The sequence below is a fragment of the Novosphingobium sp. genome (genome assembly GCF_032093395.1).
Taxonomy (GTDB): Bacteria; Pseudomonadota; Alphaproteobacteria; order Sphingomonadales; family Sphingomonadaceae; genus Novosphingobium.
Genome location: NZ_DAMDBA010000008.1, coordinates 45997 through 103477, shown reverse-complemented (window position 1 = coordinate 103477; position 57481 = coordinate 45997). Strand labels below are relative to the sequence as shown.

Genomic DNA, 57481 nt, shown 5'->3' with positions numbered 1-57481 from the left:
GTCGGGAGACTTGATGGCTGCGCCGCAGGGAGCGCACTACCGATTGGGCGCGCGCAAGGTCGACATTCCGAGGGTCCGGGGGATCATCCCCCGGGTCTTCCCCCTTACTTCTGCCACCGCCCCACAAAGAACCCGTCGAGCCCGCCAACTTCGGCCAGCATCCCCGGATCGGTCCGCACCCAGCCCTCGGCGCTCGGCTCCAGCCCTTCCGGCAGTTCCGAAGCCGCAACCGGCACCGGCGTCAGCCCGACCTTGTCCGCCTGATCCTCGCCCTCTTCCACTTCCAGCGAGCAGACCGCGTAGACCAGTTGCCCGCCCGGCTTGAGCCAGCCCGAGGCGCGTTCCAGCATCTTTTCCTGAAGCGCGGTCATTTCCTCGATCTGTCGCTCGCCGATGCGGTGCAGAACGTCGGGATGGCGGCGCGCGGTGCCGGTGGCAGTGCAGGGCGCATCCAGCAGAATGGCGTCGAACCGCTCCTCCGGCTCCCAGGCGAGGACATCGGCCTGCACCACTTCGGCTTCGAGGCCGATGCGCTTGAGATTATCGCGCAGGCGTTCGAGGCGGCGCTTGGAATTGTCGAGCGCGGTGACCTGCCAGCCTGCCGCCGCCAATTGCAGCGTCTTGCCGCCCGGTGCAGCGCAGAGATCGAGCGCCTTGCGCCCCTCACCCACGCCGAGCAGCCGCGCGGGCAGGCTGGCGGCGAGATCCTGCACCCACCAGGCCCCGTCACGGAAGCCTTCGAGGTGCTCGACGGCGGTGCCGCGCGCCAACCGGACATGGCCCGGCATCAGCGAGGTGCCACCGAGACGCTCGGCCCATTCGGCGGTCTGCTCGGGATAGCGCAGGACCAGGTCGAGCGGCGGCGGCTCGGCCAGACCGGCAGCGATCGCTTCCCCGCGAGCGCCCCAGCGCCCCGCCACATCCTCGGGCAGGGCCGGCACTTCGGGAAGCGCGACCTCGCCCTTGGTCAGGGTGGAGAACACGCCGTGCGCCAGACGGCGCGGGCCGCCCATCAGCAGCGGCAGGCCGGTGGCGATCACCGCGTGGGCGGGCGTCTCCAGCCGCAGCACTTGCGCGAGCATGATCTGCAGTACCGCGCGCGCCTTCGCGTCGGGGGCGAGCGGCAGTCGAGTGGCACTGTCGATCAGTTCGTCGAGATCCGTGCGCCAGCGCAGCACTTCGCCGGCGATGGCGCGGGCGAGCGCCCGGTCGGCGTCTCCGCCCACCCGCGCGAGCGCGGAGCCGCCTGCCTGGTCTAGCGTTTCGCCCCGCCGCAGCACGGCATCGATAAGGTTGAGCGCGGCACGGCGCGCCGGAAGGCCGGGAATGTCCATGGCAAGCCCCTATAGCGGATTGCGTTTCGACGCCACCTCCACCACATGGTCACCATGACACAGCGCGCCACCAAGCGGCCGGACGGCTTCACCAAGCCCGCCCACTGGACCAACGACCCCGCGCCAGCGCCTTCGCCCGAGGCGGCGAAGGGCGGCGACGGCGCGGAAGAGCAGGACCCGGACGGGATTTCTCCCACCCGCTACGGCGACTGGGTACGCAACGGCATCGCCATCGACTTCTGATCGCCGGGTCGCCGGGTCGCCGGACTGGAAGAAATCCCGTCGTCCCGGACTTGATCCGGGACCGCTGGCAATCCTTCAGGCAGGCGCTTGAAGACAAGCGCCTTTCAACGGAGCCACAAGCGCCAGCCCTCAAACGAGGCGTGGCTCGGCCAGCGGTCCCGGATCAAGTCCGGGACGACGATGCCGCATGCACCTGATCTTCCCCAGTCTACCAATCCCGCGCCATGCCCGGCAGACGATCCACGAGGAAATCGATCCACGCCCGCGTCTTGGCGGCCGGGCGCCGTGTGCGGTGAGTCACGGCATGGATTGCGCCGAGGTCGTAGAGTTCGACTCCGAGATCCAGTTCTACCAGCCGCCCTTCGGCGATAGCGCGGTCCACGAAGAAGCGCGGGCCGTAGACAAGGCCCATGCCCGCCATCGCCGCCTGCGCCAGCACTTGCCCATTGTTGGCATGAAGTGCGCCCCGCACCGCCACCGGCCGGGTGCCGTCCCGCCCGAAGCTCCGACGCGTGGCCCCGGTCTCGCTGCCGAGGGTGTAGCCGAGGCAGTCGTGCGCCGCGAGGTCGTCCAGAGACCGCGGTATGCCGCGCCGTTCCAGATATTCGGGGGCGGCGCAGATCGCCATGCGCACCGGGGCCAGCTTGCGTGCGACGAGGTTGCTGTCCGCCAGTCGCCCGATCCGCACGGCCACGTCCCAGCGCTCTTCCAGCAGATCGACGACGCGGTCGTTGAGGCCCAGTTCCACGGTGACGGCCGGATGGCGGGCGTGGAAGTCGGTCACCAGCTCCATCAGATAGGCGCTGCCGAAAGCCGCGGGGCCGGAGACGCGCAGCAGGCCCTCCACCGAGGCTGAGCGAGCCATGGCCTCGGCATCGGCTTCGTCCAGCTCGGTCAGCACGCGCTCGGCCTTGTCGAGATAGGCCGCGCCCGCCTCGGTCAGGGCCAGCCGCCGCGTGGTGCGATTGACCAGAGTGGCGCCGAGGCGTTGCTCCAGCGCATTGAGGTGCTTGGCCGCCATCGCAGGCGACATCGCCAGATCGCGCGCCGCCGCCGAAAGTCCGCCCAGCCGGATCGCCATGACGAAGACCTCGATGCTTTTCAGCCGATCCATTTCACACCCTTGGTATTAAGTTCTTCAACAAACTGCATGATTATCACCTTCGAAGCGAAGGTCTAGATAAAGCCCCGAAAGGATCGCTCCCTCATGACCCTCACCAATTCCAACATTTCCGCCACCGCTCCCTACGGCGCCTTTATCCTACGCGTGGCGCTGGGCGTGCTGTTTCTCGCCCATTTCGCGCTCAAGATGTTCGTCTTCACACCCGCGGGGGCGGCCGGCTTCTTCGGCAGCCTCGGCCTGCCTCCGGCGCTCGCCTATGTGACCATGGCGGCGGAACTGCTCGGCGGCCTGGCGCTGATCCTGGGAATCTATGCCCGCGCCGTGGCGCTGGCCTTGATCCCCCTGCTGCTCGGCACCATCGTCCTGGTGCATGGCGCCAACGGCTTCTTTTTCGACGGCAAGGGCGGCGGCTGGGAATACCCGGCCTTCTGGTCAATCGCCCTCCTTGTCCTGGCCCTGATCGGCGACGGCGCCCACGCGCTGGTGCCGACGCGGCGCATCTGAAGAAACCCAGGCCATGACCCGGCAACCCAGCTTCTTCATTCCGCACGGTGGCGGTCCCTGCTTCTTCATGCCCGACCCGCAAGGCAACTGGACCTCCATGGCCGAATTCCTGCGCGGCCTGCCCGCACGCTTGCCCGAGCCGCCCAAGGCGATCCTCGTCGTCTCAGGTCATTGGGAAACCGAGGGCTTCGCCTTCACCGGCGCCGAGCACCCTGAACTGCTGTTCGACTACTACGGCTTCCCGCAGCACACCTACGACTTGCGCTTCGACGCGCCGGGCTCTCCCGCGCTGGCCGAGCGCGCCAGCCAACTCCTGCGCGAGGCCGGCTTTGCCGCCGCTCCCGATCCCCGCCGCGGCTACGACCACGGCGTGTTCATTCCGCTCAAGGTCGCCTGGCCCGAGGCGGAGGTTCCAGTGGTCGAGATGTCGCTAGACCGCTCGCTCGACCCGGCCCGGCATCTTGCGGCCGGACAGGCCCTGGCGCCGCTGCGCGACGAAGGCGTGCTGATCCTGGGATCGGGCATGAGCTTCCACAACATGCGCGGCTACGGCAATCCGAGCTCTACGGACCCGTCGCTGGCGTTCGACCAATGGCTCACCCAAGCCGTCGAGGCCGGGGCCGAAGTGCGGGCCGAAGCGCTTGCGCATTGGGCGGAGGCACCCGGCGGCCGCTTCTCCCACCCGCGCGAGGAGCATCTCCTGCCACTGATGGTGGTGGCCGGGACCGCGCAGGGGGCAGGAAAAAAGGTCTATTCGGACCTCGTGCTCAAGACCGCGATTTCGGCGTTTCGGTTCGATTGATCCAATCACCCCGTCGTCCCGGACTTGATCCGGGACCGCTGGCAGTCTTTAGGCGCAAGGCTCGCAGTAGGCCGCCAAACGCCGTGAGGTCGTCGCCCTGCCTGGAGTTGGGCGCGGCTTGGCCAGCGGTCCCGGATCAGGTCCGGGACGACGGCTGCTGCCTCAATGCAGCATTTCGCAACGATTGCGCCCGCCCCGCTTGGCGACGTAGAGCGGGCCATCCGCCGCCGCGATCCAGTCCTCCACGGTGGCGATCGCCTCGCTCAGCGGCGCAATGCCGAAGCTGGCGGTGATGCGGATGGTCGCGCCGCCGGGCAGCGCGACATCGTGCTGGGCCAGGGTCTCGCGGAACCGCTCCACCGCCGCCAGCGCATCGAGGGCTTCCGTTTCCGGCAGCAGCACCGCGAATTCCTCTCCGCCGAGCCTGCCCAGGAAGTCCACCGGCCGCGTGGCGCCGACCACCGTGGCGGCCATCTCCCGCAGCACGGCATCTCCCGCCGGGTGGCCGTGGGTGTCGTTGACCTGCTTGAAGTGGTCGATGTCGATCAGCACCAGGCAACTGGGCCTGCCGTAGCGACGGAAGCGGTCCATTTCCTGCCTGGCCTTGTCCACGAAGCCGCGCCGGGTCAGTGCGCCGGTCAGCTGGTCGCGCTCGGCGATGCGGCGCAGTTCCAGCTCGTTCATGACGATGCGGGCGAAGTTGCCCAGGATCGCCACTTCGGCCTCGTTGAAGTCTCGCACCTTGTCGTCGATGGCGCAGAGCACGCCGACGTTGAAACCCTCCGGCGTCAGCAGCGGAATGCCCGCATAGCTGCGCACGTTGGGATCGTCGGTGACGAAGGGGTTGTTCGCGAACCGCTGGTCCAACCGCGCGTCCGAGATGAGGAAGGGCTCGCTCTGCTGGATGGCATGGGTGCAGAACGAGACGTTGCGCGGCGTCTCGGTGGCACCGATGCCGCTGCGTGCCTTGAACCACTGGCGGTCGGCGTCGATCAGGGTGACGGCGGCCATCGGCACTTTCAGCACGGCCCGCACCAGCGAGACGACATGCTCGAACGCTTCCTCCGGCTCGCTATCGAGCACGTCGAGTTTGCGCAGGGCGGCAAGACGGCCCTGCTCGTCGTTGAGGATGGGTAGAGGGAGCATTCAGGCGTTCCGATCCCGCCGCATCGAAAGCGACGATGTTGATCCAGTGACCGGAACCCGCCAGCTTGATCCGCCGGTGCCCGATCGCGAGAGGGCGCACGAGCCGCCGTCATGCGATCACGCCGATTCCCGGCAGCGGCTCCCTAATCCACGTAAGCATCCCTAGAGCAGGATTAACTTCCTGAAAATGCCCGTCGTCCTCTGTGCAGTGCAATCTGCATCAATTTTTCGCGCGCGCCGGCATGTTCCGGCGATATGTCAGGGGCTTATCTCAATCGGTGTGCCGTCCGGCACGGATTCGTAGAGCGCTTCGATTTCCGCGTTGGAGACGGCGATGCAGCCGTCGGTCCAGTCGCCGGGCACCCGGCCGTCGGGAAGCGCCTGCGTCCGCAGCGCATTGGGTTGGCCGTGGATCATGATCATCCCGCCGGGCGAGCGCCCCCGCGCGGCAGCATAGACCCTGTCCGCCGCGCTGGGATAGGAGATGTGGAGCGAGAGGTGATATCGGCTTTTCGGGTTGCCCCAGTCGATTTCGTAGCGGCCTTCGGGGGTGCGCTCGTCGCCCTCGAAGCGCTTGGGGCCGGTGGGCTCGTCGCCGAGCTGGATGTGCTCGATTACGTGGACGAGCCGGTCGCCGGTCCAGAGTTCCATGGTCCGTGCCGCCTTGCGCACGCGGATCAGGTCAATCGTGGGAAGCTGGAGAGCAGGCTCGGCATCCGCAGCGCCGAGCAAAAGCAGGAGCGGCGCGAGTCTGAACCCGCGCCGCACCGGATCAATCCAGGAAAGGATCGCGCACGAGGATGGTGTCCTCGCGCTCGGGGCTGGTGGAGACGAGCGCCACCGGGGTCTCGATCAGTTCCTGCACGCGCTGGATATATTTGATCGCCTGAGCGGGAAGATCGGCCCAGGAACGGGCGCCGGCGGTGGTGCCCTGCCAGCCGTCCATTTCCTCGTAGATCGGCTCGACCTTGGCCTGATCGGCGGCGTGGCTGGGGAAATAGTCCAGAACCTTGCCGTTCAGGCGGTACCCGGTGCAGATGCGGACCTTCTCGAAGCCGTCCAGCACGTCGAGCTTGGTCAGCGCGATGCCGGTGACGCCCGAGATCGCGCAGGACTGGCGGGTGAGCACGGCATCGAACCAGCCGCAACGGCGCTTGCGGCCGGTGACGGTGCCGAATTCATGGCCCCGCTCGCCCAGGCGCTGGCCGGTCTCGTCTTCCAGCTCGGTCGGGAACGGACCCGAGCCGACGCGGGTGGTATAGGCCTTGACGATGCCCAGCACGAAGCCGGTGGCCGAGGGGCCGAGGCCCGAACCCGAAGCCGCCGTGCCCGAAACCGTGTTCGAGCTGGTGACGAAGGGATAAGTGCCGTGGTCGACGTCGAGCAGCACGCCCTGCGCGCCTTCGAACAGGATGCGGGCGCCAGCCTTGCGCACCTGGTTCAGGCGCTTCCACACCGGCTCGGCGAACTGGAGCACGAAAGGCGCGATTTCGCGCAGTTCGTTAATCAGTGCCTCGCGGTCGACCGGCGGCTGGTTGAAGCCGGCACGCAGTGCGTCGTGGTGCGCGCAAAGGCGGTCGAGCTGCGGCTCCAGCGCATCGAGGTGCGCAAGGTCGCAGACGCGGATGGCACGGCGGCCGACCTTGTCCTCGTAAGCCGGGCCGATGCCGCGTCCGGTGGTGCCGATCTTGCCCGAACCGGCCGCCGTCTCGCGCAGACCGTCGAGGTCGCGGTGGAGCGGCAGGATCAGCGGGCAATTGTCCGCGATCGCGAAGTTCTCGGGATTGATCTCGACGCCCTGGCCGCGCAGCTTCTCGACCTCGGACTTGAGGTGCCAGGGATCGAGCACCACGCCGTTGCCGATGATCGACAGCGTGCCGGTTACGATGCCCGAGGGCAGCAGGCTGAGCTTATAGACCTGCTCGCCCACGACGAGCGTGTGGCCGGCATTATGGCCGCCCTGGAAACGGACTACGGCATCGGCGCGGCTTGCCAGCCAGTCGACGATCTTGCCCTTGCCCTCATCGCCCCACTGGGCGCCGATCACGGTTACGTTGGCCATGGATATACTCCTCCACCCTGCCACGGTGGATCCAATAACGCCCTTCGACAGGACTCGGCGATATGGATTTGCGTTGGGGCAAAAGCGCCCCGGCTTTTCGCCCGCGCCCTAGTGGCAAGGCGCATGGCTCGTCAAGGGTAGACCGCGCCGTGGTGCCGGAAGTCCCCGTCATCCCGGACTTGATCCGGGACCGCTGGCCGTGAACGACCCGCCTCGCGGCTGGGCGCTTCTGCGCGAGCTATCGCATAAAGTACTGCCCGCGATCCCGGATCAAGTCCGGGACGACGATGTTGCGCTACCCCCGCTAGCGGATCACAGCGCGACGGCCTCGCCGCCCTCCAGCCTGTGCGAACAGCCCAGCGCGATCGGATCGTCGCTTTCTGAAAGCGCCGCCACCGTGATCCACCCGATCGCGCGCTGCTGCCCCGCCACGCGCGGATCGTGCCCCAGCGGCAGGAACAGCTTGCGCTGGGCCTGGGGCTCGGCGGCCAGCAGATCCACCAGCGGGTCGGGATAGAGCGAGAAGCCGGTGGCCGATTCGGGATGATGGCCGGTCTGGCCGAGGATGCGATAGGTGCCGCCGCGCCCCAGGCTGCCGGAAATACCCTCTGCGTAGATCGTGAAGCCGAACCACGACTGATACTCGAAACCGTGACGTTCCGAGGGGTCGAGCGTGATGCGGGCCTTGTCACCGACGCGCGCGGCGATTTCTCGCAGGCCGGCGATCCGGCTGGCCAGCGCGCCTCCGCATTCGAAAGCCGCAAGGCGCTCGATCGCGCTGGCGAAAGGACCGACCGCGTAGAGCAGCGGCAGGTAGCCCTCGCCGCCCACGTCGACCAGCCCGCCCGCGTCCTTGGCGTCCAGCATCTGGCGCACCGCTTCGATACCGGCTTCCGGCAGCGGCAGGGCTTCCACGCTGAGCGTATCGACGAGGTCCGGCAGGGTGAAGTCCACCGAAATCCCGGTGGCGCCGGCCGCGCGCAGAGCCTCGATCGCCAGTTCGACGATCTCGGCGGCGGCAGCCACCGAATCGGTACCGATCAGCTCGGCGCCAAGCTGGAGCCGCTCGCGGCGCGGGTCGAGGCCGTCGCCCTTGATGGTACAGACCTGCCCGGAATAGGACAGCCGCAGCGGACGCGGCGCTTCGGCAAGGCCGGTGGCCGCTATGCGCGCGATTTGCGCGGTCATGTCCGAGCGCAGCGCCAGCATCCGCATGGACACCGGATCGACGAAGCGGAACATGCGCCGCACCTGCACGCCCGCCATGCGGTGCGCGAGGGCCTTCTCGAACTCTATCAGCGGCGTTTCGACGCGTTCGTAGCCGTGGCTCGCCAGCACGTCATGCGCCATGCGGCGCACCTGCTGCGAGGCCCAGGCCTGCTGAGGAAGACGGTCGCCCAGTCCTTCGGGCAAGAGATCGCGGTCGTTGTCCTGCATGATGGTGGCGCCCTTAACCGCAAGGGCGGGAAATGTCGAATGACACCTGCCCTCCGCTACGCATCTGTCGCCTGAAAGCGAAAGCCTGCGACAATTTGCGTGAAATTTCCTGTCAACAAGCGCCGCGCATAAGGCTATTCCGCCCGGATCGTCTGGCGGGACGACACATCCAGTTACAGCCCATTCCCTGCATGGGCCGGACCGTCAGGCATGCACCCCGCTCGTAATCGAGTTCGGCCGCCTTGCGCCCTGCCCTGCGAACAACGGTCGAGGTCCATGCGCAAGATTTCCCTGCTTCTACTGCCCCTTCTGCTGCTCCAGACGCCCGCCCATGCCCAGATGGGCGGCGGCGACATGGGAGGCATGGGAGGAGGCGGAATGGGAGGCGGCGGCATGGGCGGCCCGGGTGGCGGCGGCCCTCCGAAAGGAGGAACAGGCGGCGGCGGCAAGCCCCGCATGCCCAAGCCGATCTCCCGCGCGCACTACGACAAGATCGTCACCGCCCTGTTCCGCGATGCCGACAGCAACCGCGACGGACTGGTGACTCTCGACGAATTCCACGCCCTCGTGAACGCCCGGCGCGACGCCGCGATCAAGGCCCGCTTCGCCAAAGTCGACGCCAATGGCGACGGCACCATCTCTGCGGCCGAATTCACCGTCTGGCAGCAGCAGATGGGCTCGGTCGCCTCGGACGAACGCGGGGCGCTGGGCGATCGCAGCGGTCAGGTCCTGGAAGTGATCGCCCCCGATTTCGGCCGGGATGACGACGACCGCATGCTGGCCGACCTGATCGAGCCGATCTCCGGCACGCTCATCGCCAAGGCCAACACCAACTACGACGCCGGCGTCTCGCTGGAGGAACTGCTCGCCTACGAAGACGCCAGGTTCGACGCCGCCGATGCCGACAAGGACGGCTATCTCTCCATGCAGGAACTGCGCCCGAAGAACGGCGGACGCGAAGGAATGCCCGGCCGCGGCGGCATGCGCCCGATGGGCCCGCCGCCTTCGGCGCAGTAGGAACGCTCCCGCAGCCCGCTCACCCTGAGCTTGTCGAAGATCCACCACCCAGAGAAAGAAAAAAGGGGCCGGCACCCGAAGATACCGGCCCCTTCCGTTGGGAGCTGTAATCCGCCGTTATCAGACGAACTTGAGCGCCTTGACCGTCTTCACGCCCGGAAGCGAAGTCGCCGCCTTGAGCACGTCTTCCGACACGGCGTTGTCGACCGAGAGCAGCAGCACGGCTTCACCGCCGGTGTCGCGGCGACCGAGGTTGAAGGTGCCGATGTTGATCGCGTTCTCGCCCAGCAGGGTGCCGATGCGGCCGATGAAGCCCGGCGCGTCCTCGTTGACGATGTACATCATGTCACCGGCGAGTTCCGCTTCGACCTTGATGCCGAACATCTCGACCAGACGCGGCTCGCGGTTGTTGAACAGCGTGCCCGCCACCGAACGCTCGCCCGCCTCGGTCTTCACCGAGACGCGGATCAGCGTGTGGTAGTCGCCTTCGCGCTCGGTCTTCACTTCGCGCACTTCAAGGCCGCGCTCCTTGGCGAGGAACGGCGCGTTGACCATGTTCACCGTGTCCGACTGAACGCGCATGAAGCCGGCGAGCACGGCGGCGGTGATCGGCTTCTGGTTCAGTTCGGCAGCCGCGCCCTCAACGTGGATCGAGATGCGGGGAACCGAGTCGCGGGTCAGCTGGCCGACCATCGAACCCAGCATTTCGGCCAGCTTCATATAGGGCTTCAGCTTCGGCGCTTCCTCGGCCGAGAGCGAGGGCATGTTGAGCGCGTTGGTGACGCCGCCGTTGACCAGGAAGTCAGCCAGCTGCTCGGCAACCTGGAGCGCCACGTTGACCTGGGCTTCGGTGGTCGATGCGCCGAGGTGCGGGGTGCAGATGAAGTTCGGCGTGCCGAACAGGGGCGAGTCCTTGGCGGGCTCGGTCTGGAACACGTCGAGCGCGGCACCGGCGACATGGCCGTTGTCGAGCATGGTCTTCAGCGCGGCTTCGTCGATCAAGCCGCCTCGGGCGCAGTTGACGATGCGCACGCCCTTCTTGGTCTTGGCCAGGTTCTCGGCCGAGAGGATGTTGCGGGTCTGGTCGGTCAGCGGCGTGTGCAGCGTGATGAAGTCCGCCTTGTCGAGCAGGGTGTCGAGATCGGCCTTCTCCACGCCCATTTCGACGGCGCGTTCGGGGGTGAGGAACGGGTCGAAGGCGACGACCTTCATCTTCAGGCCCAGCGCGCGGCTGGCGACGATCGAGCCGATGTTGCCGGCGCCGATCAGGCCCAGCGTCTTGCCGGTGACTTCGACGCCCATGAAGCCGTTCTTCGGCCACAGGCCCTGCTGGGTCTGGGCATTGGCTTCGGGAATCTGGCGAGCCAGCGCGAAGATCATGGCGATGGCGTGTTCGGCGGTGGTGATCGAGTTGCCGAACGGCGTGTTCATCACCACGACGCCCTGCGCCGAAGCGGCCGGGATGTCGACGTTGTCGACGCCGATACCGGCGCGGCCGATCACCTTCAGGTTCTTCGCGGCGGCGAGGATTTCCTTGGTGACCTTGGTCGACGAACGGATCGCGAGGCCGTCATAATCGCCGATGCGGGCGATCAGTTGTTCGGGGGTTTCGCCGGTGATGACGTCTACGTCGCAGCCGCGGATCTCGAAGATACGGGCGGCATTGGGGTCCATCTTGTCCGAAATGAGGACGCGGGGCTTGGTCATGGAATTATTCCTTCACTCGTCATCCCGGACCTGATCCGGGATCGGTGGAAGTCTTGGCGGAGCTTCGCCGATACGTGGGTGGGCTCCGCCAGCGGTCCCGGATCGAGTCCGGGACGACGTGGAATGGTTCAGCCGGCCTTGACGGTGGCGTAGGCCCAGTCGAGCCACGGTCCCAGCGCCTCGACGTCGGCCGTGTCCACGGTCGCGCCGCACCAGATGCGCAGGCCCGGAGGGGCATCGCGGTATCCGGCGACGTCGTAAGCCGCGCCTTCCTTTTCGAGGAGGGCTGCAAACTTCTTGATGAAGTCTGCATCGGCGCCTTCGACGGAGAGGCAGACCGAGGTCTTGGAGCGGGTGCCGCTGTCCACCGCGAGGTGCGAGAGCCAGTCACGCTCGGCGACGATCTTGTCCAGCGCGTGGGCATTGGCGTTCGAACGGGCCTTCAGACCTTCGAGACCGCCCAGACCCTTGGCCCATTCCAGAGCGAAGATCGCGTCCTCGACGGCGAGCATCGAAGGGGTGTTGATGGTTTCGCCCTTGAACACGCCCTCTGCCAGCTTGCCCTTCGACACAAGGCGGAACACCTTGGGAAGCGGCCAGGCCGGGGTGTAGTTCTCAAGGCGCTCGACCGCGCGGGGGCCGAGGATCAGGACGCCGTGGCCGCCCTCGCCGCCCAGAACCTTCTGCCAGGAGAAGGTGGCAACGTCGATCTTGGACCAGTCGATGTCGTAGGCGAAGACCGCCGAAGTGGCGTCTGCGAAGGACAGGCCCTCGCGGTCGGCCGGGATCCAGTTGGCATCCGGAACGCGCACGCCCGAAGTGGTGCCGTTCCAGGTGAAGAGCACGTCGTCGGACCAGTCGATCTTGTCGAGGTCGGGCAGCTGGCCGTAGTCGGCGCGGAACACGGTGGGTTCCAGCTTGAGCTGCTTGACGGCGTCGGTAACCCAGCCCTCACCGAAGCTTTCCCAGGCCAGCGCGGTCACGCCGCGGGCGCCGAGCATGGTCCACATGGCCATCTCGAAGGCGCCGGTGTCCGAACCGGGGACGATACCGATACGATGCGTGTCGGGCAGCTGCAGAACTTCGCGCATCAGATCGATGCAATACGCAAGGCGCGTCTTGCCGATCTTGGCGCGGTGCGAGCGGCCGAGGGCTTCGGTGTTCAGCTTTTCGGGGGCATATCCGGGCGGCTTGGCGCAGGGACCGGAAGAGAAGTGCGGACGCGCAGGTTTGCGCGCGGGTACGCTAATTACATCAGTCATTTCTGACTCTCCTTACAGAGAGCACGCGCGGCGTTGGGACCGCGTGGCCCGGAGCCGCGTCTAAAGAGGTCGGGAAATTTGTCAAACGATTCTCCGGCCGCTTGCGCCAGATCGTTTCTCCAATTCGTCGTTTTGCGGCGGTTCACTGCGCGGAGGACGCGGAATTGCGCGATTTCTTTATTCGGTGGAAAACTTGCTTCCCGCGATTCCGGCGCCGACAGTGGCTGGGTAAGCTTCGGTTCACCCAAGGCCCGGATGCTTGAGCCGGATGATGAAGTCCCGCCTGTTACCACCCCGAAGGCTGCGGCCCCTGCTGCTGGCCCTGCCCCTGATCGCCGTCCTGAACGGCTGCATCGATCGGCCGGAACATTCGCGCGGACGCGGCGCGCGTCCTTCCGCCCAATCGCGCCCGGCCGCCCCGCCGCCCTCCCGCGAATTGCGCCAGTGCATGGCCACGCTCGGCGCGCAGAACGCCGTGTTCACGCCGGTGACCGACCGATACTACGGAAACGGCTGTTCCACCCTCGGCACCGTCAAGCTTTCGGCGCTCAATACCGACAGCGCAACGGTTTCCGTCACCAATCTCGGCCCGGTAACCTGCACGACGGCAACCCCCTTCGCGGCCTGGGCGCGCTACGGTGTGGACCGTGCGGCGCAGCAGATCCTCGGCAGCCGCATCCTGAGCATCGAAACTTACGGCAGCTACAATTGCCGCAATGTCGCGGGCACGGCGCGCCGGTCCGGCCATGCCACGGCAAATGCCATCGACGTGTCCGGTTTCGTGCTGGCGGACGGACGGCGCATCTCCGTTCTGGATGACTGGAGCAACGGCACTCCCGCCGAACGCCGCTTCCTGCGCGTCGTCCACGACAGCGCCTGCAAACGCTTCGGCACGACGCTCGGCCCAGACTATAACGAAGCGCACAGGAACCACTTCCACCTGGAAGCAGACGGCGCGAAGTTCTGCCGATAGGGGGAGCCCAGAGACTCCCCCTATCGATTTGATCAGAACGGCAGCTTGTAGAAGCGCACCGCGTTGTCCTGAAGGACCTTCTTTTTCACCGCATAGTCGTATCCGCCGAGCACGTTCTTGATGTGCTCCTGCACGCCCGGATAGAGCGAGGTGGGGTGCGGGAAGTCGGTTTCGAACATGACGTTGCCAACGCCGATCGTTTCCAGCAGCAGCTTCGGCGCGATCTTCTCGAACCAGAAGGTGCACATGAAGTGGTCGCGGAAGTAGTCCCAGGGCTGCTTCTTCAGCACGTTGCGCTTGCTGGGCAGCATTTCCTGGAACTGGTGCTCCAGCGCTTCCACCGCGAAAGGCACCCAACCCATGCCGCTTTCGATCAGGCCGATCTTGAGGTTCGGGTGACGGTCTAGCCGGCCGGAGACCATCCAGTTGCCCAGAGTGGCCGCGTTGCCGATGGAGAACATCGTCGCCACCACCGACAGGGTCTGTTCGAAGGCAAAGCCTTCCCAGGTCAGCGTGTTGGGGTCGATCGCGGCATTGAGGTGGAAGTTAAGCGAGATGCCTTCCGCGTCGATCATCTCCAGGAACGGCGTCCAGTATTCGTGGTTGAAGCTGGGCACGCCGACGCGCTCAGGCGTGTCGGGCAGCACGAAGCCGCGCAGGCCCATGTCGATGCAGCGGCGGGCTTCCTTCTCCATCTCCGCCTTGTTCCAGAACGGCAGGTGGGCCATCGGGAACAGGCGCTCTCCGGAATCGCGCTGATAGTCCGCGTTGAAATCGTTGAACAGTTTCATGATGGTGACGGCCAGATCGTCGTCACCCAAGGTCATCAGCATCCCCGCCTGGGTAATGCCCGAGTTCTGGAAGCAGATCTGCGCGTAGACGCCCATGTCGTCCATCGCCTGGAGGCGCGGGGCGATCTCGTGCCCACCCGGATGCGCTTCCTCAAGGGTGGGGAACGCCAGGCGGCCGAGCAGCTTGTTGTTGTCCTTGCGGATCACGTTGCCGCCCAGCGAACCGCAGTTGCGATCGCCGATGTACCAGCGATCGACGCCGTCGGCGTCGCGCTTCACATAGGGCATCTTGTCTTTCAGGCCGATCGGCGCGCGATCGGTAAACAGCGTCGGCGGTTCGCTGAGGTGCGTGTCGGTATCGACGATCTTGATACCCTCCAGCGAGGGGTCGAGCCCACCGGATTGCGTGGCGTAATCCACTTCCCGGATCACGCCGCCCTGGGTGTAGCCTTCCGCCGACCAGTACTTGCGTGCAGACTCCTGCATTTCCTTAGCATCGCCATCTGCCATGGCCTGTCTCCCAAAAGAATGATTGGGACTCATGTCGCAACCTCGGGGGCTACAGGCAATCGAGGAGCCCAACGCCGAGACGATGAATGACCGATGTGGCACTCCGCCGGGGCGGCGCGAGCGCTCTGTGCCTTGCCGCCGGGGCGATGCCGGGGCATCCAGAGCCTCGGGAGAGAACATCATGCCACAAACGCGCACGCTGGACGATATCCGCGTGGACTTCGATGCGCCGGACAACGTGCCGAAGGACCGCATCGTCGATCTGGGATTCGCCATGGGCTCCACGCCCAACGACCTGGTCGACCCTTACGAGCCCTGCGGCTGGCTGTCGGGCGAAGACATTCCCCGCCTGCTGTTCAACCCGCCCTCGATGCACGGGCTCGGCGCGATCAGCGGCAACCGGCGCGGCTCCTGGGTCGTCAGCCACTACGAGGACATCGAGCGCGTCTATACCGACAACGAACACTTCTCCAACGCAGGAACCGCCGAATTCCAGCGACTGATCGGGGAGACCTTCAAATCGATCCCGCTCGCGATCGATCCGCCTGACCATCAGAAATACCGGCTCTACCTGATGCCCTACTTCAGCCCGGCGCGGATCACCCGCGACCTGGAACCGCGCATCCGCACGGTGGTGGACGAGATGATCGGCGCGGTCGAGCGCAAGGGAGAGGTCGACATGGCCTGGGACTTCGCGCGGGTCTATCCGGTGCGGATCTTCATGGGCCTGATGGGCTTCCCCGAAGAGAAGTTCGAGCAGTTCCTCGACTGGGAGTGGGACATCCTCCATTCCGGCAGCCTCGAAAAGATGCAGGCGGCCCTTCGGGGCGTGCTGGAATTCCTGCGCGGCTTCATCGCCGAGAAAGAACGCAACCCGGACGAGCACCTCGTCTCCGCCATCGTCCACGGCCAGATCGAAGGCCGCGCACCGACCGAGGACGAGAAGATCGGCATGGTCTGGTTCCTCTGGCTCGGCGGACTCGACACCGTGGCGGCCACCATCGCGCAGATGTTCCGCCGCCTGGCGCTCCAGCCGGACTTGCAGCAGCGGCTGCGCGAGAGGCCTGAACTGATCAATTCGGCCGTCGAGGAGTTCCTCCGCACCCAGCCGATCCTCTCGTCCTCGCGCTCGGCGAAGAAGGATTTCGAGTGGCACGGCATCCAGATCCGGAAAGGCGATACCTTCGCCTGCCTGAACCCTTCCGGCAACTTCGACCCGGCGCGATTCGAAAATCCGCGCACGTTCGATCCCGAGCGCAAGGCGAACCGGCACTTCACGTTCGTGGGCGGAGTGCACATCTGTCTCGGCGCGCATCTCGCCCGGCGCGAGTTGCGCGTGCTGCTGGAGCAGTGGTTCGCGCGCATTCCGGCATTCCGGGTCAAGCCTGGAGCGGATACGACGGTATTTCCGGGACTGCTCTCGATCCGCAATCTGCCGATCGTCTGGGACGTGAAGTAGGAAAGGAAAAGCAGGGGAGCATAGCCCCCCTGCACCCCCATTACTGTCCAGGTCAGGCGGACCGACAGCGTCGAGCGCCCATGGCCGCGTCGGAAGACATAATGGCTGCGCCGCAGGGAGCGCGCTACGCCTAGGTAGCGCGCAACGCCGACATTCCGAAGGTCTGGGGGATCATCCCCCAGGACTTCCCCTCTCCCTAAACTCTGGCCGGAGCCAACTTCGGACTCAACAGGTGCACCACCGCCAACGCCACGAGATAGGCGCTCGCGCAAATCGCGAAGAGCACCTCGTAGCTATGCGTCGTATCGAGGATGTACCCCGCGAAAAGCGCCATGCCCATGCCGCCGAACGCGCCCACGGTGCCGCCGATGCCGACCACGGAACCCACCGCTCCGCGCGGGAAGACGTCGGACGGCAGTGTGTAGAGGTTGGCGGAGAACGCCTGGTGCGCCGCCGTCGCAAGGCCGATGACGAGCACCGCCGACCACACGCTGTCGATGCTCTGGGCGAACCAGATGGGCAGGACGCAGACGGCGCAGATCAGCATCGTGATCTTGCGGGCGAAGTTGGGGGTCTTGCCCGCCTTGATGAGCTTCGAGGAAAGCCAGCCGCCGCCCACGCTGCCAAGGTCGGAGATGAGGTAAATCCCGGCGAGCGGCAGGCCGAAGGTCTTCAGATCCAGGTCGTAGCGCTCGAACAGGTAGCCCGGCAGCCAGAACAGGAAGAACCACCAGATCGGGTCGATCAGGAACTTGCCGAGGGCGAAGGCCCAGGTTTCCCTGACGGTGAGCAGGCGCGCCCAACCGATCTTTTCCACCGGGTCAGCCGGACCCTGCTGGATCCAGGCCAGTTCGCCGCGCGTCACCCGAGGATGTTCGGTGGGGTGGCGATACATCGCCCACCAGGCGCCAAGCCAGACGATGCCGAAAATTCCGGTCACGAAGAAGGCCATGCGCCAGTCGAACCACAGCACCAGCAGCGGCACGATCAGCGGCGTCAGGATGGCGCCGACATTGGCGCCCGCGTTGAACAGGCCGATCGCGAAGGCGCGTTCCTTCTGCGGGAACCAGTCGGTAACGGCGCGGATGCCGGCAGGGAAGTTGCCCGATTCGCCTATGCCCAGGCCAAAGCGCGCCATGGCGAAGGAGGTCACGCCGCTGGCGAAGCCGTGAGCCATGTGGCTTATCGTCCAGATGACGAGTGCCACGGCATAGCCGATCCGCGCGCCCAGCACGTCCACCACTTTGCCGAAGGAAAGATAGCCGATGGCATAGGCCAGTTGGAACCAGAACACGATTTCCGCGAAATCGGATTCGGTCCAGTGGAACTCGGCTTCCAGCGTGGGCTTGAGGACGCCGATCATTTGCCGGTCTACGTAGTTGATCGCCGTCGCCGCGAAAAGCAGCGCGACGACGACCCAGCGATAGCGGCCTGCGGTCGGGTGGATGCCCGTCCCTTCGATCTTTTCGCCAGTATATTCCCCGGCCCCTGCGTTCATGTGACCCTACTCCCGTTTCGGCGGCACCGTTTTCGGGCCTGCCGGTAGATCCATGCTCAGGCGGGCACTGCCGCCGCGATCTTGCAGCCGATGCTGCCATGTCCTTCGAAATGCGCCAGCACCGTCTGGCCCGGCACCACCGGATGGACCCCGGTTACGGCCCCGGTGGAAACCCAGGTGCCACCGGCGCAGTCGATCCCGCGTGAGGAAAGGTTCGCCAGCAGGAAGCGCACCGCGCCGAGCGGACCGTCCAGCATCGTCGCCGTGGTGGCCGATGCGATCTCGGCGCCGTCGATCTCGAAGCGGACGGAAATCGCGTTGAAATCCGCGCTTTCCCAGCCCTGCAAGACCGAACCGATCACCATGCCGGCATTGTTGCCGAAGTCCGAGATGGTCACCGGCGGCCCATCGGCATTGATGCCGGGATAAGGCGAACTGGCGACCTCGATACCGATATGAACGGCATCGAGCACTTTGCGGGTAGCGGCATCGTCCTGCGGCACCACGCCGTCCCACCCGGCAGCGACGTGCAGCAGGAACTCCGCTTCTCCGGCTGCAAATCCTTGGGCGAAGACCGGCATCTCAGGCGTTTCGCCCAAGCCTGCCGCGACCACGCTGTCCGCAAAGATCGGACCGGCCAGACGGTCGGCACCGAGGCGCTCATCGAGGGGCGCATTGATCCGGCCCACTTTCCACCCGGCAACCTCACGGCCATCCAGCGCGATGGCCAGATCCTGGATGTGATAAGCTGCGGCGAGATCGGCAGGCGCCTCGCCGGGATAAGCCGTCAATGCTCGCTTTTCGCGTCGCGCGGCCACGAAGGCCTCGGCCACCGTGCCGGCCTGTTCGTGGAAAGCCTGTTCGCTGGAACTCATCCCCATCCCTTCGTTATCGTGCTGGTTCGGTTAAAGGAAACCGGTGTCATTGGCAAATCAAAAGCGGCGGCGTTGATTCTGCAACGTGGTTTTGGGAGGTATTACGCCCGGTTTTCAGTGGAGGTTTTCAGCAGGACGACCAATCCCCGCCATCCGACCCGCGAAGATTCCGGCCGGTCCTCGATGAGAGATCAAGAGCGATGGTTTCGACGAAGATCGTCGGGCCGGAGTTGGGAAGAAATTCAGGACTTCCAAGCGCTGGAAACCGGTGTCATCTTGCCTTTGCCCGCGCATAAAGGCAAGCGACCCGGATCATCTCGGGCGCAATCGTTTAGCGCGCGCCAAAAGGGGCCAGAATGGCGGACGAAACCAGACGCGACAGCAAGCCGACGATCAACGATGTCGCGCGCCTTTCAGGCGTATCCAAGAAAACCGTCAGCCGCGTGATCAACAAGTCGCCCCTGCTCGGTCAGGCCACCCGCGAAAAAGTCGAGTCGGTGATTGCCGAAATCGGCTACGTGCCCAATCCGCAAGCGCGCGCGCTTGCCCTGCGCCGCAATTTCCTGATCGGCCTGATCCACGACAACCCCAATGCGCAGATGGTGCTGGGGGTTCAGGAAGGCATCCTCGAAGCCATCCGCGATACCGAGTTCGCCTTGGTCGTGCGGCCGGTAGACCGCCATTCGCCGACGATGCTGGAAGATATCCGCCGCTTCATCGACCAGCAGCGCCTCTATGGCGTCCTGCTGCTGCCGCCGATCTCCGAAAACGACGGGCTGGCGGCGGTCTGCCGGGAATTGGGCTGCACTCTCGTGCGCATGGGTTCGGCCCGGCTTGACGACGACCGCCACCTCGTCGCCTCGAACGACCGCCACGCGGTGAAGGAAGCGGTGTCCTGGCTAACCACGCTGGGCCACCGCCGGATCGGCTTCATCGCCGGGCCGGAGGGTTTTCGCTCGGCGCACGAACGGGAACTCGGCTTTATCGACGGGCTTGCCTCCGCCGGGCTGAAGCTGGACCCTCGACTGGCGACGCGCGGCAATTACCGTTTCGAATCGGGCCTGGCCGCCGGGGAACGATTGCTTTCGGCCGACCCTCGGCCCACGGCGATCTTCTCGAGCAACGACGAGATGGCTGCGGGCGTGCTCCACGCCGCTCGGGCCAAGGGCATTTCCGTGCCCGAACAACTCTCGATCATCGGCTTCGACGATACCGCCATCGCCGCGCATATCTGGCCCCCGCTGACGACCGTCCGCTGGCCGATCGTGCCGATGGCGACGGCCGCCGCACACAAGCTGATCGAGCCCGCGCATGCCGCAGACCAGCCCTCGCTCTTCCTGTCCGATCTGGTGCGCAGGGCCTCGGTGGCGCCGCCGCCCTCAGGGAACTGACCGAGGAACCGACGGCATCAAAAGGTCAATGACATTGACACCGGTTACCTAAACCGGATAAGACTTGACCCAAGGCGTAATAACGTCCCACCATACGGAACCGAATTCCAAAGGGAGAGTCCCCCGTGTTCTGCAAGACCTACCACGCCACCCATCCGGACATGATGGAGTGCGTCTCCAACGAGGAACTGCGTGACCGCTACCTGGTCGGCGGCATGTTCGAGGACGGCAAGGTCAGCCTCAATTACTCGCACAACGAGCGCTTCGTGATCGGCGGCGCGGTGCCTTCGCAGGGACCGCTCAAGCTGCCCGCGCAGACCGAGCCCAAGAGCGCCGAGGGCCATCCCTTCCTCGAACGCCGCGAAGCGGGCATCGTCAACATCGGCGGCCCCGGCGCGATCACGGTGGACGGCCAGCGCTTCGAGATGAAGAACAAGGAATGCCTCTACGTGCCGATGGGCTCGGGCGAGGTGATCTTCGAGGGTGAGACCGCCCGGTTCTACATCGCCTCGGTTCCCGCCCACAAGGCGCTGCCGATCAAGCACATCACTCTGGAGCAGGCCAATCCGCTGGCCCGCGGCGACCTCGCCAACTCGAACCAGCGCACGATCTACCAGCTCGTCATTCCCGGCGTCTGCGAGAGCGCGCAGCTACTGCTCGGCCTTACCGTGCTGGAAGAAGGCTCGGTGTGGAACACCATGCCGCCGCACCTCCACGACCGCCGCAGCGAGATCTACCTCTACTTCGACCTGCCCGAAGAGAACGACCGCATCTTCCACTACATGGGCGAGCCCGACCAGATGCGCCACATCGTGATCGCCAACGAAGAGGCAGTGATCAGCCCGCCGTGGTCGATCCACATGGGTTCGGGCACCAAGAAGTACGCCTTCATCTGGGCCATGGGCGGGGAAAACCTCGACTATACCGACATGAACGTGCTGGATATCTGCCAGCTTCAGTAAGGCAGGGCGACGGGCCCTCCCCTCGGCATCGTCATTGCGAGGAGCGCAGCGACGAAGCAATCCAGAGCCGCGCAAACCGCCCCTGGATTGCTTCGCTCTGCTCGCAATGACGAGGCGGGGAACGAAGTAGGGTTCAGGCAATGCCCGAACCAGCGACAAGATTGGGACAGGACTAGACCTATGGCGATTTCCTTCAGCCTTGAAGGCAAGGCCGCGCTCGTGACGGGCGCCAATACCGGGATCGGTCAGGCCATCGCCGTGGCACTCGCCGAAGCGGGCGCGGACGTGGCGCTCGCCGGCCGCAGCGAACCGGCCGAGACGATCGCGCTGATCGAGGCGACCGGCCGCAAGTGCGTGAACATCAGGGCCGACCTCTCCTCCATCGAACCCGTCGGCCGGGTGATCGACGAGGCGGTGGCCGGGCTCGGCAAAGTCGACATCCTCGTCAACAATGCCGGGATCATCCGCCGCGACGACCTGCTCCAGTTCTCCGAAGCGGACTGGGACGCAGTGATCGACACCAACCTCAAGACGCTGTTCTTCCTTAGCCAGGCGGCGGCGAAGGGCATGACCGAGCGCGGTGCGGGCAAGATCGTCAACATCGCCTCGCTGCTCACCTTCCAGGGCGGCATTCGCGTGCCCAGCTATGCGGCGGCGAAGTCGGGCGTGGGCGGGGTGACCAAGGCCATGGCCAACGAGCTGGCCCCCAGGGGCGTGCAGGTCAACGCCATCGCGCCGGGCTATATCTCCACCAACAACACCGCCGCGCTGCAAGGCGACGAGACGCGCAACCGTCAGATCCTGGAGCGCATCCCCACCGGCCGCTGGGGCGATCCCAAGGATATTGCCGGCGCCGCCGTATTCCTGGCTTCCCCGGCCTCCGACTATGTGACAGGACACGTCCTCGCCGTGGATGGCGGTTGGCTCGCACGCTGAGGAAAATCGATTACATGACCGGTCACGTTACCTGCTTCGGTGAAGTTCTGATCCGTTTCGCCACTCATGACGCGCGTCTGGTGGTGCAGTCGGATTCGCTCGACATGGTGGTGGGCGGCGCGGAAGCCAACGTCGCCTCGGGCCTCGCTTCGCTGGGCCATGAGGTCCGCATGGTCACGCGTCTGCCGGCCAACCCGCTGGGCGACAAGGCCCGCGCGGCGCTCGGCGCGGCGGGGGTCGGCCTTTCCGGCGTGACCACCGGACCGGGGCGCATGGGGCTCTACTTCCTGGAAACCGGTGCCGGGCTGCGGCCTTCCGCGATCACTTACGACCGCGCTGGCAGCGCCTTTGCCCAGTCCTCCGTGCAGGATTTCGACTTCGCCGCCGCGCTGCACGGCGCACGGCTGCTGCACCTTTCGGGCATCACGCCCGCGCTCGGGCCGGGCGGGGTGGCTCTGGCCAAGGCTGCCGTGCGCGCCGCGCAGGAAGCGGACGTGCCGATCTGCTTCGACGGCAATTACCGCGCGCTGCTCTGGGAAAGCTGGGACAGCAACCCGCGCGAGATCCTGACCGAACTGGTGTCCGCCGCCACGGTGATGATCGGCAACCATCGCGATATCTCGCTGCTGCTCGGCAAGGCCTTTTCCGGCGACGGCGAGGACCGCCGCCGTGAGGCCGCCGAAGCCGCCTTCGCTGCCTTCCCCAACCTCCAGGTCATTGCCTCGACGGCCCGCCATGTGGTCAACGCGGGCCATCACCGCATCGCCGCCCGCATCGACGGCCGCGATCATGCCGTGCAGACCGCCGAGGCCGAGGTAACCGGGATCGTCGATCGCATCGGCACCGGAGACGCTTTCGCCGCGGGCGTGCTGCACAAGTGGCTGGAAGGAGCGGACCTGTCGGCCATGGCCGATGCGGGGCTGGCCTACACGGTGCTCAAGCACTCGCTGCATGGCGACATGAGCTTGATCGGCAAGGCGGAACTGGAAGCGTTCTCGATCGCCGGGGGCGATGTGCGGCGTTGAGGGTGGAAGCATTGCAGAAATACGTCGTCCCGGACTTGATCCGGGACCGCTGCCCTAGCCGCGCCTTGTCCGCAGACTGGCGCCTAAAGAACTGACAGCGGTCCCGGATCAAGTCCGGGACGACGATCCGGGGGAGAGGAACCGCATGACAGCTACAAGCCTGACGCGCCGTACCTTCGTGAAATCCGCCGCGATCCTCGCGGCCACGCCCACCCCCATCCTCGCGCGGTCCCCCTCGGCCCCGATGGTCGGCCGCTACCGCGGCCTTACCGACCAAGGCGTGCTCGCCTTCAAAGGCATCCGCTACGGCCGCGCCGAACGCTTTGCCCCTGCCGTGGCCGAGCCCTGGACCGGCCCCGACGCGCAGGCACGCGCCTTCGGCCCGATCTGCCCCCAGCGCGGCCTCGACAGCGAGCCGCAGTCGGAAGACTGCCTCTTCCTCAACGTCTGGACGCCCGAAGCGAACCCGGCGGCAAAGCGCGCGGTCATGGTCTACTTCCACGGCGGCGCCTATACGACCGGCTCGGTCACCGATCCGCTCACCCACGGGGCAAGACTGGCCGCTCAGGGCGACGTGGTGGTGGTCACCGTCAATCACCGTCTCAACGCGCTGGGCTATGCCTGGCTCAAGCCTTTCGGCAACCGCTATGCGGACAGCGGCAACCTGGGCCAGCTAGACCTGATCCTTGCCTTGCGATGGGTGCGGGACCACATCGCCGCGTTCGGCGGCGATCCGGCGCGGGTGATGGTCTTCGGCCAGTCCGGCGGCGGCGCCAAGATCGCCACGCTCATGGCCATGCCTGCCGCGAAGGGGCTGTTCCACGCCGCCGCCACGATGAGCGGGCAGCAGGTGCAAGCGAGTGGCCCGATGCACGCCTGGGAACGCACGCAGGCACTGATGCGCGCCCTCAAGCTGGCGCCCGGCGATGTCGAAAGCCTGCGCACGATGCCCGTCGCGCGTCTGGTCGAGGGGCTGGCCGCCACCGATCCGGTAATGGGCAGCGGGCCGGTCTACTTCGGGCCGGTGCTCGACATGACCAACCTGCCGCGCCACCCGTTCTGGCCGGACACTGCGCCGCAGTCGCTTTCGGTGCCGATGATCCTCGGCAACACGCGCGAGGAAACCCGCGCCTTCCTCGATCCACGCGGCAGCAAGCTCAAGGGCCTGGACTGGAGCAACCTGGCGGAGCGCATGGGGCGGGAAATCAAGATCGACCTCGACCCGCAATGGGTCGTCGACCAGTACCGCACCCGCGAGCCCGGCTGGAGCGTGGAGCAGGTGTTCTATGCGGCCACCACGGCGGGCCGATCATGGCCGGGGCAAGTGATCGAGGCCGACGCGCGGGCGAAAGCCGGGGAAGCAGCTACCTGGGTCTACCAGCTCGAACGGCCCTCGCCCGTCGATCCCCTGCGCGGTGCGGCGCATACCGACGACATTCCCTATGTCTTCGGCACGCTCGACGCGCCGGGCAGCTTCTCGGGCACGGATACCGGAGCACGGGCGCTGAGCAAGGCGATGATGAGCGCCTTCACCGGGCTGGCGAAGACCGGAAAGCCCGGACTGGCAGACTGGACGAACTACGCCCTGCCTTCCCGCGCAACAATGGTGTTCGGCAACCACATCCGGATGGAGAACGACCCGCGCGGCTGGCAGCGCGAACTCTGGGCCAAGGCGCCCTACGTCCAGCCCGGCAGCTGATTTCAGCGCAGCAGCACCCAGACCAGCACGCCAAGCCCTGCCGCCTGCACCGCCACGATCGCGCGGAGCCGATTGACGAAGGGCTGCTTGCGGGTCTTGTGCCGCAGGACATGCCGGGCCAGCAGTGCGCCGGGCGAGCCGCCCGCCGCCGCGAAAGCCAGCAACCGTCGCTCCGGCACGCGCCGCCCGCCCGCCATCGCCCGGCCCTTGTCGAAAGCCATGGCGAAGAAGGCGGCGGCGTTGACGATGCCGAGATAGAGGGCGAGCAGCGCGGACATGTCCATGCCGCGCCCATCTCAGGTGCGCGCCCGCCCGTCTACCGTGGATGTCACCGCGTAATGCTAACGCGCGGACAGGAGACTGGCCCTATTGCAGCCAAGCTGTCATGATGCCGTGCAAGGGCGAAGCTTACGATGAGGCAGGTGTGAAGACCGAGGATATGCTGGACGTTAGCGAAACACCCAACCGGCGCGAAACCACCGAAGAACAGGGTTCCGGCCCGGTCGAAGATCTTTCCACCCAGCCCGCGCGGTTCTTCAACCGCGAGCTGAGTTGGCTCGCCTTCAACGAGCGGGTTCTCGCGGAAGCCACCAATCCGAACTACCCGCTGCTCGAACGGCTCCGTTTCCTGTCGATCTCCGGCAGCAACATCGACGAGTTCCTGATGGTGCGCGTCGCCGGCCTTGCCGGGCAGGTGCGCCGCCAGATCGAGGAAATCTCGATCGACGGCCTCACCCCCTCGCAGGCGATCGCCTCCACACATGAAAAAGTGTTCCAGCTCGAACAGGTCCAACAGGAAATCTGGAAGGATCTCAAGGTCGAGCTGGCCGGCGCCGGCATTCGCGTAGTGGGCGATGAGCGGCTGGACGGCGATCGCGAGGCCTGGCTGCGCAATTATTTCCTCGAACACGTCATGCCGGTGATCACCCCGCAGGCGATCGACCCCGCGCACCCGTTCCCCTTCGTGGCGAACCAGGGCATCGGCGTGCTCTTCGCGCTGACCCGCCTGGCCGACGATGCGCCGGTCATGGAGATGGTTCTCATCCCCGCCCCGCTGCCGCGCTTCGTGCGGATCGCCGGCGAGGAAGCGGCCTGGATCTCGATCGAGGACCTGATCTGCCGCAACGCGGACGAACTGTTCCCCGGCTTCCGGGTCAACGGCCACGGCGTGTTCCGCATCCTGCGCGACAGCGACATCGAGATCGAGGAAGATGCCGAAGACCTGGTGCGCTATTACCGCACCGCGATCCAGCGGCGCCGTCGCGGCCTGGTCATCGTGCTCCAGCTTCAGGGCGCCTTCGATCCCTCGGCGGAGGAGCTGCTGCGCAACCAGCTGGGCCTGGACAAGGCGCTGATCATGAAGACGGAGGGCCTGATCGGCTTCTCCGGGCTTTCCGCGATCTGCGACGAGGATCGCCCCGAACTCAAGTTCGAGCCCTACACGCCGCGCTACCCCGAACGCATTCTGGAGCATGACGGCGACATCTTCGCCGCCATCCGCGAGAAGGACATCGTCGTCCAGCACCCTTACGAAAGCTTCGAGGTGGTGATCGACTTCCTGCGCCAGGCCGCGCGAGACCCCGACGTGATCGCGATCAAGCAGACGCTCTACCGCGCCGGCAAGCAGTCCGCGATCATCTCCGCGCTGATCTACGCCGCCGAACAGGGCAAGTCGGTGACGGCCGTGGTCGAGCTGAAAGCCCGCTTCGACGAGGAGCAGAACCTGCTCTGGGCCAGCCAGCTCGAACGCGCCGGCGTTCAGGTGATCTACGGCTTCGTGGACTGGAAGACCCACGCGAAGACCTCGATGATCGTGCGCCGCGAAGGCGAGAGCTACCGCACTTACTGCCACTTCGGCACGGGCAATTACCACCCGATCACCGCGCGCATCTACACCGACCTGTCGTATTTCACCGCCGATCCGGCGATCGGACGCGACGTTGGCCGGCTGTTCAACTTCATCACCGGCTACGTCGAACCCAAAGTAACGGAATGCCTGTCGATCTCCCCGATCTCGCTGCGATCGACGATCTATGAAGGTATCGACGGAGAGATCGAGAACGCCCGCAAGGGCAAGCCCGCCGCGATCTGGGCCAAGCTCAATTCGCTTACCGATCCCGATCTGATCGACCGCCTCTATGCCGCCAGCCGGGCGGGCGTGGACATCGACCTGGTGGTGCGCGGCATCTGCTGCCTGCGGCCGGGGATCGAGGGGCTTTCGGAAAACATCGCGGTCAAGTCGATCATCGGCCGCTTCCTCGAACACTGCCGCATCTGGGCCTTCGCCAACGGTGAGGAACTGCCCAACCGCCGCGCCAAGGTCTACATCACTTCGGCCGACGCGATGAGCCGCAACCTCGATCGCCGCGTCGAGGTGATGGTGCCGATCACCAACAAGACCGTGCACGATCAGGTGCTGGACCAGGTCATGCTGGCCAATCTGCTGGACACCGAACAGTCGTGGATATGCCATCCGGACGGCAGCTACGATCGTATCGGAGAAGTGGACAACCCCTTCAATCTGCACCGCTATTTCATGACCAACCCGTCGCTTTCGGGACGCGGCGCGTCGCTTGCCAGTGGACGAAAGGTGCCAAAGCTCTCGCTAAGGCGCGGCAACATCTGACATAGGGGGCGCAGGCTGCCCGCTCTTGGGCGATTCGTCTGAACGGAATGATCGGCATAAGCCAAAGCAGCGATAAGCGCGCTATTATCGATATCGGGTCGAATACCGTGCGCATGGTGGTCTACAACGGGCCGCCCCGCGCGCCGGTCGTCATCCTGAACGAGAAAGTCAACGCGCGGCTGGGTCGCGATCTCGGCAAGACCGGGGCGATCAACGAAAAGTCGATGAAGGCCGCGCTGGTGGCCCTGGCCCGTTTCGCGGGCCTACTGCGCCTGCTCGACGTTCGGGACGTGGAGTGCGTGGCCACTGCCGCCGCGCGCGATGCTTCCAACGGCCAGGTCTTCCTCGATGCCGTCCGCCAGTTCGGCCTGTCGCCCCGCCTGCTCTCGGGTGAGGAAGAGGCCCGCGCCAGCGCCACCGGCGTGATCGCGGCTTTCCCCGGTGCCCATGGCATTGCCGCCGACCTCGGCGGCGGCAGCCTCGAACTCGTCGAGATCGCCGATGGCCGCAGCACGGGCGGCATCACCCTGCCACTCGGCACGCTGCGCCTGCCCGACTTGCGCGCCCAAGGCGACGCACGGTTCTCCGAAACGGTGCGGAAGGGCCTGGAAAAGGCGAGTTGGGACCAGACCGGTATCGCTAAGGGACGCGGCCAGCCGCTCTACATCGTCGGCGGCTCGTGGCGCGCCCTCGCGCTTCAGGCCATGCGCGCGCTCGATTTCCCGGTGGACGATCCTCACGGCTTCGAACTGCCCGCATCGGAAGCGCTGCGCCTTGCGCGAATTTTCGTCAAGGGCAAGCTCAACGACGTCGATCCGCGCATCTCCGCCAGCCGCCTTGCCAGCCTGCCCGACGCCGCCGCGCTGATGGTGGAAGTGATCGCGCAGCTGAAGCCTTCGAAGCTGGTGTTCTCTTCCTGGGGCCTGCGAGAGGGACTGCTGCACGCGCAGCTTCCCGCCGAAATCCAGGCGCAGGATCCGATGCTGGCCAGCGTCGCGGCCTTCTCCGCCGCCGCGCGCGTCACCGCCGAAGACGCGATGGCCGTGGCGCGCTGGACCGCGCCGGTCTGCCGCGAAGAGCCTCAGGACCGCCAGCTTCGCCAGGCCTGCGGCCTGCTGGCCCTCGCCGCCATGCGCACCGAGCCGAACCTGCGCACCGAGGAGGCCATGACCTGGGCCTTGCGCAAGCGCTGGATCGGCCTCGACATGCACGGGCGCGGCATGATGGCGATGACCGTCTTCGCCAATTCCGGCCAGACCGAAGTGCCAGAGCAGTTCACCCGCCTCGCCTCCCAGGAAGACCTCGACCGCGCGATCGGCTGGGGCCTTGCGGTGCGCCTGTGCCGCCGCCTGACCGGCTGCTCGGCCCACGGCCTGGCGCGCAGCTCCATCCGCGCCGAGGGTGGCAAGCTGATCCTCACCCTCGATCCTTCGATGCGCCCGCTCTACAGTCCCGGCGTCGCCAAGGACCACAAGGCCCTGGCCGACTGGCTGGGGCTGGGCTACGCGGTGTGCGATCCGAATGGGGTGGCGCTGGCGGATTGAGCGGGTGGTCGGGCTGACGTTTGCGCACAAGGCGGCGTAGTGGCGAGAGCCCCTCTCACCGTCAGGAATGGATCGCATCAAACACCCACGTCATCCTGAACTTGTTTCAGGATCCATCTTGCCGATCAGGCTGCCGTTGATGATCAGAAATGGATCCTGAAACAAGTTCAGGATGACGGTGGGTTTTGGTGCAGCGACGGGTGGTGGGGCGAGCAGCTTGCAGGGCGGCCTACACCCCACCCGCGCGCCACTACCCGACCAGCGTCGCGCTCTCGGCAATCGCGGAGATGCCGCGCTTGCCACCCTGTCGGTCCAGCTGCACCACGATGTCGATCACCGAGGCCGCATATTCCAGCGTCTCGGCACGGGTAAGGCCGATGCCGGTCTGCATCGACATCAGCGCGATCTGTTCGAGCGCGCCGCGCGGGGTGTTTGCGTGGACGGTCGAGAACGAGCCCGGATGCCCGGTATTGATCGCGCGCAGGAACGAGACGGTCTCGCTGCCACGCAGCTCGCCCAGCACGATGCGGTCGGGGCGCAGGCGTAGCGCGGCCTGAAGCAGGTCGTTGGCCGAAACCTTGGCCTCGCCCAGTTCGCCCTTCACCGCGATCAGGCCGACGCCGTTGGCGCCCGGCAGGCGCAGTTCGGCGGTATCCTCGACGAGGACGACGCGCTCATGGTCCGGTATCTCGGAAAGCATGGCGTTGAGGAAGGTGGTCTTGCCGGTCGACGTGCCGCCCGAGATCAGGATCGTGCGGCGACGGCGGATGGCATCCCGCAGGAAGGCGATCGGCTCGGCCATGGGATCGGGCGTCGGTTCCTCGGCGGGAACGGCGATGGGGCCACGATCGTAAGCGTCCAGCGGCAGTTCCAGCAGGCGATGGCGGCGGATCGCCATCGCCCAGTTGGCACGCGTCGCGGGCGGGCCGACCAGCTGGATACGCGCGCCGCTCTGGTTGCCGTAGCCGGGGAGCGTGGCGGAGAGCAACGGATGTTCGCGGTTGATGCCCTGATGGCTGATCCGCGCGACCTGCTCGGCAAGGCGCTGGAGCAGGCGGTTATCCATCTCGGGAAGCATGATGTGCTGCATGCCGGGATGGGCGGCGTCTTCCACCCAGATCTCGCCGGGACGGTTGACCAGGATTTCGGTAACGCTCTCGCGGTCCAGCCACGGCCGCAGGGGCGCGAGATAGGCGTCGAGATAGACGGAGCGCGCAGCCGCCAGCGCGGGCGGCGCGTCAGACACGGGCGCGGGGCCTTGCAGAGTCAGGATATCGGCCATCGTTCGTCACTGGACCTGGCTGAAATCGAGATCCTTGGCGGTGAACACCCGGATCGGCTCGCCCTGACGGACGCGAATGGTCGGGCCGACGCTGCCGCTCTGCTGGACTGCCGCCGCCGCTGCCGACTGCCCGCCGCCAATCACCACGCTGGAGCCGCTGGTGGCCAGGGTCGAAAGCCCGCCGACCACCGAAAGCAGCATGGCCGAACCGAAGCGCTCGAAGAAGTGGCTGTTGACCTTGCCGGACAGGCCGGTTTCGCCGCCGAAGGCGATGGCGGGCGAGCCAAGGTTCACCGAAACGCCGTCCGGGCGGATCAGGCGGCTCCAGATCACATAGGCGCGCTTCTGGCCGGCGGTGAGGCCGCTCTTGTACTGGCCGATCAGGCGCGAGGAGCGCGGGACGAGCGTGCGCTTGCCGTCGAAGCTGCGCACGTCGGCCGAGACGATGGCGCGGACATAGCCCGGCACGTCGGTATCGATCGCGGTTTCCAGCACGGCGGGGATCAGCGTGCCCTGCGTCACCGTGGTCGCCGGATCGAAGGTGCGCGCGGCGGCGGCGGTGCTGCCGGTGCCGCCGATGCGGGCGGCGAAATCGTCGTTGGCGTTGCCGCCCTTGGCTTCACCGGCCGCCCCTACGGCAGGGATCGTCACGGCATTGCCGCCCGCGTCGAAGACGACGGTGGGATTGGCGAAAGGATTGGCCTCCGGCGCGGGGGCTGCACCGGGTGCGGCGGCGAGCACCGGCGCGGGGGCGGGAGCGGGCAGCGGTGCGGGCGTCTGTTGGGGCTGCGGCACGGCCGCCACCGGGCCCGGGACGGCGGGTGCGGGCGCGGCTGGCTGCGGCGCGGCGGCTTGCGGCTGCGCGGCGGGGCCGTTGCGCACCGAATCCATCGACCACAAGGTCAGCCCGCCCAGCGCGGCCACGATCAGGACGCCGGCGGCAAGGCCCAAGCCGTCGGCCTTCTTGCGCTGGCTGACCTGCGGCATGACGTTGCGGGTGGCAAGATCGATGACCTGCGCACCTTCGCCATCACGCGGATCGGTGGCCTCGGCACTGCCGAACTTTTCGCGCAGAGTGGAATTGGGCGCCATGGATCAGTTCCCCTGAGGATTCGGGCCGTTGGCCGGAGCGGCGGTGGCGACGGCGGTCGTCGCGGGGTTCGGCGTGATCTTTGCCGAAGCAGCCGGAGCCGGAGCGGCTACCGGAGCGACGGGCGGCCGCGAGGCCACCGGACGTGCATTGACCAGTTCGGCGCTGGCCTTGCCCGAACGCAGGATGATGTTGTCCGGCACGTCGTCGATCACGATCATCGCGCCGCGCACGGCATAGTTCACCGGGCCTTCGTCACCCTTCTCGTTGGTGATGAGGATCGCGGGAACCGAAGTCTTCTCGGGCCACAACAGATACGTGGAACTGCCGTCGTCGTAGACGCGGGTGGGCAGCAGTTTGGCCGTTCCCACACGCTTCCATTCGAAATTGAGCGCGGCCGGGTCGGTCGGCAGGGCGGCGGGATCGCCGGCGGCCAGCGCCTGTTCGTCGGGATCCAGCCCCGCCACTTGCGGCGCCCCGGGCGTTCCCGGCAGGCTCTCGGCAGGCTCGTCCTTGTAGGTGAAGCGCAGCATGTAGAGCGGGCGCGACTTGGGCGAGGCCACGAGGTCGAAGAAGTAGGTATGGCGGTTGGTCACTACCGTCATGTTCGTGCGCGCGCTGGCCTCCAGCGGCTTGACGAACAGCAGGTCTGCCCGCTTGTTCGGCGTGATCTGCCAGGCCTGCGAATTGCCGACCGCAACGTTCTCGATCGCCTCGTTCTTGCCGAAGGCGATGGTCGCCTGAACGCCGGTTCGTCCGTCGATCCGAACCACTTCGTTATCGGCATAGGCGTGCTGGACCAGACGGTCGTCCGCCCGCGCAACGGATGCGCCAAGAGGTGCCATCGCGATCAGGACGGCGGTCGCGGCCAGGGCGCGGGCCTTGGTGCGGATCATTTGAATGTCTCCCCGGCCGCCGCGCGGCCCGTATTGCCAGATGCCTTGGTTTTTGCAGCGCCGTCGTTCGAGGCGCGGAAGCGGCTGCCGATACCGCGCGTGCGCGAGGCCTGACTGGCGCCCATCGCCTCGATACCGCCGCCCGAGATTTGCGTGATAACGGTGCGCCTGTCGCCCCCCTGCCCGCCGGAGCCCTGCTCCGCCGCCGGGGCGGAAACCATGGCGGCGGCGCTGGCGGCCGATACCGCCGGCGTGCGCGAAGCGGTAGCGGCCGGTACGAAAGGCGCTACCTGTCCGGTGGCGGCTGAAACCGGCGCCGGAGGTGCCGCGCTTTCGCGTCCGCCGCGCGAGGGTTCGCTGCGTGCCAGCCCGAAGACCTGCCAGCCCGATACCAGCGTGCCCGCCACCTTGAGCACCATGCCCATCAGCGCGAGGTGGACCGCCGCGACCACGAACAGCGCCATGGCGGCGCGTCCGTCGATCTCACCCAGTTGCGCGCCCTGCACCAGCGCCGAGACGATCGGCACCAGCAGTTCCAGCGTGATGCCGCCGCCGAGCACGACGAAGAGCGGTGTGGTCGCGGTCAGCACCACGCCGCGCAGCCACCCGGCAGTGAGGCCGCGCGTGCCGCCGAACAGCGCCATGACCACGAAGATCGGGCCGAGCGCAAGCAGGATGGCCAGCGCGATACGCGCCGTCAGCAGCACGCCCACGGTGCCGAGCAGCAGCATCAGCGCGCCCATCCACATCACGCTGTCGGGCGAGAACAGTCCCGCCGCGCCGCCGCCGGGCATGGCAGCCTTGGCGGGCGCGGCGCCCTCGGCTGCGCCTTGGGCCGCCTCACCTCCCGCTTGGCCCGCATTCTGCGAGGCTTCGGCAATGGCATTGAACACCACGTCGATCCGGTCACCGAAGATCTGCGTGGCCGATCCCCTGGCACCCATCAGCTGCGAGGCGATCCAGTCCGGCCCGCCCACCGCAAGGTTCCAGACCACGCCCTGATAGGCGATCCAGCTCGTTGCGAATGTGAGCACCAGGCCGAGCGTCAGCATGCGCGGCGTCAAGGCCGAGATGCCGAGGCTGGAGCGGCCGGTCAGCAGCGAGATCGCGAAAAAGGCAATGTAGAGCGTGAGCAGGATGGTCAGCACCGGGGCCATGGCCCCCTCGGCGCCGAACAGGCGGCCGAAGGCGGCAGATGCCATCTCGTTGGCCACGCAATCGACCGCGCGCAGTGCCGGAGAGACCCCGGCGCTGGCGACTTCGGTAAGCTGTTCGCAGGCGCTGCTCATCGCGCCTACTCCGCCGCCTCGATCCAGGCGGCGTCTTCGTCACCTTCACCCGGCCACTGGAAGCCCGTGAGCAGCGGATACCAGGCCGAGGGGTCGTCGCCGTAGCGCTCGCGCAGCTGGTCGAGCTTGCGCACGGTGCTTTCGCGGCCGGACAGTACGGTCAAAACTTCGGGCATGCCCGAAAGGTCGAGCCTTACGACCGCCGAGGCGTCGGACTGGCGAACCAAGAAGCACCGCGACTGGGCGGGCAGGGTCTTGATGACGTCAAGCTCGTGCTGCGAGAGGCCGAAGCCCTCGCAGTAATCCTCGTAGCGGGCGCGGGCGTTGGGCATGAACACCATCGTCGCGGTCTGTTCGACCAGGGCGGTGGCGATCTTGCTGTCCAAAGCATCGCGCGCCGACTGGGTAGCGAAGCCCACCAGCGCGTTGCGCTTGCGCAGCGTCTTCAACCAGTCGCGGATGCGCGCCGCGAAGACTTCGTCGTCGAGCGCCTTCCAGCCCTCGTCGATGAGGATCATCGTCGGCTCGCCGTCGAGGCGTTCGTCGATGCGGTGGAACAGGTACATCATGACCGGCGTGCGCAGGCGCGGGCTTTCCAGCAGCGCGGTCATGTCGAAGCCGAGCACGCGGGCCGAGAGGTCGAGCCGGTCGTACTGGTTGTCGAACAGCCAGCCATGCTCGCCACCCTGAATCCAGGCGTCGAGGCGGCTGGCGAGGTCACCCGGTTCCGGGCGGCGCGCGCCTGCCAGCAGTTCGCGGAAGTGGGAGAGGCGGCGCAGCGAGGGATCGTTGTGGTACGCCGCATCCACGGCGCCCGCGATCGTCGAGAGTTCCTCCGGCCCCTTGGCTTCCAGCAGCACGCCCAGCCAGTCGCGCAGAAAGGCGCGGTTGGCGGCGGTGTCGGGCAGCGAGAGCGGGTTGAAGCCGGTGGGATGCCCGGCGGCGACGCGGCTGTAAGTGCCGCCGATGCCGCGCAGGAACACTTCCGCGCCGCGATCCTTGTCGAACAGCACGGTGCGGGGCGCGAACTTCTGCGCCTGGGCGGCAAGGAAGTTCATGACCACCGTCTTGCCGGAACCCGACGGTCCGATGACGGTGAAATTACCGAGGTCGCCCTGATGGAAGTTGAAGAAGAACGGCGTCGAGCTGGTGGTGGAGAGCAGCGTGACCGCATCACCCCAGTGGTTGCCGCTCGCCTGTCCCATCGCGAAGCCGTGGAGCGAGCCGAAGCAGGCCATGTTGGCGCTGGAAATCAGCGCGCGGCGGACGATGAAGGCCTCGTTTCCGGGGAGCTGGCCCCAGAACGCCGGCTCCATGTTGACGTCCTCGCGCACGGCCACCGCACCGGCATCGGCCAGCGAGGCGGCGCACATCGCCGTCACTTCGTCGAGTGCGTCGAGCGTATCGGCACGCACCAGCACCGAGAGATGGTGGTCCCCGAAACCGACCGCGCCGGTGCCCAGCGAATCGCGGGCAGAGGACATTTCCCGGCGTTCGGCCATGGCTTCCTCGTCCGCCGAGCGCAGGCGGCGGATGGCAAGGTCTATCCGCTCGCGGGCGATCTGCCGGTCCGACGGCGCATAAGTTTCGGTCAGCACCAGTTCGCAGGGCAACCGCAGCAAGGGGTCGGTCAGGCCCGGCGCCGTGCTGTCCGGATAGTCCTTCAGGCTGACCATCGAGCCGAACGAGGCACTGGCGGCGCCGCGCAGTTCGAGCGCGTCCATACCGAAATTGATGCGGCGATAGGCCAGCATGTGGCCGATATCGGTGCCTTCCACCGGCTTGCGCACCGGGCGCATCTCGCCGTTGTAGAGCGCCGAAAGCAGTTCCAGCACTTCCGAGCACTGCCCCGCCTGCCCTTCGTAGTCGCCGAGCAGGCGCGCGCCATAAGCGCCGAGCGAGGCGACCATGGCCGAGGCGGCGGCGCGGAGCGAGCGGACATCGCCGGCGTCGGCCTCGGCCGGGGCCTGGCCCTTGTTGCGCAGCAGGCGCGAAAGCTTGTCCGGCCAACCCGCCTTGCCGCGCGCGGGGCGGCGCACCAGGGTGATAAACTGGTCGTTGACGAAGAGCGCGCCCGAACCGGTGCGTGCCCGCCAGCGGGCGTCGATATGGGCCGCGAGCGGATCCTCGAACCGGCCATCCATGGCGATCTGCACGCGGCGGCGGATAACGTGATGGTACAGCACGAAGCGCGCGTCGAGCGAGGAACGCAGCAGCACTTCGCGCGTGGCGACGTGGGCGTTCAATTCCTCGCTATCGGCGGTTTCAAAGGCGAAGCCCGGCACCATCAGCGAGAGCATGACCGAACCATCGCGCAGCAGCACGACGTTTTCGTCCACCAATGCCTGATAGGGCAGCCGGTCGCCGACCAGCGTTTCCTTGGCGGCCCAACCGCCAAGAGCGCCCTTGAGGGCCGATTTCTTGCTCTTGGACATCGTCATTTCCCCCGCGTCCCCCAATCAGGGCGCGTAGCTGTTGCAACCCCAGCGCTGCCAGTTCGGTATGCGCGGGCACTTGCTGACCTTGGCGATCCACAGGTCGAATACCCGGGGTTCGCGTAGACATGCGAGGTATCCGGTGCCGTGGATCGCGAGCGCTGCGGGCAGCGCCCAGAAGCTCTTGGTGATGAGGAAGATTTCCGTCGTCACCGCCGCATTGATGATGAAGAAGCTGTACGTCACGCCCGCGAACATCTGCGGGCGGGTAAGCGCGCGGTGAACGGGGAAGCGCGCGAGGTTCATCGCTCAGCCCGCCGCCGACTGGATGCCGGACACGATCGCGCCCGCACCGAACAGCACGAAGCAGCCGATGATCACGGTGGCGCCGAAGCGCCAGTTCATGCGGCCGGTCAGCATCATGAAGCCCACCGCGGCCACCGCCATGACGGCAACCGCCGTGGCGACATTGCCGAGCAGCGTGCCCTGGAGCCAGCCGAGCGCGTTGACGATCGGGCCGGAACCGGCCGGATCGGCGCGAGTCACTTGCTGCGCCTGCGCCAGAGACGGCACGAAGCCGAGCCCGACGGCCACAAGTGCCGCGAAATGTGCGAAATATCCCCGTACCTTGCGGGTCTGAAGCTGAGCGTAACGAATCACCATGCCCTCCGTATGAGGGCGCAGTGCTCCATCTGGATGACAGCAATGTGACGATCGTACGGCCGAACGGGCCGCCCCATTGCATCGCCACAGGGGAATCACATCATCTCAGAAGGGGCGCCGCAACCCTCACCACACCCTTATTGTGTAGGCATCTTATAATTCAGGTGCGTCCCGAAAGGCCAGCGGCGCATATCAGGGCGGGAAATTGAGGATCCCGCCTCTTGTTACAGGGACTTGCCGGTCCCAAAGGGCTTCAGCGCGACGCGCGGGCAGTCGTGCGCAGAAGGTTGTTCAGCGCAAGACGGGCGGCAGCGCGCGAATCGACCCAGCTTCCGTCGGCCAGTTGCAGATCGTAGCGATCGGAACTGCTCACGGCGGCGCGATAGGCGGCAAGCGCCTTTTCCGTCTGCCCATTGGCCGCATAGGCGGACCCGAGGTTGATCAGCGTGGCCGGATCTTCGGACCTGGTGGCGCCGGATGCCTCAAGCTTGCTCACCGCCGCCGGTGCGTTTCCACTCGAAAGTTCGGTATAGGCCACGTCGATGCGGTCGTTGAGCGGCGTAGCCGGCGCAGCCGTCACGGCGCCCTGGCTGAGGAGGAGAGTGGCGGCAAGAGCAGTAAGGGACATGGCGGTTCTCCCGGTTTGTATCTGTTGACGAAATGCAACATCCGCCCAAAAACCGCCCTTCACAAGAAAATGACGCAAGTGTCATAAAACTGCAATCGACCTGTGTTCGCGCAGCCTAATGCGAGTCGCCCCTACCCCTTTCGAGTTAGTGCGGCGCGTTCGTCACATCACTGTCGTATAAATGCAGATTACTGTCATTGTATCGCCAACAAACTGTCACCCCCTCCTCCTAGACCCCGCGCTCAGCGAAGGCGGACTCGCCGCCTAGGCTCGACCTGACAAACGGGGGAATTCACGTGAAGACCATTCATGGCGCGCTGCTGATCGGTTGCAGTGCTCTCGCTCTCGCCGGCTGCGGTGCCGACGACATCGCTTCGCCGGGCGCCGGCAGCATCGTTGTTCCCGCACCGACGCCTGCCCCCACTCCCGCGCCGACGCCGACCCCCGGCACGGTCGTCGCAGCGGCCAGCTGCCCCACCTTCAACGCCACCGGCGGCCTCACGGACAGCGGCGTGCTGCCTACCTCGCAGGGTACCTGGCGCGTCTGCACCCTGCCGACCCTGGTGGACAAGAGCTCCAGCCTGCCCAAGCTGGCCGGCGTGATCTACCGCATGAACGGCCGCGTCGACGTGGGCTGCGACGGTGGCTTCAAGGCACCGACTTCCGCCGCTCCCGTCGTGACCTCGACCGTCAGCTGCGCCAACCGCTCGCTGACCGCCGACACCGACGTCACCCTGACGGTCGATCCGGGCGTCATCGTCTATGGCGAAAACGGCGCCGAGCCGGCCTGGCTCGCCGTCAATCGCGGCAACAAGCTCAATGCCGTGGGCAGCGCCACCCAGCCGGTGATCTTCACCAGCCGCGCCAACGTCGTCGGCACGGCCACCGACACCGACCAGGGCCAGTGGGGCGGCGTCGTGCTGCTCGGCCGCGGCATCGTGACCGACTGCAACATCGGCTCGACCACCGGCGGCAACTGCGAACGCGACACCGAAGGCTCGGCCAACCCGGCCCGCTTCGGTGGCGCCGACAACACCTACAACGCCGGCTCGATGAAGTACGTGCAGATCCGCTATTCGGGCTATTCGCTCGCGGTCGGCAAGGAACTGCAGTCACTCACCGGCGGCGGCACCGGCACCGGCACCACCTTCGACTACTTCCAGTCGGTCAACAGCTCGGACGACGGTTCGGAGTTCTTCGGCGGCGCCGTGAACTTCAAGCACTACATCGCCGTCAACGCCGACGATGACAGCCTCGACCTCGACACCGGCGTCATCGCCAACTTCCAGTACGGCCTGATCCTGCAGCGCAGCGCCAACGGCGACGCGTTCTACGAGATCGATTCGAACGGCAACGAAGACCAGGCACCGCGCTCGAAGATCGCCATCGCCAACTTCACGGCGGTGCAGCCTGCGGCCAGCACCAACAACGAATCGAACGACCTTGCCTCGATCCTGATCCGCGGCAACTCGGACGTGACGCTGATCAACAACGTCATCACCTCGCCCGCCAACCAGTGCATCCGCCTCCACGGCACCAGCACCAACGGCTCGGCCGCTGCCACGCTTAAGGCCTTCGCGACGGTGCTGACCTGCGCCGCCAACGACCCGTTCCTGGGTTCGGGCAGCTATAACGCCGCCGCCACCGCCGCCGCGTTCGGCACCGCCAATGGCAACAACTCCGCCTTCACCTCGACGCTGACGAGCACTTTCGTCAACGGCGCGAACGAAAGCGGCGTCGCCGGCTATGCCGACATCACCACGATCTCCAGCTACTTCGACAAGGTCAGCTACATCGGCGCCGTGTCGGGCGCCAGCGACACCTGGTATCGTGGCTGGACCTGCGACAACGCGACCGCCAACTTCGGTTCGAACGCAGCCTGCACCACGCTGCCGACGACCTGATCCGGCCACCCGTGACATCGAGGGGGCGGCCGTCGCGGCCGTCCCCTCTTGTCACGAACGAGACGCCGATCCGGCGCCTCATCGACGCAAGAACGACCTTTCCGTGTTCCAGGGGGACTCACCATGACCAAGCCGCGGCTTCTTCCTCTGCTGCTGCTTTCCACCTCGCTCCTCTCGCCGGCAGCGGCGTGGGCGCAGGACAGCACTGCCACTTCGGGCGAGAGCGCCCCCGCACCCGACGACCAGTCCGCAACCGAAGCTGGCGACGCGGAAGCCGCCGCTCCCGACGTTTCGATCCCCGGCGGCGCGATCATCGTTACCGGCAATCGCAACCGCAACATCGTGCGCACTTCGCCCCAGGTCGTCTCGGTCCTGTCGAACGAGGAAATCGAGCGCACGGGTGAGGGCGACATCGCCGGCGCGCTCAGCCGCGTCACCGGTCTGTCGGTGGTCGGCAACGGCTACGTCTATGTGCGCGGCCTCGGCGATCGCTATTCGCTGGCCCTGCTCAACGGCTCGCCCCTGCCCAGCCCGGAACCGCTCAAGCGCGTCGTTCCGCTAGACCTGTTCCCCACCAGCATCGTCGCATCCTCGCTGGTGCAGAAGAGCTATTCCGCCAACTTCCCCGGCGAGTTCGGCGGCGGCGTGATCAATCTCACCACCAAGGCCATCCCGACCGAGAGCTATCTCGAAATCGGCGGCGGCGTGGGCTGGGATACCGAAAGCACCAACAAGCTTTCGTACAGCTATTACGGCAGCAAGACCGACTGGACCGGCTACGACAACGGCAACCGCGATATACCCGCGCCGCTGAAGTCCTACCTGGCCGGCGACACGCCGCTCGTCTCGACCAGTGATCAGGCCAAGGAAATCGGCTCGGTGCTGTTCACCGGCCGCAATTCGGTCGTCCAGAAGATCAACAAGACGCAGCCGAACTTCTCGGCCCAGATCAACGGCGGCACCTCGTTCGACCTCGGCGGGGCCACGCTGGGCGTAATCGCATCGGCCGGGTACTCGAACACCACCCGCACGCGCGACGCGATCCAGCAGCTGACCCAGGGCTCCAGCGCCCAGACCGACCAGCTCTACGAAGACTTCCGAGCGGTGCAGACCAGCAACCGCATCGTCGCCAACGGCCTGCTCGGCCTCGGGCTCGAGTGGGGCGCCAACAAGGTTCGCTGGACCAACGTCTACATCCACGACACCGACAAGTTCACCAGCCTCAAGGTCGGCCAGAAGAACGGCGCCACCGGCGTCGACTTTATGCAGCAGAAGACCGCCTGGTACGAACGCCAGCTGATCAACACGCAGCTCGCCGCCGAGCTGAAGCCGGCAGACGATACCGAGATCGACCTGCGCGCGGGCTATGCCAATTCGAAGCGTGACGCGCCCTTCGAGATCGACGCCGAATACGTTCGCACCAACACCGGCGGCACTTACGGTAGCAACTACATCAATACGCTGGGTACCGGCTCGGTCGACCCGACGACGATCAGCTTCTCCAAGCTCGACGAAGACGTGTGGTCGGCCAGTGCAGACGTCTCGCACCGCTTCGCGCCGGGCTGGACGGGCACGGTGGGCTATGCCTACCAGATCAACAGCCGCAGCAACGAAAACCGCCAGTTCGGCGTCTTCGCCTCGGGTGATTCCACGCTGATCCAGAGCCTGGGCCTGCTGCGTCTCGACGTGCTGCTTCAGCCCGGTGTCTGGTACCTCAACGAGGCCGGCCAGAACTACAATCTGGAGCTGCGCGACCTCACCTACAACATCGGCAAGTTCGAATCGCGCCTGCTCAACCATGCCTTCTACGGCAAGGTCGACGGCGAGCTGGCACCGGGCCTGACCTTCGACCTCGGCACCCGCTGGGAATATGCCAAGGAATCGTCGACCCTGCTGCCGGTGGGCGCGCCCGCCCAGACCGCAACGAACCTGAAGAACGAATACTTCCTGCCCGCGCTCACGCTCACTTACGAGATCCAGCCCGGCATGCAGGTGCGCGTCAACGGATCGAAGACCATCGCCCGTCCGCAGTTCCGCGAACTGGTGTACCAATCGTTCTACGATCCCGACAGCAACCGCACCTACCAGGGTAACCCGCTGCTTCAGGACAGCCAGCTCTACAACGCGGAAGCGCGCTTCGAATACTACTTCGCGCCCGAGCAGCGTTTCTCGTTCGGTGCCTTCTACAAGCACCTGAAGAACCCGATCGAATCGTACCTGACCGGCACCGAGGCGTTCATCACGTCTTACGCCAACGCCCCCGCCGCCGATCTCTACGGCGCCGAGGTCGAGGCCGTGAAGTACGTTCCGCTCGACAGCATGGGCTCGTTCTTCGACACGCGCCGCCTGCTGCTCTCGGCCAACTACACCTTCACCGAATCCAAGCTGAAGGTGAAGGACGACGATACCGTCCTGATCTACGGCGCCAGCACCACGCAGCGCGCCAGCGATTACTTCCAGGACGGCGCGCCGCTGACCGGCCAGTCGAAGCATCTCGCCAACGTGCAGATCGGCTTCGAGGACACCGAGCACCTCTCGCAGCAGACCCTGCTGCTCAACTACGCCAGCAAGCGCACGGTCAGCCGCGGCTTCATCGGCGTGACCCGCCAGCCCGACATCATCGAGAATCCGGGCTTCACGCTCGACCTCGTGATCCGCCAAGGCATCGAACTGGGTGGCGACAAGCAGATCGAGCTGAAGTTCGAAGGCCGCAACCTCACCGGGCGTAAGCACGAGGAGTACCAGGATCTGGAAGACGGCCGCATCGAGTTCAACACTTACGATCTCGGCCGTGTCTTCACGCTCTCGGCGACGGCCAAGTTCTAACCTTCTCACTTTCAACATCTCACCAGGGAGGCTCCTGCCCTCCCGACGGCAACTGACGGGCCGGTCGCATCGCGACCGGCCTTTTTTTCGGTTTGCCTCCTGCCCGTCATCCGGTATGGGCACCTCTGTCATCTGGGGAGTAGCCGCCTGCGCCCCTCCCGCTTCTCGCGGGAACCAGCAGGACCTGTCGTCAACATACTTGGTCGAGAGACCATGGCGCACAGGAGAACGGGAACACCGTTCGGGCGAGACCAATGGCGTTGCAGTTCCGTCCGGCCGGGCGGGCTCTGCCGCGCTATTGTCTTGCTTGTCGCCCGGCCCGGAGAATACACTTGGAAGCCCTGCTGACCTCCACTGCCGTGGTGGCCCTTGCCGAGATCGGCGACAAGACGCAGTTGCTGGCGATCGTTCTGGCGACACGGTTCAAGCGGCCCTGGCCCATCATCGCCGGCATTTTCGTCGCCACCCTGGCCAACCATTTCCTGGCCGCGCTGGTGGGCGAACAGGCCGCTGCCGTCCTCGACGGGCAGTGGTTCCGTTATCTCGTCGCGGTAAGCTTCATCGCCATGGCCGCCTGGACCCTGATCCCCGACACGTTCGACGAAGACGACGAGCCCAAGCCCAGCCGCTTCGGCCCCTTCGCGGCCACCGCGATCGCCTTCTTCCTTGTCGAGATGGGCGACAAGACCCAGATCGCCACGGTCGCGCTAGGCGCCCGCTTCCAGAGCGTCATCCCGGTCATGGCCGGCACCACGATCGGCATGATGTTGGCCAATGTACCGGCAGTGTTCCTCGGCAACGAAATCATCAAGCGCGTCCCCCTGAACGTGGTCCGCACCATCGCCGCGCTGCTGTTCCTGGCGATCGGCCTCTGGCTACTCGCCCAGACGGCGGGCCTGCTGGGCTGATCGGGGCATCGACAGCAACATGTTCGAGATCGGTCGAGACGGAAGCGATCTTCTGAAGAACGTACAATCAAGAGAAGTTCACCACGCCCGATAAACCTCCAGAATGAACTTATCGTAACCCCAGGTTTGCTATACGGAACTTGACGCTCGCCCCGAAGCGTATGATCTTCAAGTAATGCTTGGATCGATGATGCTCATGTTGGCGCAAGTCGCTTCTCCGTCTCCGGCTGTATCCGATGAAGTTATCGTCATCGGACATCGCGCTGAAAAGGAACTTGCCGCCTGCCTGGCCAGGAACTGCCCGCCGGCGGAAGAAGTTGAGGCATCGCTTCAAGCCTCGGTGGAACAGTTTGCCGACGGTCGCTACGACGATGCGCGTGGCACCTTGAAGAAGGCAATCGGCCGCAATCGGAATCATGCTGCCGAACTTCCGGGACCGGTGTCCAGGCTCTATGCGACACTCGCAACTGTCGCCGAGCATCAGGGCGACGAGGATCTCTGGCGGACATCGGCCCGGAATAACCTGCTTGTGCTACGCCGTCACCTGGGTGATGCCGACTCCGCAACACTGCGCGAGGAACTCCGGTTCGCAGATAGCATGATCGGACTTGGCTCACCGGACATGGCGGACAGAACCTATAAGGCTGTTCAGCTACTTGCGACCAAAGCGGGACATTCGAATATCGCGGCTGTCGCCGCATTCCGGCGCGCTTGGCTGGCGATGATAAGGACCCGGTTCAGTGCTGCAGAGCGCTTTGCTGACGAAGCGGTCCTCCTGTCCGGTACCGATGATCGACTGATGACGGAACTGCGCGAAATCCTGCGCACCCGCATCGCCATCCACAAAGGAGACTCGGGTGCGGTGGATGCCCTTGCGGCCCGGCTGCGCCGATCTGCGACGGCGCGGCCGCAATTGCTTTTCGCCCCCGCATTAGTGGACGTCAATCCCACCACGGCCGGGAACCTCATGCAGTCCGACCCGTGGCATGACGCACGAATTCGGTTCGCCGATGTCGGCTATTGGATTCGGCCGGATGGGCGCACCGCGGAAGTCAAAGTCCTGCGTACTTCCGGCCTGGGCCAATGGTTTCCTGGCATTATCCGGCAGGTCAGCAAGCGACGCTACGCTCCACTCGATGTCGAACCGGGCAACCCAGGCTTGTACAGGATCGATAGATTTACGGTTCGCGCAACGACTGGCGTCTCCACGAGCAGCCGCATCATTCAACGCACGGGCAACTTGACGATCCATATCATCGACCTGACGGAAACGGACGCGATGAGCGCAGAGCATGTACGCCGGACACAAGAAGGGTTTACTGGACAAGGCGTCTGATACACCTGCCCCTACCCTTGGCTTCCTAGAGCCCGTCTGGAAACTCGCTGAAGGCGAACTTGGCTGCACCGGCCCGCCGTAAAATGCCCTCTTGGGCATTTTCCAAACAGACTTTTACTCAGGCCAGGTGGAGCCGAGAAGACTGGTTTGCGAGCGCCGGAGCGGCGAAAATCGCACTGCGTGGCCCGGCTTGGACTGAATGCCGACCGGCCTCAAATCGCGTCGAACACATAGCCCAGCGAGCGGACGGTGCGCAGCGGATTGCCTGCGCCCACGCCTTTAAGGGCGCGGCGGAGGCGGCCGATCCAGACGTCCACGGTGCGCTCGTCCACCGCCGGTTCCTGCTTGCCGAGCGCGGCGATCAGCTGGGTTCGGGTGAACACGCGGCCGGGGTGCTCGATGAAATAGCGCAGCAGCCGCAATTCGTTAGGCATCAGCGAGATCGGCTTGCCCTGCCAGCGGGCCTGGAAGGCGGCGACGTCCACGGAGAGTTCGCCCTGCGCCAGAACCCGGCTGTTGGCCGTGTCCTGCTCGCTGATATTGGCGCCCAGCACGCGGTCCAGCAGCGCCGAGCGGGTCAGCGGGCCGACCATGTAGTCGTCCGCACCCATCCGCAGCGCGCGCTTGCGGTCCTCCACATTGTCTTCTTCCAGCACGATGGTGACATGCGCATGGCTGGTCAGGCTGTCGCCCCGCAGGCGACGGCACAGTTCCAGCCCGGACATTTCGGGCAGCACCCAGTCGATGAAGATCCAGAGCGCCCCCTCGATCAGGGGCAGCTCGGCAAAGTCCGTCCAGCGGTGCAGGACGACTTCGAAATCGTCATGCCTGAAGGCCGCAAGGCCGCCCGAAAGCTCGCTTGCCAGCAATATGTCGATCCGCCGCATGGCCCCCTGCCAGATAACTACGCGCGGCTACTTGCAGCCCCAGTGTGACGAACAAGTGACATATCGATGACTTGCCAACGAAAAGATCCGGCGAACGAAGCTATGTCGATGGAAGGGCTCTCACGGTCCCCTCTGTCATGGAAGTGACCCGCAACCGTCACGGGCGCGCAACGGGAAAATGTCAATATCCCGGCAACTGGAACGGGGGCGCAACGATGCGGAAAGACGTGGACACCCTTCTCGAACGCACCACCGGTGCTATCGGCGCCGGAAATGACGGCACCAACCGGGGCTTTGCCGGCACCAACATCCCGGCCTGGCTGGACCTGCCCGATCCCAAGGGCTTTCGCCCCAAGCGCAAGTACGAGACGATCTGGATCTCGGACGTCCACCTGGGCACGCGCGGCTGCAATGCCGAGATGCTGGTGGACTTCCTGCGCTCGGTGGAGTGCAAGACGCTCTACCTGGTGGGCGACATCGTCGACGGCTGGCGCCTGCGCAAGGGCTGGTACTGGCCCGACGCCCACAACGAAGTGATCCGCCGCATCCTCAAGATGGCCCATCGCGGCACCCGCGTGGTCTTCGTCGCGGGCAACCACGACGAAATGCTGCGCGACTATGCCGGGCTCACCTTCGGCGGCGTGGAACTCGTGCTGGAAGCGGTACACGAGACGCTCGACGGCCGCCGCCTGCTCGTCACCCACGGAGACGCCTTCGACGGCGTGGTGCTCTATGCCAAGTGGCTCGCCTTCCTGGGTGACAAGGCCTACGGCGCGCTGCTGCGGGCGAACATCGTGTTCAACGCGGTGCGTCGCAAGCTGAAGATGCCGTACTGGTCACTCTCGGCCTACATGAAGAAGAAGGTCAAGAACGCCGTCCAGTACGTTTGCAGTTACGAGGAAGCCGTGGCCAACGAGGCGATCTCGCGCGGGTTCGACGGCGTGGTCTGCGGCCACATCCACTGTGCGGAAATCCGCCAGTTCGGGGGCATCACCTACTATAACGACGGCGACTGGGTGGAAAGCTGCACTGCACTGGTCGAGGATCTCCAGGGCCACATCGCCATCATCGACTGGATCGCGGAGACCGGCGGGCAGACCGCCGAAGGCATTCCCGCGCACCACGAGGCGGCCCATCACGAGGCAGCCCAACACGAGGCAGCGGAGTGAAGCTGACCCTGGCGACCGACGCCTGGCTGCCCCAGGTCAACGGCGTCGTCCGCTCGCTTTCCGCCACGCTCGACGAGCTGACGCGGCGCGGGCACGAAGTGGAAACGCTGACGCCGGATCGCTTCTTCACGGTGCCGATGCCCGGCTACGCCTCGATCCGGCTGGCCATGGCCCCGCGCTTCGGGGTGCGCCGGATGCTCGACAAGGCGCGGCCGGAAATCGTCCATATCGCCACCGAAGGGCCGATCGGCTGGGCCGCGCGCGGCTGGTGTCTCTCGCGCGGGGTGCCGTTCACTTCGGCCTTCCACACCCGCTTTCCCGAATATGCCGCCGTGCGCACCGGGCTCAGCGCCGAGCGCTTCTGGCCGATCATGCAGCGCTTCCATGCGCCAAGCCAGGCGGTGCTGGTATCGACCGACAGCCTCGCCCAGGAACTCGCCGGACGCGGGATCGCCCATACGCGGCGCTGGAGCCGCGGCATCGACCATACGCAGTTCAAGCCGGAAGGCCCGCGTCATCCGGCGATGACCGCTCTTGCCGGCCCGGTCCTGCTCAACGTCGGCCGCGTGGCGCCGGAAAAGAACCTCGAAGCCTTCCTCGACGCACAGGTGCCGGGAAGCAAGGTGGTGGTCGGAGACGGCCCCGCGCTGGAAAGCCTGAAGCGGCGCTACCCGGACGTGCTGTTCCTGGGCGCTCTTTCCGGAGAGGAACTGGCGAGCGCCTATCGCGCCGCCGACTGCTTTGTGTTCCCCAGCCTCACCGACACGTTCGGACTGGTGGTGATCGAGGCACTGGCCTGCGGCACGCCGGTCGCCGCGTTCCCGGTCACCGGGCCGATCGACATCCTCGGCGCTGACGGCTGCGGCGCCGAGGAGGAAGACGAAGACGAGGACGGGGGCATGGACGCGCCTGCCGGAGCGGTGGACCCGGTGCTCGAACGCGCCATCGCGGCTGCGCTGAGCGTGCGGCGCGAGGACGCTGCCCGGCTGGGCGCGCGCTTTTCCTGGCAGCGGGCCACGGATCAGTTCCTGACTACGATCCAGACGGCGCTGGAAACCTCCGAGCGTCCCGTACGCGTAGCCGCTTAGCGCGCCCGCCTTTTGCTCCGTCATCCTGAACTTGTTTCAGGATGACGGCGTACTGCGAGGCGACGAAGTCCAGCGCCCGTTCCGTTCAGCCGATCACCGGAAGCCCAGGCTGCGCGAAATATCGGCGGCTTCCGTGCGAACCCGTTCCGCCAGTTCCGCAAGCCTGTCCTGCGCGCGCGGCGTGGGCGCCGCTACCACCAGCGCACCCAACACCACACCGGCGGCATCGCGGATCACCGCCGCGGTGCCGGTCACGCCTTCCGCGGCCTGGTCGACCGTCTGGGCCACGCCCTGCTCGCGCGCGATCGCCACGGCAGCGGCCAGAGAACGGGAGTCCACCAACGTCGCGGGCGTGAACGCCTCCGCATCGAGCCGGGCCAGATAGCTCTCCAGCGCTTCCACGGAGCAAGTGGCCAGCAGCGCGCGGCCACCTGCCGTGGCATAGAGTGGCCGCCTGTCCCCCACGCTGACCGAATAGCGCACGACGTTGCGGCTCTCGATCATGTCCACGTAAGTCAATCGGTCGCCCTCGGCATCGCCCACGGCGAACAGCACCGTCTCTCCCGTGGCCGCGCAAAGGCGGCGCATGCCGTCGCGGATCAGGTCGGAGCTTTGCAGGCGCCGCCGCGCTTCTGCCAGCGCGCTGCCAAGCCCGAAGGCGCCGGGGCCAAGCCGCCACAGGCCGTCCGCGCCGATCACGAAATCTTCCTCTGCAAGGCCCCGGAGCAGCGCGGCAAGGCTGCTCTTGGGGGTCGCCAGGCGGCGGCTGAGATCGGCCAGCGAAACCGGGTCGCTGCTCGTGCAGAGCGCTTCGAGCAGGCGGACGACACGTGTCACCGACTGCGGCGATGCCGCGCGCGCCACATTTTCGGAAGCCGTTTCGTCCTGTTCCTTGACCGTGCTCACGCCTGCCTCATCGAAATGCCGGGATCACTTCCTCCGCGAAGGTTCGGGCATAGGCAAGGAAGCGTTCCGCCGGAAGGCCCGGCGGCATCATCATCGTGAAATGCTCCACCGGCGCCGTTTCGCGCAAGGACCGGAAATGCGCCACGGCCTCGGCGGGTGTGAGGATCTTCAGCGCGCCGCTGCGCTTGAAGGCATCTAGGTCCATCGGTTTCATCGCCGCATCCTCGATCCCGACCGCGCGATCTTCCGCCATCCATGCCGCGTAGCTGTTGCTGACGTGGTGGAAATGGGGCGCCAGTTCCTCCAGCGCCGCCGCCTTGTCATGCGCGACGACGAGCATGAGTTCCTGCAACCAGATCCGCGCCGATGCCGGATCCTTGCCCTGCTCCTCCAGCTTGGAGCGGTAGAGCGGCCAGATTTCGGGATTGCCGAAGTAGCCGTCTCCATAACGAGCCACGCGCTCCAGCGCCTTGGGCGCGAAGCCGCCGATGTAGAGCGGCACCTGCCCCCGGCTGGACAGTGCCGCCACGCGCGCGCCCTCGAGGGTGAAGTGGCGGCCCGCGAAGTCGACCGTCTCGCCGCTCCACAACCGCCGCACGATATTGAGAAACTCGTCGAGCCGCGCGCCGCGCTTGGTGAAATCCAGTCCGTGGGCCGCATATTCGCGGGCGCGGTAACCGATCGCCAGCCCCATGGCCAGCCGCCCGCCCGAGAGGATATCCAGCACGGCGCAATCCTCGGCAAAGCGCAGCGGTTCATAGAGCGGGCCGAGCGCGATCCCGGCGCCGATCCGCATCCGCTTGGTCCGCGCGGCGATGGCGGCCAGCGCGACGAGCGGCGACGTCATGTAGCCGTCTTCCGCCAGATGGTGTTCGGGCACCCAGGCCCCGTCGAAGCCAAGCGCCTCCGTCTCGGCGATGACATCCAGCATTTCGGCATAGAGCGCTTCGGGAGGACGCCGCCAGGAGCCGGGATTACGGAAATCATAAAGATAGCCGAAGCCAAGTTCGTTCATCGCGCCCTGTCCCATGTCATGTCGGACGGGAGCCTAGCCTGTCGATCCTGCGCGGCAAGGCGCGGAGGCGATGAGTGAAGGGCATGAAGGCAGCAGTATCCAGTTCCGCAAACTGCAACATTCAGCCTTACAACAGCAATGTTATCTCACAAACGCGAGGCCTAAGGCGACGAGACGGACGCTGCCTGCCTCCAGGTGGCGCATCATTCCACCCGAGGATTTCATCTTGCGCTATCTTCCCATCCTGCTGCCGGTCGTTCTCGCCTCAGCCGCCGTCATCGCCGCCCCGGCACCCGCTCTTGCTGGTGAAACCTATATCGAGGGCACAGGCGGCGTGATCTGGAACCGCGAGGAAACCAACCCCGTCGCCGCCGTGACGGTGGGCCACGACATCGACCTCGGCGAACGCTTCTTCGTGGGCGCGGAAGGATTTGCGGAAAAGGTGCTGGCGGACGATACCCGCATGGTCTGGGGGGTGGGTGGCCGAGCCGGCGCGCGCGTGCTGCCCGGCGGGAAATTCTATGCGGCGGCGAACTGGCAGTCGAAGGATTGCCGCGAATGCAGCGATGCCGTGGGCCTCAGCACCGGCTGGGAGCAGGATCTCAACGAGAAGATCTATGCCAAGCTGGAATACAAGCACGTCCTGATCGGCGACGGCGAACCCGATTCCGACATCGTCGCGGTGGGCCTGGGCTACAAATTCTAGAACCTGCGCAGGCCGCAGGAAGGCGCCCGTGCGCCCTCCTGCTACCGGATCAAGGGCCGGATCAGGTCACGTCCATCGCATAGCCCGCCGCGCGGACGGTGCGGATGGGGTCGATGTCGCCGTCGCGGTTGATCGCCTTGCGCAGGCGGCGGATGTGGACGTCCACGGTGCGTTCGTCGATGTCGGAATCCATGCCCCAGACCCCGTCGAGAATCTGCTGGCGGGAGACGACGCGGTTCGGGCGTTCCATGAAGTAGCGCAGCAGGCGAAACTCGGTGGGGCCGAGATGGAGCGCCTCGCCCGAACGGCGGACGCGGTGGCTGGTGGCGTCCAGCTCGATGTCGCCCCACTGGAGCACGTTGCCCGCCAGCGACGGCCGCGCGCGGCGCAGCAGCGCCTCGATGCGGGCGAGCAGTTCGCGCGGGGAGAACGGCTTGGTCACGTAGTCGTCGGCGCCGGTCTTGAGGCCCCGGATACGATCCTCTTCCTCGCCGCGCGCGGTCAGCATCAGGATCGGGATCTGCGCGGTGTCCTTGTCCTTGCGGAGTTGCCGGCAGACCTCGATGCCCGGAACGTGCTCGATCATCCAGTCGAGGATAATGGCGTCGGGCGCCTGTTCCTGCACCATCAGCAGCGCTTCCTCGCCATCGCTGGTGCTGCGCACCTGATAGCCTTCGGCGCTGAGGTTCCAGGTGAGCAATTCGCAGAGCGCGCGGTCGTCTTCGACGACGAGAACGGAGGGGTTCACGGCAGATCCCTTGTATCGTCGGTCTGGCTGTCGCGCTCGGCGTGGTATTCGCCGGTGGCGGCATAGTAGACCATTTCGGCGACGTTGGTGGCGTGGTCGCCGATGCGTTCGAGGTTGCGGGCGATGAACAGCAGCTGCGCGGCGCTGGAGATCGTCGCCGGGTTCTCCATCATGTGGGTCAACAGCGAGCGGAACAGCGTGTTGTAGAACTGGTCCAGCTTCTCGTCGCGGCGGATCACTTCCTGCGCCAGCGCGGCATCGCGCGAGCCGTAGGCATTGAGCACGTCGCGAACCATGCCTTCCGCGATCTCGGCCATCATCGGCACGAGATCGAGCGGTTCGATCTTCACGCGGTTTTCAAGCGCGTTGACGCGCTTGGCGATGTTCTTGGCATAGTCGCCGATGCGCTCGATCACGCCCGAGATCTTGAGCGCGGCGATCACGTCGCGCAGATCGTCGGCCATGGGCGCGCGCAGGGCGATGGTGCGCACCGCCAGGCGGTCCACTTCGGCTTCCAGCGCATCGAGGCGGGCATCGGCGGCGACGACTTGCGCCGCGAGGTCCTCGTCATGATGCGACAGCGCGATGATGGCATCGCGGATGGCGACTTCTGCGAGGCCGCCCATCTCGGCGACGAGGCCGCGAAGCTGCCCGATCTCGCTGTCAAAGGCCTTTACGGTATGATCAACCATGGCTCTTGTCCTGTTTTCCCTGTCTTCGCCGTCAGCCGTAGCGACCGGTGATGTAGTCCTTGGTCTTCTCCTCGCGCGGGGTCGTGAAGATCTGGCTGGTATCGCCATATTCCACGAGGTTGCCGAGGTGGAAGAATGCCGTGCGCTGCGACACGCGGGCGGCCTGCTGCATCGAGTGGGTAACGATGACGATAGCGTAAGTGTCCTTCAGCTCGTCGATCAGTTCCTCGATGCGCGCGGTGGCGATCGGGTCGAGCGCGGAGCACGGCTCGTCCATCAGGATGACTTCGGGGCTGACGGCGATGGCGCGGGCGATGCAGAGGCGCTGCTGCTGGCCGCCCGACAGCGCAGTGCCGGGCTCGTTCAGGCGGTCCTTCACTTCGTCCCACAGGCCTGCCTTGGTCAGCGAGCCTTCGATGATCCCGTCCAGGTCCGCCTTCGAGGGCGCCAGGCCGTGGATGCGCGGGCCATAGGCGATGTTCTCGTAGATCGACTTGGGGAACGGGTTCGGCTTCTGGAACACCATGCCCACGCGGGCGCGCAGGGCGACCGGGTCCATCGCGGCGGCGTAGATGTCCTCTCCGTCCAGCAGGATCTCGCCGGTGACGCGGGCGTCGGCGATCGTGTCGTTCATGCGGTTCAGCGAACGCAGGAACGTCGACTTGCCGCAGCCCGAGGGACCGATGAAGGCGGTGACGAGGCCGTTGTCGATCTCGATCGAGACGTTGTTGATGGCCTTCTTGGGGCCATAGAACACGTCGACGTTGCGAGCAGTAAGCTTGGGAGCGGCCGTGAGTGTGGAGTTTGTCATGTCTCTACCAGCGGACTTCGAATTTGTTTCGAAGGTAAATCGCAAGACCGTTCATCGCCAGCAGGAAGACCAGCAGGACGATGATGGCGGCGGAAGTGTTCTGCACGAAACCGGAATTGATCTCGTCGGACCACAGGAAAATCTGCATCGGCAGCACGCTGGAGGGATCGGTGATCCCGCCCGGCGGGGTGACGACGAAGGCGCGCATGCCGATCATCAGCAGCGGCGCGGTTTCACCCAGCGCGCGGGCCATGCCAATGATGGTGCCGGTGAGGATGCCCGGCAGCGCGAGCGGCAGGACGTGGTGGAACACGGTCTGCATCTTGCTGGCGCCGATCGCGAGTGCGGCGTCGCGGATCGAGGGCGGCACCGCCTTGATCGCGTTGCGGCCCGAGATGACGATGACCGGCATCGTCATCAGCGCCAGTGTCAACCCGCCGACCAGCGGCGAGGAGCGCGGCATGCCCAGCGTGTTGATGAACACCGCCAGGCCGAGCAGGCCGAAGATGATCGAAGGCACGGCCGCGAGGTTGTTGATCGAGACTTCGACCCATTCGATCCAGCGGCTGCGCGGCGCGAATTCCTCAAGGTAGATCGCCGCCAGCACGCCCATCGGGAACGACAGCAGCAGCGTGACGAGCATCGTCAGCAGCGAGCCCTTGGCCGCCCCCCAGACGCCTGCGACGTCCGGATCGGTTGAATCCGAGCCGGTCAGGAACGACCAGTCGAGCCCGGAAAGGCCGTTCTTCAGCATAATGACCAGCAGCAGCGCCAGAAAGGCGAGGCTGAGGACGATCGCGCCGAGGCCGATCAGCTTGAAGCGGCGTTCGGCGGCGTTGCGGCGGGAAATCCGGCGCAGGGCCTCCGGCGTTTGCCAGCTAATGTTACTCATAAGCTTCCCGGAAGCGCTTCACCACGCGAAGGGCGATGATGTTGAGGATGAGGGTGACGATGAACAGCACCAGGCCCAGCGCAAAGGCGGAGAGCGTCTTGGGGCTGTTGAACTCCTGATCGCCGGTCAGCATCTGGACGATCTGATAGGTGACCGTGGTCATCGAGGCGAAGGGGTTCGCGGAAAGGTTGGCGGCGGCCCCGGCGGCCATGACCACGATCATCGTTTCACCGATGGCGCGGCTGATCGCCAGCATAACGCCCGCGACGATGCCGGGAAGCGCGGCGGGCAGCAGCACTTTCTTGATCGTTTCCGACTTGGTGGCGCCCAGTGCCAGCGAACCGTCGCTCATCGCGCGGGGCACGGCGGCGAGCGCATCGTCGGCCATCGAGGACACGAAGGGAATGATCATCACGCCCATGACGACACCGGCAGCCAGTGCGCTCTCGGTCGAGGGGTTGGCCATGCCGAGCGAGGCGGCAAAGTCGCGGAAGATCGGCGCCACGGTCAGCGCGGCGAAATAGCCGTAGACCACCGTGGGAATGCCCGCGAGGATCTCCAGCATGGGCTTCAGCCACTTGCGGATCGTCGGCGTGGCATATTGCGTCAGGTAGATCGCGCTCATCAGGCCGAGCGGGATCGCCACGATCATGGCGATGATCGCGCCGATGTAGATCGTGCCCCAGAACAACGGCACGGCGCCGAAGCTGTCGCCCAGATTGTCGCCGCGCGCGGAACCCGGCGACCAGTGGAGGCCGGTCAGGAAGTCGATCGGCGACACGTCCTTGAAGAACATCCCCGCCTCGAACACCAGCGAGGCGACGATGCCGAAGGTGGTCAGGATCGCCATCAGCGAGGCGACCAGCAGCAGCCCCAGCACGCCGCGCTCGACGCGGGTGCGCGCCGGGAAGTTCGCGCGGATGCGGGTGAAGGCCCAGCCGCCGCCCGCCACGGCGACGATCGCCACCAGCAGCGCGCCGATCAGGCCGAAGCGGCCATGGGCATCGCGCACCGGCCCCGCCAGCGTGTTCGCCAGCGGGTTGAAGGCGACCGCATCGGGATTGTCGGCGATGGACTTGGCTTCGGCCAGGATCGCCGCGCGACTCATGGCGTCGGCGGGAAGCTGCGCCGCCACGGGGTCGGCCATGACCGCCCCGTCGACGAGGCCGGGCATGATCGCCTGCCAGGCGCCCCAGGCGATCAGCGCCGGGAAGACGATCCACAAGGCGACATGCCATGCGTGGTAACCCGGCATCGAATGGATCGAGCCGCGACCGGTATGGAGCAGCCGGGCCCGGCCCCGCGCGGCAAACCAGCCGACGAGACCGAGGCCGAGAACGGCCAGAAGAACTCCGGTGAGAATCATGAATGGCCGCCCTTTGCGTCCCTGACCCGCAAGGGGCTTACTTCAGAACCGAGGGATCGAGCGGGGTCATCTTGGCGACGATGTCCGCGCTCTTGGCGCGCACGTCGTCGGGCGAGATCACCATGCCCTTGGCCTTGAGAGTGCCGTCCGGGCCCCACGACTTGGCCCATTCGGCCACATAGGCCTGGAGGCCCTTGATCGGGGCGAGGTGCTGCTTCTTCACGTAGATGTAGAGCGGACGCGCGCCGGGGTACGAGAAGTCGGAGATCGTCGCGTAAGTGGGCGCAACGCCCGACATCGGGATGCCCTTGATCGTGCCCATGTTCGATTCGAGGAACGAGAAGCCGAAGATGCCGATCGCCTTCGGGTTCTGCGAGATCTTCTGCACGATCAGGTTGTCGTTCTCGCCGGCGTCCACGTAGGGGCCGTCCTCGCGGATGTCGTGGCAGGTCGCCTCGTACTTGTCCTTGTCGCTGTCCTTCAGAGCGGCGGTGGCGGCATCGGTCTTGCAGCCGGCTTCCAGGATCAGTTCCTTCAGCGCGTCGCGCGTACCCGAGGTGGAGGGCGGGCCGTAGACCAGGATGGGCTCTGCCGGAAGCGACGGGTTCACGTCCTTCCAGGTCTTGGCGGTGTTGGGCTTGCCGAAGGGGTTGGCGGCGAGCGCCTTGTAGATATCGACCGGCGTCAACTGCATGTTGGGGCCGTTCTTGCCCTCGGCGAAGGCGATGCCATCGATGCCGACCTGGATCTCGACGATCTCGGTCACGCCGTTCTTCTGGCATTCCTCGAACTCGGACTTCTTGATCCGGCGCGAGGCGTTCTCGATATCGGGGTGCTGGGCGCCGACGCCCGCACAGAACAGCTTCATGCCCGCGCCGGTGCCGGTCGATTCGATCACCGGCGACTTGCCGCCCGCCTTCGCGGTCTGTTCGGCCACGGCCGTGGCGAAGGGATAGACGGTGGAGGAACCCACCGCCCGCACGAAATCGCGCGAACCCGCGCCCGAACCGCCCGATCCGCCGCAAGCGCTCAGAGCGAGGACGGAGGCGGCAGCGAAAATGATGGTCTTGGTCGAACGCATGATCTTAACCCCTTGGGTTTCTCTCTGAGCCGCCCCTATTGGGGTTGCGTGACACTTCCATGACAAGAAAGTGACATAACTCTCCAAGCCACGCAAATGTGGGGATTTCGGAGAGTGTGCCTCGTTTGCGCCGGACCGGCCCAACGCGATTTCACGAACATCGAGAGCTTTCATGACAGTGTCGCGATGGCCGAGTCTTCTGGACTTGCGAGCGCGCCTTGCGACCCGGCGCCCCGCTCTCGCGACGTGTCGGGATTGTTTCCCGACGATGTCGGTGAGAAACTCTGACCCGACTCGGATCGATCGTGCGGCGCGATCCCTGTGGTCGGCGCATTCTTTATAGGCTGGCGCAAGAAGGCTGGTGTGGTCTTGAGGGACGACTTTGGATGAGGGCCGGGCAGCCATGCCCGGAAAGAAATCAAAGCCAGGCGCAGGATCGCCTCGACGAAGCAGCTATAACGTTCGTCACAATCGTCACATTTACCGTCACATTCGTCATCAAAGCGTCATCGAACGGCCATAGTCGGCCCTCGTCGCGCCCGGCACCTGCCTGTGGCGCTCTGGAGAATGCCCGTTATGCGTCTCTTTATGGCCAGCGCGACTGCGGTCGCGATCGCTCTTACCGCCCCGGGCGCCTATGCGCAGGCGATCTCGGCGGAAGAAGCCGAGGCCTTGCGCGCGCAGATCCGCACGATGAAGGCGCAGATGGAAGCTATGGAAGCGCGGCTCAATGCCGCTGCGCCGGCGGCCGCCGCACCGACCGATATCGGCGCCCAGGGAGACTCTTCGGCGCCTGCCGCAACCCCGCCGCTGGCCGCCGGCTCCCCTGCCAAGCCCGAGGGCAAGGATGAGAAGGAAACCGAGATCGAGTGGAAGGGCAGCCCTCAATTCGCGCAGGGCGACCGCCAGTTCAAGGTCAAGGGCCGCATTCAGGCAGACGCCAACTACGTCGGCGCACCGAAGGGCCTGGACGACCAGGGTCTGGGCTTCTCCAGCGAAATGCGCCGCATCCGCCTCGGCGCGGAGGGCGCGATCGGTGCCGGTTTCGATTACAAGCTTGAACTGGAACTCTCGGACAATTCCGTCGATCTCGTCGATACTTATGTCGGCTATCACCAGGGGCCGTGGTCGATCCGGCTCGGCAACCAGAACTCGTTCCAGTCGCTCGACGAACTGACCGGCGACACCAGCGGCAGCGTGATGGAGCGCGCCGCCTTCACCGATGCCTTCAACTTCGAGCGCCGCCTCGGCGCCGCGTTCCAGTACAACAAGGGCCCGTGGCTGGCGCAGGCGGGCGTATTCACCGACGATATCGGTGCCTTGGCCAACGACAGCGACGGCGTGGACGGCGGCGACGAGAACAACAGCTACGGCCTGGACGGACGCCTCGTCTTCTCGCCGAAACTGGGCGGCTTCCAGCTCCACTTCGGCGGATCGGCGCATTATCGCCGCCTCGGCCGCCTGGCCGAGAGCGAGACCCGCTATCGCCAGCGCCCCTACGTTCATTCCACCAATACGCGCCTGATCGGCACCCCGATGATGAACGTCTCGGAAGAAGACCACTACGGCGTGGAATTCGCCGCCATTCGCGGCCGCTGGCATGCGGCGGCCGAGTATCACGCACTTACCGCCAACCGCGTCGATGCCTCCACCGTTACTTTCCAGGGCGCCTATGCGGAAGCCGGCGTGTTCCTCACCAAAGGCGACCATCGCGGCTACAAGGAAGGCATCTTCCGCGTGGAGAAGCCCGCCCATCCGATGGGCGATGGCGGCATGGGTTCGCTGCTGTTCACCTTGCGCTACGACTGGCTGGACCTCAACGACCGAGACATTCGCGGCGGCACCCAGAACGGCTACATCGCCGCGCTCGTCTGGGAGCCGATCCAGAACCTGCGTTTCAACGTCAACTACGCGCTGCTGGACTACACCGGCGCCAA

General features: G+C 65.9%; 50 protein-coding genes and 1 riboswitch. Of the genes, 21 read left to right on the top strand and 29 right to left on the bottom strand.

Translation table 11 applies throughout. The annotated features are described in order from the left end of the window. Positions 1 to 104: 104 nt before the first annotated feature. Positions 105 to 1334 (bottom strand): RsmB/NOP family class I SAM-dependent RNA methyltransferase, encoded by a 1230-nt coding sequence (locus RT424_RS04955; RefSeq protein WP_313434888.1) that lies wholly within the window; start codon positions 1332 to 1334, stop codon positions 105 to 107. Positions 1335 to 1388: 54 nt separating this feature from the next. Here RT424_RS04955 and RT424_RS04950 point away from each other — a divergent pair, with 54 nt between their 5' ends. Beyond that, the gene (locus RT424_RS04950) at positions 1389 to 1577 is read left to right on the top strand and encodes a DUF1674 domain-containing protein (protein ID WP_313434886.1); all 189 of its coding nucleotides are present in this window, start codon (positions 1389 to 1391) and stop codon (positions 1575 to 1577) included. Between the two features lie 208 nt (positions 1578 to 1785). Here the strand turns inward: RT424_RS04950 and RT424_RS04945 are convergent, their stop codons facing one another. After that, complete coding sequence (locus RT424_RS04945; protein ID WP_313434884.1) at positions 1786 to 2691, bottom strand: LysR family transcriptional regulator; 906 nt, start codon at positions 2689 to 2691, stop codon at positions 1786 to 1788. A gap of 93 nt (positions 2692 to 2784) precedes the next feature. Here RT424_RS04945 and RT424_RS04940 point away from each other — a divergent pair, with 93 nt between their 5' ends. Next, positions 2785 to 3204 carry a DoxX family protein gene (locus RT424_RS04940; RefSeq protein WP_313434882.1) on the top strand — a complete coding sequence of 140 codons (420 nt, stop codon included), beginning with the start codon at positions 2785 to 2787 and terminating at the stop codon, positions 3202 to 3204. 13 nt (positions 3205 to 3217) lie between these two features. Next, positions 3218 to 4006, top strand: a complete 789-nt coding sequence (locus tag RT424_RS04935; RefSeq protein ID WP_313434880.1) for a class III extradiol ring-cleavage dioxygenase — start codon at positions 3218 to 3220, stop codon at positions 4004 to 4006. 162 nt (positions 4007 to 4168) lie between these two features. On the opposite strand, the gene RT424_RS04930 is transcribed toward RT424_RS04935, so the two are convergent. The 4 genes from RT424_RS04930 to RT424_RS04915 all read right to left on the bottom strand — a co-directional run bounded on the left by RT424_RS04930 (position 4169) and on the right by RT424_RS04915 (position 8651). Then, a complete protein-coding gene (locus RT424_RS04930; protein WP_313434878.1) occupies positions 4169 to 5152 on the bottom strand; it encodes a sensor domain-containing diguanylate cyclase in 984 nt (327 codons plus the stop codon). 258 nt (positions 5153 to 5410) lie between these two features. Further along, positions 5411 to 5920: a murein L,D-transpeptidase family protein gene (locus RT424_RS04925; RefSeq protein ID WP_313434876.1), complete on the bottom strand. Its 510-nt coding sequence runs from the start codon at positions 5918 to 5920 to the stop codon at positions 5411 to 5413. Between the two features lie 4 nt (positions 5921 to 5924). Then, entirely contained in the window at positions 5925 to 7214 is a 1290-nt protein-coding gene (locus RT424_RS04920; RefSeq protein ID WP_313434874.1) for an adenylosuccinate synthase, read from the bottom strand. 312 nt (positions 7215 to 7526) lie between these two features. Next, complete coding sequence (locus tag RT424_RS04915) at positions 7527 to 8651, bottom strand: ATP phosphoribosyltransferase regulatory subunit (RefSeq protein ID WP_313434872.1); 1125 nt, start codon at positions 8649 to 8651, stop codon at positions 7527 to 7529. A gap of 276 nt (positions 8652 to 8927) precedes the next feature. Between RT424_RS04915 and RT424_RS04910 the strand changes: the two genes are divergently transcribed. Beyond that, a complete protein-coding gene (locus RT424_RS04910) occupies positions 8928 to 9668 on the top strand; it encodes an EF-hand domain-containing protein (RefSeq protein ID WP_313434870.1) in 741 nt (246 codons plus the stop codon). A gap of 120 nt (positions 9669 to 9788) precedes the next feature. Here RT424_RS04910 and serA read toward each other — a convergent pair whose 3' ends face one another. After that, on the bottom strand, positions 9789 to 11375 hold the full coding sequence (gene serA, locus RT424_RS04905) for a phosphoglycerate dehydrogenase (protein ID WP_313434868.1): 1587 nt from the start codon (positions 11373 to 11375) through the stop codon (positions 9789 to 9791). A 128-nt stretch (positions 11376 to 11503) separates the two neighbouring features. Then, the gene (locus tag RT424_RS04900) at positions 11504 to 12637 is read right to left on the bottom strand and encodes a phosphoserine transaminase (RefSeq protein WP_313434866.1); all 1134 of its coding nucleotides are present in this window, start codon (positions 12635 to 12637) and stop codon (positions 11504 to 11506) included. Between the two features lie 271 nt (positions 12638 to 12908). Between RT424_RS04900 and RT424_RS04895 the strand changes: the two genes are divergently transcribed. Next, on the top strand, positions 12909 to 13610 hold the full coding sequence (locus RT424_RS04895; protein ID WP_313434864.1) for an extensin family protein: 702 nt from the start codon (positions 12909 to 12911) through the stop codon (positions 13608 to 13610). A 32-nt stretch (positions 13611 to 13642) separates the two neighbouring features. Here the strand turns inward: RT424_RS04895 and RT424_RS04890 are convergent, their stop codons facing one another. Beyond that, positions 13643 to 14911 (bottom strand): amidohydrolase family protein, encoded by a 1269-nt coding sequence (locus tag RT424_RS04890; RefSeq protein WP_313434862.1) that lies wholly within the window; start codon positions 14909 to 14911, stop codon positions 13643 to 13645. Positions 14912 to 15092: 181 nt separating this feature from the next. Here RT424_RS04890 and RT424_RS04885 point away from each other — a divergent pair, with 181 nt between their 5' ends. Next, positions 15093 to 16370 carry a cytochrome P450 gene (locus RT424_RS04885; RefSeq protein WP_313434860.1) on the top strand — a complete coding sequence of 426 codons (1278 nt, stop codon included), beginning with the start codon at positions 15093 to 15095 and terminating at the stop codon, positions 16368 to 16370. A gap of 196 nt (positions 16371 to 16566) precedes the next feature. Here the strand turns inward: RT424_RS04885 and RT424_RS04880 are convergent, their stop codons facing one another. Together RT424_RS04880 and RT424_RS04875 are read right to left on the bottom strand one after the other, a co-directional pair. Then, the gene (locus RT424_RS04880; RefSeq protein ID WP_313434858.1) at positions 16567 to 17868 is read right to left on the bottom strand and encodes an MFS transporter; all 1302 of its coding nucleotides are present in this window, start codon (positions 17866 to 17868) and stop codon (positions 16567 to 16569) included. 56 nt (positions 17869 to 17924) lie between these two features. After that, positions 17925 to 18743, bottom strand: coding sequence for a 2-keto-4-pentenoate hydratase (locus RT424_RS04875; protein ID WP_313434856.1), 819 nt, complete (start codon positions 18741 to 18743; stop codon positions 17925 to 17927). A gap of 356 nt (positions 18744 to 19099) precedes the next feature. On the opposite strand from RT424_RS04875, the gene RT424_RS04870 reads away from it, so the two are divergent. From RT424_RS04870 to RT424_RS04850, 5 genes are all read left to right on the top strand, one after another. Next, entirely contained in the window at positions 19100 to 20134 is a 1035-nt protein-coding gene (locus RT424_RS04870; RefSeq protein WP_313434854.1) for a LacI family DNA-binding transcriptional regulator, read from the top strand. A 125-nt stretch (positions 20135 to 20259) separates the two neighbouring features. Then, positions 20260 to 21096 (top strand): 5-dehydro-4-deoxy-D-glucuronate isomerase, encoded by an 837-nt coding sequence (gene kduI, locus RT424_RS04865; protein WP_313434852.1) that lies wholly within the window; start codon positions 20260 to 20262, stop codon positions 21094 to 21096. A 180-nt stretch (positions 21097 to 21276) separates the two neighbouring features. Continuing rightward, positions 21277 to 22032, top strand: coding sequence for a 2-dehydro-3-deoxy-D-gluconate 5-dehydrogenase KduD (gene kduD / locus RT424_RS04860; protein WP_313434850.1), 756 nt, complete (start codon positions 21277 to 21279; stop codon positions 22030 to 22032). Positions 22033 to 22046: 14 nt separating this feature from the next. Continuing rightward, positions 22047 to 23057: a sugar kinase gene (locus RT424_RS04855; protein WP_313434848.1), complete on the top strand. Its 1011-nt coding sequence runs from the start codon at positions 22047 to 22049 to the stop codon at positions 23055 to 23057. A gap of 145 nt (positions 23058 to 23202) precedes the next feature. Beyond that, positions 23203 to 24756: a carboxylesterase family protein gene (locus RT424_RS04850; protein WP_313434846.1), complete on the top strand. Its 1554-nt coding sequence runs from the start codon at positions 23203 to 23205 to the stop codon at positions 24754 to 24756. Positions 24757 to 24758: 2 nt separating this feature from the next. On the opposite strand, the gene RT424_RS04845 is transcribed toward RT424_RS04850, so the two are convergent. Next, on the bottom strand, positions 24759 to 25034 hold the full coding sequence (locus RT424_RS04845; RefSeq protein WP_313434844.1) for a DUF1294 domain-containing protein: 276 nt from the start codon (positions 25032 to 25034) through the stop codon (positions 24759 to 24761). Between the two features lie 107 nt (positions 25035 to 25141). Here RT424_RS04845 and RT424_RS04840 point away from each other — a divergent pair, with 107 nt between their 5' ends. Next, positions 25142 to 27382: an RNA degradosome polyphosphate kinase gene (locus RT424_RS04840; protein ID WP_313434842.1), complete on the top strand. Its 2241-nt coding sequence runs from the start codon at positions 25142 to 25144 to the stop codon at positions 27380 to 27382. A 47-nt stretch (positions 27383 to 27429) separates the two neighbouring features. Beyond that, positions 27430 to 28926, top strand: a complete 1497-nt coding sequence (locus RT424_RS04835) for a Ppx/GppA family phosphatase (protein WP_313434840.1) — start codon at positions 27430 to 27432, stop codon at positions 28924 to 28926. A gap of 250 nt (positions 28927 to 29176) precedes the next feature. Here the strand turns inward: RT424_RS04835 and virB11 are convergent, their stop codons facing one another. From virB11 to RT424_RS04795, 8 genes are all read right to left on the bottom strand, one after another. After that, positions 29177 to 30208 (bottom strand): P-type DNA transfer ATPase VirB11, encoded by a 1032-nt coding sequence (gene virB11 / locus RT424_RS04830; protein WP_313434838.1) that lies wholly within the window; start codon positions 30206 to 30208, stop codon positions 29177 to 29179. A gap of 6 nt (positions 30209 to 30214) precedes the next feature. Next, positions 30215 to 31300, bottom strand: coding sequence for a TrbI/VirB10 family protein (locus RT424_RS04825; protein WP_313434836.1), 1086 nt, complete (start codon positions 31298 to 31300; stop codon positions 30215 to 30217). Between the two features lie 3 nt (positions 31301 to 31303). Then, complete coding sequence (locus RT424_RS04820) at positions 31304 to 32194, bottom strand: TrbG/VirB9 family P-type conjugative transfer protein (protein ID WP_313434834.1); 891 nt, start codon at positions 32192 to 32194, stop codon at positions 31304 to 31306. Further along, complete coding sequence (locus tag RT424_RS04815) at positions 32191 to 33483, bottom strand: type IV secretion system protein (RefSeq protein ID WP_313434832.1); 1293 nt, start codon at positions 33481 to 33483, stop codon at positions 32191 to 32193. Before RT424_RS04815 ends, RT424_RS04820 begins: the two co-directional genes overlap by 4 nt. 5 nt (positions 33484 to 33488) lie before the next feature. Beyond that, entirely contained in the window at positions 33489 to 35918 is a 2430-nt protein-coding gene (locus RT424_RS04810; protein WP_313434830.1) for a VirB4 family type IV secretion/conjugal transfer ATPase, read from the bottom strand. A 24-nt stretch (positions 35919 to 35942) separates the two neighbouring features. Next, a complete protein-coding gene (locus RT424_RS04805) occupies positions 35943 to 36224 on the bottom strand; it encodes a VirB3 family type IV secretion system protein (protein ID WP_313434829.1) in 282 nt (93 codons plus the stop codon). Positions 36225 to 36227: 3 nt separating this feature from the next. Beyond that, positions 36228 to 36581 carry a TrbC/VirB2 family protein gene (locus tag RT424_RS04800; protein ID WP_313434828.1) on the bottom strand — a complete coding sequence of 118 codons (354 nt, stop codon included), beginning with the start codon at positions 36579 to 36581 and terminating at the stop codon, positions 36228 to 36230. Between the two features lie 253 nt (positions 36582 to 36834). After that, complete coding sequence (locus tag RT424_RS04795; RefSeq protein ID WP_313434827.1) at positions 36835 to 37209, bottom strand: hypothetical protein; 375 nt, start codon at positions 37207 to 37209, stop codon at positions 36835 to 36837. Positions 37210 to 37505: 296 nt separating this feature from the next. On the opposite strand from RT424_RS04795, the gene RT424_RS04790 reads away from it, so the two are divergent. The 4 genes from RT424_RS04790 (at position 37506) to RT424_RS04775 (ending at position 44183) form a co-directional block, all read left to right on the top strand. Next, on the top strand, positions 37506 to 39113 hold the full coding sequence (locus tag RT424_RS04790; protein ID WP_313434826.1) for a hypothetical protein: 1608 nt from the start codon (positions 37506 to 37508) through the stop codon (positions 39111 to 39113). A 123-nt stretch (positions 39114 to 39236) separates the two neighbouring features. Continuing rightward, positions 39237 to 41939, top strand: coding sequence for a TonB-dependent receptor domain-containing protein (locus tag RT424_RS04785; RefSeq protein ID WP_313434825.1), 2703 nt, complete (start codon positions 39237 to 39239; stop codon positions 41937 to 41939). A 121-nt stretch (positions 41940 to 42060) separates the two neighbouring features. Next, a riboswitch (yybP-ykoY riboswitch) is annotated at positions 42061 to 42182 on the top strand. Between the two features lie 89 nt (positions 42183 to 42271). Next, entirely contained in the window at positions 42272 to 42847 is a 576-nt protein-coding gene (locus RT424_RS04780) for a TMEM165/GDT1 family protein (protein ID WP_313434824.1), read from the top strand. A gap of 175 nt (positions 42848 to 43022) precedes the next feature. Next, positions 43023 to 44183 (top strand): hypothetical protein, encoded by a 1161-nt coding sequence (locus RT424_RS04775; RefSeq protein ID WP_313434823.1) that lies wholly within the window; start codon positions 43023 to 43025, stop codon positions 44181 to 44183. Between the two features lie 212 nt (positions 44184 to 44395). On the opposite strand, the gene RT424_RS04770 is transcribed toward RT424_RS04775, so the two are convergent. Further along, complete coding sequence (locus RT424_RS04770; RefSeq protein ID WP_313434822.1) at positions 44396 to 45070, bottom strand: response regulator transcription factor; 675 nt, start codon at positions 45068 to 45070, stop codon at positions 44396 to 44398. Between the two features lie 215 nt (positions 45071 to 45285). Between RT424_RS04770 and RT424_RS04765 the strand changes: the two genes are divergently transcribed. Continuing rightward, positions 45286 to 46239: a UDP-2,3-diacylglucosamine diphosphatase gene (locus RT424_RS04765; protein ID WP_313434821.1), complete on the top strand. Its 954-nt coding sequence runs from the start codon at positions 45286 to 45288 to the stop codon at positions 46237 to 46239. Further along, positions 46236 to 47327, top strand: coding sequence for a glycosyltransferase family 1 protein (locus RT424_RS04760; protein WP_313434820.1), 1092 nt, complete (start codon positions 46236 to 46238; stop codon positions 47325 to 47327). Before RT424_RS04765 ends, RT424_RS04760 begins: the two co-directional genes overlap by 4 nt. A gap of 93 nt (positions 47328 to 47420) precedes the next feature. Here the strand turns inward: RT424_RS04760 and RT424_RS04755 are convergent, their stop codons facing one another. Beyond that, positions 47421 to 48233 carry an IclR family transcriptional regulator gene (locus tag RT424_RS04755; protein WP_313434819.1) on the bottom strand — a complete coding sequence of 271 codons (813 nt, stop codon included), beginning with the start codon at positions 48231 to 48233 and terminating at the stop codon, positions 47421 to 47423. 7 nt (positions 48234 to 48240) lie between these two features. Continuing rightward, on the bottom strand, positions 48241 to 49248 hold the full coding sequence (locus RT424_RS04750; RefSeq protein ID WP_313434818.1) for an LLM class flavin-dependent oxidoreductase: 1008 nt from the start codon (positions 49246 to 49248) through the stop codon (positions 48241 to 48243). Positions 49249 to 49474: 226 nt separating this feature from the next. On the opposite strand from RT424_RS04750, the gene RT424_RS04745 reads away from it, so the two are divergent. After that, entirely contained in the window at positions 49475 to 49954 is a 480-nt protein-coding gene (locus RT424_RS04745; RefSeq protein WP_313434817.1) for an outer membrane beta-barrel protein, read from the top strand. A 61-nt stretch (positions 49955 to 50015) separates the two neighbouring features. Here RT424_RS04745 and phoB read toward each other — a convergent pair whose 3' ends face one another. Genes phoB through RT424_RS04715 form a run of 6 tightly spaced genes read right to left on the bottom strand, consistent with a single transcriptional unit; the run spans position 50016 to position 55544 of the window. Then, complete coding sequence (gene phoB / locus RT424_RS04740) at positions 50016 to 50702, bottom strand: phosphate regulon transcriptional regulator PhoB (RefSeq protein WP_313434816.1); 687 nt, start codon at positions 50700 to 50702, stop codon at positions 50016 to 50018. Then, on the bottom strand, positions 50699 to 51394 hold the full coding sequence (gene phoU, locus RT424_RS04735; RefSeq protein WP_313434815.1) for a phosphate signaling complex protein PhoU: 696 nt from the start codon (positions 51392 to 51394) through the stop codon (positions 50699 to 50701). Before phoU ends, phoB begins: the two co-directional genes overlap by 4 nt. A gap of 31 nt (positions 51395 to 51425) precedes the next feature. After that, on the bottom strand, positions 51426 to 52205 hold the full coding sequence (gene pstB, locus RT424_RS04730) for a phosphate ABC transporter ATP-binding protein PstB (RefSeq protein ID WP_313434814.1): 780 nt from the start codon (positions 52203 to 52205) through the stop codon (positions 51426 to 51428). Positions 52206 to 52209: 4 nt separating this feature from the next. Further along, on the bottom strand, positions 52210 to 53097 hold the full coding sequence (gene pstA / locus RT424_RS04725) for a phosphate ABC transporter permease PstA (protein WP_313434813.1): 888 nt from the start codon (positions 53095 to 53097) through the stop codon (positions 52210 to 52212). Next, the gene (gene pstC, locus RT424_RS04720; protein ID WP_313434812.1) at positions 53090 to 54463 is read right to left on the bottom strand and encodes a phosphate ABC transporter permease subunit PstC; all 1374 of its coding nucleotides are present in this window, start codon (positions 54461 to 54463) and stop codon (positions 53090 to 53092) included. Before pstC ends, pstA begins: the two co-directional genes overlap by 8 nt. 37 nt (positions 54464 to 54500) lie before the next feature. Continuing rightward, positions 54501 to 55544 (bottom strand): substrate-binding domain-containing protein, encoded by a 1044-nt coding sequence (locus tag RT424_RS04715; protein WP_313434811.1) that lies wholly within the window; start codon positions 55542 to 55544, stop codon positions 54501 to 54503. A 588-nt stretch (positions 55545 to 56132) separates the two neighbouring features. Between RT424_RS04715 and RT424_RS04710 the strand changes: the two genes are divergently transcribed. Next, a partial coding sequence (locus RT424_RS04710; RefSeq protein WP_313434810.1) for a porin occupies positions 56133 to 57481 on the top strand: 1349 nt, incomplete at its 3' end.

Bases quoted from the DNA above. Each gene is read 5' to 3' on its own strand.
- RT424_RS04955 (WP_313434888.1), bottom strand. From the start codon at position 1,334: ATGGACATTCCCGGCCTTCCGGCGCGCCGTGCCGCGCTCAACCTTATC.
- RT424_RS04950 (WP_313434886.1), top strand. From the start codon at position 1,389: ATGACACAGCGCGCCACCAAGCGGCCGGACGGCTTCACCAAGCCCGCC.
- RT424_RS04945 (WP_313434884.1), bottom strand. From the start codon at position 2,691: ATGGATCGGCTGAAAAGCATCGAGGTCTTCGTCATGGCGATCCGGCTG.
- RT424_RS04940 (WP_313434882.1), top strand. From the start codon at position 2,785: ATGACCCTCACCAATTCCAACATTTCCGCCACCGCTCCCTACGGCGCC.
- RT424_RS04935 (WP_313434880.1), top strand. From the start codon at position 3,218: ATGACCCGGCAACCCAGCTTCTTCATTCCGCACGGTGGCGGTCCCTGC.
- RT424_RS04930 (WP_313434878.1), bottom strand. From the start codon at position 5,152: ATGCTCCCTCTACCCATCCTCAACGACGAGCAGGGCCGTCTTGCCGCC.
- RT424_RS04920 (WP_313434874.1), bottom strand. From the start codon at position 7,214: ATGGCCAACGTAACCGTGATCGGCGCCCAGTGGGGCGATGAGGGCAAG.
- RT424_RS04915 (WP_313434872.1), bottom strand. From the start codon at position 8,651: ATGCAGGACAACGACCGCGATCTCTTGCCCGAAGGACTGGGCGACCGT.
- RT424_RS04910 (WP_313434870.1), top strand. From the start codon at position 8,928: ATGCGCAAGATTTCCCTGCTTCTACTGCCCCTTCTGCTGCTCCAGACG.
- serA (WP_313434868.1), bottom strand. From the start codon at position 11,375: ATGACCAAGCCCCGCGTCCTCATTTCGGACAAGATGGACCCCAATGCC.
- RT424_RS04900 (WP_313434866.1), bottom strand. From the start codon at position 12,637: ATGACTGATGTAATTAGCGTACCCGCGCGCAAACCTGCGCGTCCGCAC.
- RT424_RS04895 (WP_313434864.1), top strand. From the start codon at position 12,909: ATGAAGTCCCGCCTGTTACCACCCCGAAGGCTGCGGCCCCTGCTGCTG.
- RT424_RS04890 (WP_313434862.1), bottom strand. From the start codon at position 14,911: ATGGCAGATGGCGATGCTAAGGAAATGCAGGAGTCTGCACGCAAGTAC.
- RT424_RS04885 (WP_313434860.1), top strand. From the start codon at position 15,093: ATGCCACAAACGCGCACGCTGGACGATATCCGCGTGGACTTCGATGCG.
- RT424_RS04880 (WP_313434858.1), bottom strand. From the start codon at position 17,868: ATGAACGCAGGGGCCGGGGAATATACTGGCGAAAAGATCGAAGGGACG.
- RT424_RS04875 (WP_313434856.1), bottom strand. From the start codon at position 18,743: ATGAGTTCCAGCGAACAGGCTTTCCACGAACAGGCCGGCACGGTGGCC.
- RT424_RS04870 (WP_313434854.1), top strand. From the start codon at position 19,100: ATGGCGGACGAAACCAGACGCGACAGCAAGCCGACGATCAACGATGTC.
- kduD (WP_313434850.1), top strand. From the start codon at position 21,277: ATGGCGATTTCCTTCAGCCTTGAAGGCAAGGCCGCGCTCGTGACGGGC.
- RT424_RS04855 (WP_313434848.1), top strand. From the start codon at position 22,047: ATGACCGGTCACGTTACCTGCTTCGGTGAAGTTCTGATCCGTTTCGCC.
- RT424_RS04850 (WP_313434846.1), top strand. From the start codon at position 23,203: ATGACAGCTACAAGCCTGACGCGCCGTACCTTCGTGAAATCCGCCGCG.
- RT424_RS04845 (WP_313434844.1), bottom strand. From the start codon at position 25,034: ATGTCCGCGCTGCTCGCCCTCTATCTCGGCATCGTCAACGCCGCCGCC.
- RT424_RS04840 (WP_313434842.1), top strand. From the start codon at position 25,142: ATGATGCCGTGCAAGGGCGAAGCTTACGATGAGGCAGGTGTGAAGACC.
- RT424_RS04835 (WP_313434840.1), top strand. From the start codon at position 27,430: ATGATCGGCATAAGCCAAAGCAGCGATAAGCGCGCTATTATCGATATC.
- virB11 (WP_313434838.1), bottom strand. From the start codon at position 30,208: ATGGCCGATATCCTGACTCTGCAAGGCCCCGCGCCCGTGTCTGACGCG.
- RT424_RS04825 (WP_313434836.1), bottom strand. From the start codon at position 31,300: ATGGCGCCCAATTCCACTCTGCGCGAAAAGTTCGGCAGTGCCGAGGCC.
- RT424_RS04820 (WP_313434834.1), bottom strand. From the start codon at position 32,194: ATGATCCGCACCAAGGCCCGCGCCCTGGCCGCGACCGCCGTCCTGATC.
- RT424_RS04815 (WP_313434832.1), bottom strand. From the start codon at position 33,483: ATGAGCAGCGCCTGCGAACAGCTTACCGAAGTCGCCAGCGCCGGGGTC.
- RT424_RS04810 (WP_313434830.1), bottom strand. From the start codon at position 35,918: ATGTCCAAGAGCAAGAAATCGGCCCTCAAGGGCGCTCTTGGCGGTTGG.
- RT424_RS04805 (WP_313434829.1), bottom strand. From the start codon at position 36,224: ATGAACCTCGCGCGCTTCCCCGTTCACCGCGCGCTTACCCGCCCGCAG.
- RT424_RS04800 (WP_313434828.1), bottom strand. From the start codon at position 36,581: ATGGTGATTCGTTACGCTCAGCTTCAGACCCGCAAGGTACGGGGATAT.
- RT424_RS04795 (WP_313434827.1), bottom strand. From the start codon at position 37,209: ATGTCCCTTACTGCTCTTGCCGCCACTCTCCTCCTCAGCCAGGGCGCC.
- RT424_RS04785 (WP_313434825.1), top strand. From the start codon at position 39,237: ATGACCAAGCCGCGGCTTCTTCCTCTGCTGCTGCTTTCCACCTCGCTC.
- RT424_RS04775 (WP_313434823.1), top strand. From the start codon at position 43,023: ATGCTTGGATCGATGATGCTCATGTTGGCGCAAGTCGCTTCTCCGTCT.
- RT424_RS04770 (WP_313434822.1), bottom strand. From the start codon at position 45,070: ATGCGGCGGATCGACATATTGCTGGCAAGCGAGCTTTCGGGCGGCCTT.
- RT424_RS04765 (WP_313434821.1), top strand. From the start codon at position 45,286: ATGCGGAAAGACGTGGACACCCTTCTCGAACGCACCACCGGTGCTATC.
- RT424_RS04750 (WP_313434818.1), bottom strand. From the start codon at position 49,248: ATGAACGAACTTGGCTTCGGCTATCTTTATGATTTCCGTAATCCCGGC.
- phoU (WP_313434815.1), bottom strand. From the start codon at position 51,394: ATGGTTGATCATACCGTAAAGGCCTTTGACAGCGAGATCGGGCAGCTT.
- pstB (WP_313434814.1), bottom strand. From the start codon at position 52,205: ATGACAAACTCCACACTCACGGCCGCTCCCAAGCTTACTGCTCGCAAC.
- pstA (WP_313434813.1), bottom strand. From the start codon at position 53,097: ATGAGTAACATTAGCTGGCAAACGCCGGAGGCCCTGCGCCGGATTTCC.
- pstC (WP_313434812.1), bottom strand. From the start codon at position 54,463: ATGATTCTCACCGGAGTTCTTCTGGCCGTTCTCGGCCTCGGTCTCGTC.
- RT424_RS04715 (WP_313434811.1), bottom strand. From the start codon at position 55,544: ATGCGTTCGACCAAGACCATCATTTTCGCTGCCGCCTCCGTCCTCGCT.